Genomic DNA, 57671 nt, shown 5'->3' with positions numbered 1-57671 from the left:
CGGGCGCTGCCGGCGCAGGCGTTCCAGGCCAAGTTCACGCACAACTGGACCCCGGCGCTCACCACGGTGTTCTCGAGCGAGATCTACGACGGGTTCCTGTACAACTTCGAGGACAACGAGTTCATCGCTCTCGACGGCCGTGGCTTCCGCAACTGGGTGGCCATCAGCAGCCGGCTGAACAGCGCGCTCTCGTGGCGCCTGAAGTACACGGTGGACTACCAGGACCCGGTGACGTGGATGGAGATCCGGTCATTCCCGGACACCCCCAGCGGCACCCCCGGCCCGGTGGACGTCCGCAAGATCCAGAACTCGTTCCGCTTCCAGCTGGACTGGTCGTACTGAGGATATGATGACGATGCGTGCGAACGCGGAGGAACTCGCGATGAAGCGACGTGCTCGAGTTCCTGTACTCCACCACCAACGTGGAGTTCAAGGTGCGGCCGCGCCTCGTGGGCGGCCTGGGCGGCGCCACCACGGCGATCTACGACGGCTCGTTCTCGCTCACCAGCAACCCGGCCATGCTCGGCTGGGCCGAGGGCAGCGCCGTGGAGGCCACCATGCGCGTGGCCCGCTACGACGAGACCCGATTCGTGCCGCTGTTCGACTCCTTCGACCAGTACCTGAAGGAGACCGCGGTGGCCGAGAACCCCTCCACCTACACCGGCCTCAACGGCGGCGTGGTGTGGAAGCCCGCGAAGAGCAGCCCGCTCACCCTGGCGGGCGGCTTCTTCGAGCGCTACAACTTCCAGTACAACTTCGTGGACGAGCGGCGCAACGGCACCGGCACCGACCGGGAACGCCGGGACAAGCTGATGGGCACCCAGTACATCACGTCCAACCGCGCCCTCTACTCGGCCTCGGGCGGCGCGGCGTACCGGTTCGAGCGCTTCTCCGCCGGTGCCACGGTGCACTATTACTTCGGCAACCTGAGCCTGGAGAACCGCGTGGTGCCGGGCCCGGTGGCCCGCGCGGGCGGGTTGGACGGCCCCACGGTCAAGTCCTTCAGCCGCGACGTGAGCGGCGTGGGCGCCACCCTGGGCTTCGCGGCGGAAGTGGACCCGCGGGTGACTCTGGCAGCCTCCTACGAGTTCCCGGTGAAGCTGGGAACCGACTGGCGGACCGAGATCGCCGACTCCGCCACGCACGTCAACACCAGCGCCGTGGGACACGCCGACACGCGCTACCCCGGCCGCTGGGCCCTGGGCCTGGCCTACCGGCCGCGCAACACGCTGCGCACCGTGTTCAGCGTGGACGCCGTGCGCACGCTGTGGAAGGACGTCTCGACCGGCGACTCCGTGCGCGCGGCCAGCCCCGCGCTCGCCACGGTGCTGCCGCTGGCCGCCCTGCGCGACACCTGGGAGATCCGCTTCGGGCTGGAGCACACCTTCTACAACAACCTGCCCACGCGGTTCGGGCTGTTCTACCGCCAGGCCTACGCGGCCGACGAGGTGGACGTGGCCGGCATCTCCGCGGGCACGGGCTACAAGTTCGACAAGTTCGACGTCGGCATCGGCGCGGAGGTGTCCAAGCGCAACTCGCGCCAGGCCGCCATCACGCCGCGCGGATCCGGGGACTCCAAGACCGACCGGGTGCAGGACAGCATGCTGCGCGGGGTGATCGATGTCCGCTACCACTTCTAGGGGCGCGTTCGGAGGCACCATGCGAACGTCCTTCCTGCTGCTGGCGCTGGCCGCGGCCGCGGTCTTCACCGCGCCCGCGGGGGCCGGGAAGGCGGCCCAGCTGCCGCCCGGGCAGGTGCAGATTGACATCCTGTACACCAGCGACCTGCATGGCCACATTGACACGCAGGCCGCCACGTTCATGAACCCGCAGTTCCCGCCGTCGCTGGGCGGGGGCGCGTCCGCCGCCACCTACATCGAGAAGGTGCGCGCGGAGGCGAAGGCCGCCGGCCGGGGGTTCCTGCTGCTCGACTCGGGGGACATGTTCCAGGGCACCCCGGTCGGGATGCACACCCAGGGAAAGGCCATCGTCGAGTGGATGAACAAGATGGGCTACTCGGCGGCCACCATCGGCAACCACGACTTCGACATCGGCTGGGACAAGGCCAAGGAGATGGTGGACCTGGCCACGTTCCCGGTGCTGTGCGCGAACCTGTTCGACACCGCCACCAACAAGCGCGTGGACTGGGTGAAGGACCGGGTGATGCTGGACGTGGCCGGCCTGAAGGTGGCCATCATCGGCATGATCACGGAGGCCACGGCGAGGATCTCGTTCTCGAAGAACGTGCAGGGCCTGACGTTCCTGCCGGTGGGCGAGATGCTGCCTGCGATGGTGAAGGCGGCGCGCGACGACGGCGCGCAGATCGTGCTGCTCCCGGTGCACGCGGGCCTGCCGTACAAGGCCTCGCTGGCCACCTACTATCGCGAGATGGTCGCGGCCGAGCAGCGGGGCGAGAGGCCGAAGACCCTCGAGGCGATGGAGATCGCCCGCTACGTTCCGGGCATCGACATCGTGTTCGCGGGCCATTCGCACCAGGGCTATGACGTGCCGTGGGAGGACCCCATCAACCACACGCTGGTGGTGGAGCCCTACGCCAACGGCTCGAGCCTGGGCCACATCACCGTCACCCACGACAAGGACGCGGGCACCATCGTGGGCTACGACACGCACCACGACCGCGGCGCGCTGGTCACCCTCTACGAGGACGAGTTCTGGCCCGACCAGGGCGTGGCCGAGGGCATCAACCTCCAGGTGGCGGAGGCCGAGCAGGGCCTGGACGAGATCCTGGGCGAGACGCGCGTGAACCTGGAGCGCGGCTCCGCCGAGAAGGGCCTCATGGGAGCGCTGGTCACCGACGCCATCCGCGAGCAGGCGGGCACGGACGTGGCGATCCAGAACACCGGCGGCGTGCGGGCGGACATAGCACCGGGGCGCATCACCAAGCGCGAGTGCCTCTCGGTGCTGCCCTTCGACAACGCGGTGGTCTCGGTCAGCATGAAGGGCGAGGTGCTGCGGCGGCTCTTCGAGCAGAAGGTCAGCCGGTGGGCACTGGGGCTGTTCATCTCGGGCGCCACCGCGAAGTACGACCCGACCCGACCTGCGGGACAGCGGATCGTCTCGATCGAGGTCGGGGGCGCGCCGCTGGACACAGCGAAGACCTACACCGTGGCCATGACCAACTTCCTGGCCGAGGGCAACAGCGGCCTGACCGTGATGCGCGAGGTGCCGGAGGACTCCGTGTACCAGACGCGCTACTCGGACCGCGAGTCGCTGGAGAACTACTTCCGCCGCCACTCCCCCGTGGCCCGCAGGAGCGAGTCGCGCTGGGTGAAGGTGGATGAGCCGCTGACGCCGTCGCCGTAGGCGGGGCAGCCGCAAGCTGGCGGCCAGGGCGGGAAAACCAGGACGCGTAACTACAGGCGCGGGACAGATGCCAGGCGCCGCGTGCGGCAGACAGCGACACGAAATGCGAGGGCCGGTCCGGAATCCCCGGGCCGGCCCGTCGCATTCATGTGGGGCAGGCATTCATGCCTGCCGGCCCCAGGCGCAGCTCAGGCATGAAAGCCCGGACTGCGGCGCGCCTACCGGAACACCGGCACCGCCACCATCACCGGCCGGTGGTCGGACAGGTCGTCCTGGTAGGTGGGCAGGTAATCGCCCGGCCGCAGCGTCACCACGCGGGCGCGCGCGAACACGGGGCAGGCGGCGCGGTTGATCATCCAGTGGTCAATCAGCCGCGCGGAGGCCGGGTGCGAGTAGAGGTCGGACCTGCCGGTGATGCCCATGGTGAGGAACTTGTAGTCCGTCGAATCGGACAGCAGGCTGGTGAACGAGTTGCGGTCCGGCGCGTCGGTGAGCACGCCGTTCCAGTCGCCCGCCACCAGGTAGGGCACGCCGGGCCGGGCCGTCTGCTGCAGGTCGAGGTACTGGCGGATCTTGAAGTTGGCATCCCGGCGGCGAGCCAGATCATCGGCGGTGCTGCCGGCCTTCAGGTGCAGCACGATCAGGCGGAAGGAATAGGTGCGGTTGTTGGCCGTCGCGGCGATGTCCAGCTCGAGGGGCGGCCTTGGAAACGCGCTGAAGTCCCCGGTGAAGATGGGCGTGACGGAGCGGACCGTGATCACCGAGGTCCGGTAGATCACCCCGGTCTTCTGGTAGTTGCCCGGGCTGTACTGGTCCGGGGAAACCAGCCCCGCGTAGCCCGGCAGCCGGGCCAGGACCGAGTCGAAGCTGGACACGCTGGCGATCTCCTCCACCGCCCAGAGGTCCAGGCTGGCGGCCGAGATGATGCGCGCCGCCATCTGGATGCCCACGCTCGCGGGGTGGCTGGAGGGGAAGTTCAGCATGTTCCAGGTGGCCAGGTCGAGCGTGGTGTCGGTGCCGACCGCGGCCAGCTCGCCCGGAAACCCCGTGCCCACCGCGGTGCGCCCGCAGCAGGGCGTCGCGGAATCGGAGGGATCGCAGGTGGCTGGCGGGGGCTGGGTGTTGGGGTCCAGGCGGGCGCAGCCGGCCAGCCACAGCAGCGGGCAGATCGTCGCGGCCGCCGCGAGCCGCCGGAGGGCGGCGACGGACAGGCACGGGATGCGTGACACGAAACGGGGCGCGAATCGCGAAGTCGGACGCAAGGATTCCTCGGGCCCGTGGGGTCGGCGGGCGGGCGTGAGCATGGACGGGAACAGGGACCAGCGTGCGGGCCTGCGGACGGCCGCTCCGGGGGTCGCGGCCTCCCGGTGGGACTGCCAGAATACCACAATCGCGGCCCGGAGCGTGTGCTAGGCTACGATGTCCGAAAGGAGTCTCTGCGAGGGATGGACCTGTTCGCGCCCGTCGTCCGACATGTGGTGGCCCCGCTGCAGGCGTTTCGCGAGGGCCGCCCGGTGTACCGCATCCTGCGCGAGCTGGAGCGCACCCAGTACCTCCCTCCCGCCGAGATCCGCGCCCGCCAGGAGGAGAAGCTCCACGCCCTGATCGCGTGGGCCGGCGAGCGCTGCCCCTTCCACGCCGGGCGCTTCCGGGCCGCCGGACTGGACCCCGCCAGCTTCAGCATGGACGACTTCCGCCGCCTTCCGCCGCTTACCAAGGCCGACGTGCGCGCCCACGGGGCCGACCTGCTGGCACGCGGCTTCCCCGAAGCGAAGCGCCTCGCCAGCAAGACCGGCGGCTCCACCAGCGTGCCGCTGCAGTTCTTCGTGGACTTCGACAGCAACGTGCGCAAGACCGCGCTGGCGCTGCGCAACAACTCCTGGGCCGGCTGGAACGTGGGCGACAAGGTGGCGATGGTGTGGGGCGCCCACGACCTGAACGCCAGTCTCAAGATCCGGCTGCGCAACCTGCTGCTGGACCGGGCCATCGCGCTGGACACGCTGCGCCTCGACGCGGCCATGATGCACGACTTCGCGCGCCGCATGCGCTCCCACCGGCCGACGGTGGTGTTCGGGCATTCTCACTCCATGTACATCCTGGCTTCCTTCATGCGCCGGCACGGTTACGGCGCGCCCACGGTGAGGACCGTGATCAGCACCTCCACGGTGCTGGCCGACATCGAGCGCGCCACGCTGGAGGACGTATTCCAGTGCAAGGTATTTGACCGCTACGGGTGCGAGGAAGTGAGCCTCATAGCCAGCGAGTGCGACGCGCACTCGGGCATGCACCTGAACTCCGACCACCTGCTGGTGGAGTTCCTGGTGGAGGGCCGGCCCGCCGCGCCCGGGGAATGCGGCGAGATCCACCTCACCGACCTCACCAACGTGGCCATGCCCTTCATCCGCTACCGCGTGGAGGACGCCGGCACCCCCACCGACCGCGCCTGCCCCTGCGGGCGCGGCCTGCCGCTCATGGAGAAGGTGCAGGGCCGCGTCGCGGACTTCATCGTCACACCGGAGGGACGGGTGATCTTCGGCGTGTCCATCCTGGACAACTTCACCGCGAAGTTCCTGGGGCTGGAGCGGGTGCAGATCGTGCAGGAGCGGATGGACCACCTGCTCTTCCGCGTGGTGAAGGGCGCGGACTTCACGGACGAGGTGCTGGCGGCGTTCCGCGCGCGGATCCCGGAGTTCTTCGGGCCCACCATGAAGTACGACTTCGAGTTCGTGGACCAGATACCGCGCGAGGCCAGCGGCAAGTACCGCTTCACCATCTCGAAGGTCGCCAACCCGTTCCAGGAAGCGGCCGACAGGAGCCCCAACCCGTGAGCCTGGGCACCCGCTTCTCCGGGGAGTTCTACCTGGCGCGATCGCCGGAAGGCGCGCGCCCGCCCGCCCCGGGCGAGGTGGTGGCGCCGGCCACCGAGGCCGACGTGCCGGACCTGCTGCGCGTGGCGGAGGCGGTCCACGGCCCCGGCGGGCGCACCGCGGCGCTGTTCACCGACCGGCTCCGCCGCGGGCTGAGGCCCTACATCCTGCGCCACGACCACACGGCGGCGGCGTTCCTGTGGGTGGGCCTGCAGCGCTATTCCATCTATCCGCTGCGCCTCTCGCTGCTGCTCGCCGGAGGCGCGGGCTATGTGTTCGACGAGGCCACCTCCCCCGACTTCCGGCGCCAGGGCATGCTGGGCAAGCTCTTCGCGGCGGCCTGGGAGCGGGAGGGGCTGCGCGTGGCGGTGGCGTGTATCGCCACGTCCAACGCGGCGTCGCTGGCTGCGAACCGGCGGATCGGGTTCGCGCCGGAGTGCAGCGTGGTGATGTCGCGGTTGCTGGCGCTGCGAACGCACACGGTGCGGCCCGCGGAAGGTGGCCCGGCGCTTCGCTTCCGATCGTTCGCGCGCCCGGGGAGCAATCCCGTGGCGCTCAGCTGCCGGCTGGACGAGCACGGACTGGGGGACTTCCGGATGTCGCACCAGGACACCGGCCCGGGCGGCGGGGACGCGGACCTCGATTCCGCCTGAACACCGGGCTGCAGGCGAACCACCGTTCAATCTCGACGGATCTCATTCCATCCAGGGAGCGACGCATGAACTACCGGAGGCTGGGCAATTCGGGGCTGCAGGTGAGCGAACTTTCGCTTGGCGCGTGGATCACCTACGGCGGGGCAGTGGGCGCCGACGTGGCCCTGGAGTGCATGAAGGCCGCCTACGAGGCGGGCGTCAACTTCTTCGACAACGCCGAGGTGTACGCGCGGGGCAACGCCGAGATGGTGACCGGGCAGATCCTGCGCAAGCTCGCTTGGCCCCGCGCCAGCTACGTGGTCTCCACCAAGTTCTACTGGGGCCTCACCGACGGGCCGAACCAGAAGAACACCCTGTGCCGCAAGTACCTCATGGCCGCCATGGACGGCTCGCTCACCCGGCTGCAGCTGGACTACGTGGACCTCGCATTCTGTCACCGCCCCGACCCCGGGACCCCGGTGGAGGAGACGGTGTGGGCCATGCACGACATGGTGCAGCGCGGCAAGGCGCTGTACTGGGGTGTGTCCGAGTGGGACGCCGCGGGCATCCGGCAGGCCTACGAGATCGCCGAGCGGCACCACCTGCGCAAGCCAGTCACCGAGCAGCCGCAGTACAACCTGTTCCACCGCGAGCGCGTGGAGCAGGAATACGAACCCCTGTGCCGGGATTTCGGCATGGGGCTCACGGTGTGGAGCCCGCTGGCCTCGGGGCTGCTGAGCGGCAAGTACAACGAGGGCGTGCCCGCCGGCTCGCGCCTGGCCACCCCCACGCTCGGCTGGCTCAAGGAAGACGTGCTGCGCGCCGAGCGCATCCAGAAGGTGCGGCAACTGGCCTTCGTCGCCAACCGCCTGGGCTGCACCATGGCCCAGCTGGCGCTGGCGTGGTGCCTCAAGAACCCGCGCGTGAGCAGCGTGATCACCGGCGCGACCCGCGTGGAGCAGGTGCGCGAGAATCTCGGGGCGCTGGAGGTGGTGCCGAAGATGACCGACGACGTGATGCGCCAGATTGATGCTGTAATGGAGGGTGGCGCCTGAGCCCTGAACGCGTGGCCCGGGTTGCGGGGGGCGGCTAGACCGGGTCCTCGTGATGGTGCTTGATGACCCGCGCCTGCGCCACGAAGATGGCTTCCTCGGCCACGTTGGTGGCCAGGTCCGCGATCCGCTCGAGATTGCGGGCCACCAGCAGCAGCTGCACGCACATCGGCACGCTGGCCGGCTCCGAGATCATGCGCTCCTGGAGAATCCGCAGCGTCTCGTCCTCGAGGGCGTCGGCCTCGTCGTCGTCCGCGCACACGCTGCGGGCCGAGCTGCTGTCGCGGGCGGTGAAGGCGTCCAGCGCGCGCTGCAGCATACCCGTGGCGGCGCCGGCCAGGCGGTCCAGCTCCGGCGGCATCGAGACGGTGTTGGGCAGCCGGGTGAGCTCGGTGACGGTGCGCCCCACGTTGATGGCGTGGTCCCCCACCCGCTCCAGGTCGGTGGCCACGTGCAGCGCCGCGGTCACCAGGCGCAGGTCGGTGGCGATGGGCTGGCGCAGCGCCAGCAGCGTGAGACAGCGTTCCTCGATGGCCAGCTCCAGCCGGTCCACCTCCAGGTCGTCGGCGCGCAGCTCCGAGGCCAGCAGCGCGTTGCGCGTGCGCAACGCCGCCATGGCCTTGCGCACCATCTCCTCGGCGCGCCCGCCCATCTGCGCCAGCAGGGCCGAGAGATCCGCCAGCTCCTGATCCAAGTGACGTTCCATATCCTTCTAAGATAGCACGGCCACGCCGCTCGATTCTCCACCAACCCATCACTTTCCGCGCGTGTCCGCGGAGTTTACAGCCCGTTTACAGCCGCGCGCGCCGCGGGCCGCGGACTCCAACGCGTCCGAAACTCCCGGGGAGTAGTTCACACGGTCTTTACACGCCTGAAACCCTCCCAGTCCGCCCCGGCTGAGATCATGGCATCCCAAGGGAACAGAGAAGCGTGTCGCATCACGCGCCGGGACGCGGCGGGCCGGAGAGCCCGGCGGACCCGGCTATCCGGACTCTTCACGGAGGTGACCTTGCTGCACCGCATCACGGCCCCGGTGGCGCTGATGATCCTGCTGGCCGCAGGCAGCGCCCGGGCCCAGGACGCGCCCCCTGCCCCGCCCGACTCCGCTGCCTCGACCCTGGAGAGCATCGAGGACCTGCGCCAGGAGCTGAACGCCGCACTGGCCGACCTCAGCGCCCGGCTGAACGAGGTGCGCAACCGGCAGTCGCAGGCATCCGTGGACGGCGTGCTGTTCCTGCGCTGGAGCGACGACCTGAAGAAGACGCCCGGGTTCAACGAGTTCGGCGTGGACCGCGCCTACCTGAACGTGCGCGGCAGCCTGAACCGCAGGGGCGTGTACCGGCTCACGCTGGACGCGGAGCGCACCACCGGCGAGCGCCTGTTCGACTACGTGAAGTACGCCTACGACGGCGTGGTGTTCAGCCCCAGCGCAACCGTGCTCCTCGGCATGCAGCAGACCCCGCTGGTGGACTTCGAGGAAGGCATCTGGAAGTACCGATTCGTCCAGAAGGTCCTCTCGGACAACGAAGGCAAGCTGACCAGCTCGGACCTGGGACTGGGAGCCGAGGGCATCCTCAACCGCAAGCTCGCCTACAAGGTGCTGGTCTCCAACGGGGAAGGTTACAAGAAGGCGGAGGCGGACCGGGCCAAGGACCTTGCGGGCCGGCTCACGTACACGGTCCTGCCGGGCCTGCGACTGTCGGCCTTCGCGAACTACGGGCTCATTGACACGAGCAAGGCCCGCGCCGCCAGCCTGGTGCGCCACCGCTACGCGGCGTTGCTGAGCTACGAACAGCCCCGCTACACCGTGCTGGCGCAGGCCCTGGGCGCGGAGGACCAGTCCAGGTCCGATGCGCAGCGGGTGCAGTCCGGCGGCGTGAGCCTCGGCGGATCCTGGGAGGCGGTGAGCGACTGGCGCCTGTTCGGACGCTTCGACATGTACGACCCGGACCGACTCAAGCCCGACAACGCGCACTTTCGCGGCCTGCTCGGCGTGAGCTACGCGTGGGGCAGCAATATGGTCGTGGCGCTCTCGAACCAGTGGACCACCTACGGCGCCCTGGCCACCGACAAACCCACGCGACCCGACGGGAAGACCTACAACCCGAACCAGGTCGCGCTCCAGGTCCAGGTCACCTACTGAGCCGGAATCGAAAGGAGAAACACCTCCCATGCTGAAGATCCTGAGCCGCTCGCGTCCCCTCGCCGCCCTCCTGGCCGCGGGCCAGCTGCTCGCCTGCGCCTCGCAGGTGCCTGCGGCCGGCCTCACGGGCGCGGGGGCCACGTTCCCCTACCCGCTCTACTCCAAGTGGTTCGACGAGTACGCGAAGCTGAACAAGGGCGTGAACATCAACTACGCTTCCATCGGCAGCGGCGGCGGCATCCGCCAGATCACCGAGGGCACCGTGGACTTCGGCGCCTCCGACGCGTTCATGACCGAGGAGCAGATGGCCAGGGCCCCGGGCATCCTGCATATCCCCACGGTGCTCGGCGCGGTGGTGGTGATCTACAACGTGCCCGGCGTGCCCACCGGACTCAAGCTGGACGGCGAGACCATCGCCGGCATCTTTCTGGGCCAGATCACGAGCTGGGACGACCCCAGGATCAAGGCCGCCAACCCCGGAGTCGCGCTCCCGGATCTGGCCATCACCGTGGTGCACCGCAGCGACGGCTCGGGCACCACCAACATCTTCACCGACTACCTGAGCCGCGTGAGCACCGCGTGGGCCAAGTCGGTGGGCAAGAACACCGCCGTGAACTGGCCCGCGGGGCTGGGCGCGAAAGGCAACGAGGGCGTGGCCGGCCAGGTGCTCACGCTCAAGGGCTCCATCGGCTACACCGAGCTGGCCTACGCCGTGACCAACAAGATGGCGTTCGCCAGCGTGAAGAACCGCGCCGGCGAGTACGTGGCGCCCGGCGTGGGCGCCACCACCACCGCGGCGGCAGCCGCGGCGGTGAGAATGCCCTCGGACCTGCGCGTGAGCATCGTGAACCCGTCGGGCAAGGGCGCCTACCCGATCTGCGGATTCACCTACCTGCTGGTGTTCAAGGACCAGAAGAACCGCGGCAAGGGAGAGACGCTGGCGAAGTTCCTGTGGTGGGCCATCCACGACGGGCAGAAGTTCGCCGCGCCGCTGCTGTACGCGCCGCTGCCGCCGGCGGTGGTGGCGCTGAACGAGGCCAAGGTGCGCTCGCTGGCCTCCGGGGGGAGCCCGCTGCTGAAGTGAGCACGACCGTGATCCAGGAACCCGCGCGGCTCACGGACCCCGCGCCCGAGTCGGCCCCGCCCACGAGTGTTCCGGCGTGGACGCGGCCCAGGCGCCGGGTCGGCGATGCCGTCTTCAAGGGCCTCGTCGGCGGCTTCGCCCTGGCCGTCGTGGTCCTGGGCCTGGCCATGGCCTGGGAGCTGCTCCAGGCCTCCATGCCCTCGATCCGCGCCTTCGGCTGGAAGTTCCTGTGGACCAGCACCTGGGACCCGGTCCAGGAGGTGTACGGGGCGCTGCCGTTCATCTACGGCACGCTGGTGTCCTCGCTGCTGGCGCTGCTGATCGCGGTGCCTCTGGCGCTGGGAATCGCGAGCTTCCTCTCGGAGCTGGCCGGCGGCACGCTGAGCCGCATCCTGGGCTTCCTGGTGGAGCTGCTGGCGGCGGTGCCCAGCGTGATCTACGGGCTGTGGGGCATCTTCGTGCTGGCCCCGCTGCTGCGCGAGGGGCCGCAGGCGTGGCTGGCGCAGCACCTGGGCTTCCTGCCGTTCTTCAAGGGCCCGCACTACGGCGTGGGGATGATGGCCGCGGGGCTGATCCTGGCGATCATGATCCTGCCCACCATCTCGGCGATCTGCCTCGAGGTGTTCCGCGCCGTGCCGCGTGCGCAGCGCGAGGCCGCGCTGGCGCTGGGTGCCACGCGCTGGGAGACCACGCGCATGGCGGTGTTCTCCTACGCGCGCTCCGGCATCCTGGGTGCGGTGATCCTCGGCCTGGGCCGCGCCCTGGGCGAGACCATGGCGGTCACCATGCTGATCGGCAATCGTCCGGAGGTGAGCGCGTCGCTGTTCGCGCCCGGATACACCATGGCCAGCGTGCTGGCCAACGAGTTCGCCGAGGCCTCCGGGGACCTGTACATCTCGGCGCTGATCGAGGTCGGCCTGGTGCTCTTCGGGCTGACCATCCTGCTCAACATCGTGGCCCGCTGGCTGGTGTGGCGGACGGTGGGCCGCTTCGGGGGGACTCCGGCGGCATGAGCGTGACCCCAACCCCGCTGCCGTCCGCGCGACGCGCGGGAGCTCCGCACGGCCCCGGCTCCTCGCGCCGCCCCCAAGCGTCGGGTGGCCCCATGGGCGCGCGGGAGCCCGCGGCCCGCTCCGACGCACGCCACCTGCGCCGCCGCGCGCTCAACGTGGTGATGACCGCGGTGTCCTTCCTGTGCGTGCTGCTGGCGCTGATCCCGCTGGTCAGCGTGTTCGCGTACATCCTCGGCCAGGGCGCGCAGGCCATCAACCTGGACTTCTTCCTGCACCTGCCCAAGCCCGTCGGCGAGGCCGGCGGAGGCATGGCCAACGCCATCGTGGGCACGCTGGAACTGGTGGCCCTCGCCTGCCTGGTGGGCCTGCCCTTCGGCATCCTGGGAGGCATCTTTCTGGCCGAGTACGCCGACTCGCCGCTGGCGCGCACGGTGCGCTTTACCGCCGACGTGCTGAGTGGCGTCCCCTCCATCGTGGTCGGGGTGTTCGTGTTTGCAATGGTGGTCCGGCCCATGAAGTCCTTCTCCGCGATCGCGGGCGGGGTGGCGCTGGCAATACTGATGATCCCCACGGTGATGCGCACCACCGAGGAGCTGATGCGGCTGGTGCCGGGTTCGTTGCGCGAGGCCGCCCTGGCCCTCGGCGTCCCGAAATGGCGCACAATTCTCCTCGTGGTGCTGCAGAACGCGCGCGGCGGGATCGTGATGGGCATCATGCTGGCCATCGCGCGCATCGCCGGCGAGACCGCTCCGCTGCTGTTCACTGCGCTGGGCAACCGGTTCTGGTCGGTCACTCTCCACGAGCCCATCGCCTCGCTGCCGGTGCAGATCTTCACCTACGCCATCTCCCCCTACGAGGACTGGCACCGCCAGGCCTGGGCGGGCGCGCTGGTGCTGGTGTTCATGGTGCTGGTGCTCAACGTGATCGCCCGCACCGCCATCCGTGCCCGCGCGGGGAGCGCGCGATGATCCCGCGGCCGGCAGGCGCCAGTGGTCCGCCCGGCGGGGGCGCCCCGCAGGGCGCGCCCGCCCCGGAGGGCGCGACGGCGCCGGAGCGCGGCGGGCACATCGAGGTGCACAGCCTGAGCGCCTGGTTCGGGGCCCAGCAGGCGCTGCACGACGTCACGCTGGACTTCGCGGCGCGCAGGGTGACCGCCATCATCGGTCCCTCGGGCTGCGGCAAGTCCACGCTGATCCGCACCCTGAACCGGCTCCACGAAGTGGTGCCCGGCGCACGGCACACCGGCCGCGTGCTGCTGGACGGCGAGGACATCTACGCCCCCGGCGCCGACCCGGTGCGCGTGCGGCGCGAGGTGGGCATGGTGTTCCAGCGGCCCAATCCCTTCCCCAACATGTCCGTCCGGGACAACGTGCTGGCCGGCTTCAAGCTCAACTCCCAGCGCCTGGCGCAGGCCGACGAGGTGGTGGAGCGCACGCTGCGCGCCGCGGCGCTGTGGGACGAACTCAAAGATGAGCTGGCCAAGCCCGGCGCCAGCCTCTCCGGCGGGCAGCAGCAGCGGCTGTGCATCGCGCGCGCCCTGGCGGTGGAGCCTCGGGTGCTGCTCATGGACGAGCCCTGCTCGGCGCTGGACCCGGTGTCCACGGCCAAGATCGAGGAACTGATCTTCGAGCTGAAAGCCAACTTCGCGATCGTGATCGTCACCCACAACATGCAGCAGGCAGCGCGCGTGAGCGACTCCACCGCGTTCCTGATGCAGGGCCGGCTGATGGAGTTTGGGCCCACCCGCAAGATCTTCACCTCGCCGGAGAACAAGCTCACCGAAGACTATGTGTCGGGGAGATTCGGGTAGGCGGTTCCCTCGGAAGCCTCAATGCATTGCACTGCAATAAGTTACATGAATGTGGGGAAATAATCACATAGCTGCATGGCATCCGCGCGCTGCGCCATGGTATACTTCCGTATCTCGTTCGATGAAGTTCCCCCTGCGAAGACGGGAACAGCGTCTCGTCCCGGGCGCGCCGCCCCCAACCGGAAGCGTTCCGCCCATGACCCCCGACCATGCCCCTCACATGGAGGACTTCCAAGTGAAACGTCTCCTTCTCGTCCCCATCCTCGCCCTGGGCTTCGCCCTGGCGCTCCCGCCGGCGGCGCATGCCGCGTTCACCGGCACGCTCTACGGCACCTACTTCAGCGGCCACACCGTCGCGCGCGTCAGCGTGACCGGCGGGCTGGTGAGCGGATCTCCGGTCACCATCACCGCTCTCGACGGCTCCGACGGCATCACGTGCACGCCCGGCAAGACCGAGCTGATCGTGGGCGGCCAACTCTCGAACAACATCTACAAAGTGGATCCCGCCACCGGCACCTTTACGCAGCTGAACAACAACATCCCCGACCTGCTGCCGGGCGCGTTCCACGTGGTGTTCAACCCCGCGGGCACGCAGGTGTGGACCGGCGGGTTCTACAACGCCAACGTGGGCTGGGTGGACTACGCCACCGGCGCCACGCACCAGGCCGCGGTCACCGGGACCGACAACGGGGTCATCACTGGCGTGGTGTTCGCGCCCAACGGCGACCTGTACGTGAGCGACGCCGACGAGCACGGCGGCGGCAGCATCTACCTGCTCAACACCACCACGTTCGCCACCACCAAGGTGTTCACCTCGGCCAAGACCTCGCACGGTCTGGTCTACGACGCCTACACCGGCCACTTCCTGGTCATGGGTGCACTTCTTGGTAGGCTAAACTTTCGGGTGTATTGCCTGCTGGGGGACGGCGAGTCCCAGGAGGGACAGGTGTGGGAGGCCGCTTTGGCGGCCGGGAACTACCGTTGCCCCAACCTGATCGCCTTGCTGGACTACAACCAGTCCCAGAACGAAGGCCCGCTGGTCTACCTCGACCTCACCGCGGCCACGCCGGCCCCGGTGATCAGCGGCGACCTCGGCTTCGGCCTGGACGACGTCACCGGCTGCATCAGCGCCCCGCCCCCGCCGCCCGAGGACTGCAGCAACAAGGCCCTCTCATGGGGCTTCTGGAAGCAGCAGTGCAGCACCAGCGGCGGCAGCTACCGCACGTCGGGCTCCGGTGGCGGTGGCTACGGTGGCGGCAGCTATGGCGGCGGCGGCCACGGTGGCAAGGGCGGCGACGACGGCGAGGACCGCGACCACCATGGCGGCGGCAACGTGAAGGTGAGCCCGGAAGAGATGGCCAAGCTGCTCGCCTGCGTGACCGCCAGCAGCCAGGTGTTCGGCCCGAGCGGCTGCTTCACCGCGAGCTGCGCGCTGCTCAACACCAAGACCACCAACATGCAGATCAAGGCCGCCCAGCAGTACCTGGCGATGCTGCTCAACAAGTGCTCCGGGCGGGTGTGCGACGACCTGGTGGTCACCTGCGGCGGGCGCTGCGGCATGGGCGGCACGCAGGTGACGGTCGGTGACGTCATTGCGCGCATCGAGTCCAGGCTCTGCCTGCGCGGGCTGAGCCAGTCCGAATACGCGGAGCTGAACGGCCTCGCCGAGTGCGTCAACACCTCGGCGGAGTCCGGCGGATCCTCTTCGTCCTCGGACATGGTGGAGTCGATCGTGTCGGTGCCGAACTTCCGCGTGGCGCTGGCCAGCGGCAACCCGGTGCGCCTGAGCGGCGGCAACAGCGTGATCTTCCGCGTGAACATGCCCTCGCTGGGCGTGGTGAGCCTCAGCATCTACGACGCCGCCGGGCGCCTGGTGGCCCAGCCGCTGCGCGACCGCGCGGTGGGCGGCGAGACCACCGTGTCCTGGGACGGCCGCACCCTGATGGGCGCGCGCGGCCAGGCCGGCGCGTACTTCTACCGGGCGCGTGCGGGCAGCCAGACGGTCACTGGGAAGTTCGTGGTGATCGAGTAGGCTGGGGCAGACAGTCGCCTGAAATGCTCGGGGGCGGGCCTCTCCTCACGGAGACGCCCGCCCCTCCAGCTTCCGGCGGATGGACGGTGTCGCTTCCTCAGTCACCCGCCGGTGGATACACCCTTCGAACCCGGGGCGACCACAGGTTCAGCGCAAACCCGGTGACCATCCCCGCCTCGATGCCGCCCACGATGTAGTAGGCCTGCCGGTCCTCCAGATGGATCGGGTGCCCCTCGACCACGATGCTCCTTGATGATCCCGTCCAGAGCATGTGCCCGACAATCGCGCCGACGACTCCTAGTCCCAGCGCGAGCGGAATCCGCGCCGGGCGGCTCGTCTCGAGCGTCTGCACGTCGGTCCACGGCACGGTCATCGGAAGGCGGAGCGCATCCGTGGGCACGGGGTCTTCGAGGGATTCGAAGGTGATGCCCTCGGGCGTTGCCCGCGGAGCCTTGACGTAGATGCGGAGGGAAGACGTCTCCAGACGGCCGTGGGCCGCGTTCTCGAGGCCGGCCGCGACCGTGGCAATCGTGGTGGAATCCACGGGGCCCGGGCGCTCCATGGGAGGAACCGATGCGGGCCAGATTGGGCAGAGGATGGGAAGGAGTGCGGCAACGAGACAGGAGGCGGCCGTCATACGAGTCTCCGTTCGGGTCTGGAATGCCTCGGCGGTGCGGAGTCTATCGGTACAACTTCCGGAGCCGGCTCCAGGTGGCGGGCTTCACCGGGGTAATCAGCTCCTGGTGCCAGTAGAGCATATCGTGCACATAGTCGAAGGCTGCATAGTCCTTGACGACCGCCCCATCCACGAGGAGGAGGGTCTCACCCTTCTCACCGCTGCCGCACGGCAGCCTGTACTCCGGGTGAATCACCACTGGCTCGGGGTTGCTGTCGTCGCCCACCAGGTGGCCGGAGCTTCCGCTCAGGTCCAGCGTGAATCCCAGCACGGCGTACTCCACGGATGGGTCCCGCGTCACTCCCGCAGATCCGACCGCGGACAGCCAGATCACACCCCTGCCATGGGGGGTGACGCACGCGTTTGATCCGGTAGTCCAACAGCAGTAGGAACTGCCGTCCTGGTAGATCGCAAGACTCGGCACCGCAGGCAGGGCCTTGAATACATCCGGCCAGAGGCTCGCGAAAGGCCCATTGAACCCACCCAGTTGCAATGTGTAGTTCGCCTCGGCCGGGCCGCCGGGCCGCACCTGCCACGCCTGTGGAGGGGTGGTGATCGCCAGGAACCAGTCACTGGATGGGGGAGAACCGTAGCTGTACCAACTGGCCTTGCCGAACGCGAGCTGGACGTCCGCGCCGCGGAAGTTGTGAATGCCCCTGACGGTGACCAGCGCCTTCACCGAGGCGGCGGTGGAGTAGGGACTCGTTGCAGCGGTGGTGTTGTCGACCAGCCAGTAAATCCGGGCCGAAGCGCCGGCGTTCTGGCCGGCGTGGAGCGGGGAGGCAGCCACGAAGAAAACCAGGACCAGGAGTTCGAAACGCGAAAGCCAAAGCTTCATGCGATGGCCTGCGCTTCGTGGCAGGAATTCCGATCCTCTCATACGATCCCTTCACACCTTCGATTCGCGGCGGTGCGAAACCTATCGGTACAGATTCCGCAGCCGGCTCCACGTGGCGGGCTTCACCGGAGTGATGAGTTCCGAGTGCCAGTAGAGATGATCGTATCCGTTCTCAAACGAGTTGAAATCCTTGACGGTAGCCCCGTCCACGGTGACCATGACGCTACCCTTCTCACCAGTGCCGCAAGGCAGCCGGTAGTTCGGCTGAATCACCACGGGCTCGGGGCTGTCGGAGTCGCCCGCCAGGTGGCCGGCGTTGCCGCTCAGGTCCAGCGTGAAACCGAACACGGCATATTCCACGGCTGGATCGCGCGCCATTCCCGCACTACCGGCAGAGGATAGCCAGATGACTCCCCTGCCATTGGGGGTCAGGCATGCCGTGATCCCGGAGGTCAGGCAGCAGTACGGTGTTCCATCCTGCGAACTCGCAACATTCGGCACCGCCGGCGCCACCTTGAAGACGTCCGGCCAGATGCCAGCGGACCCTCCGTTGAACCCTCCACGGTAGGCCGCGTAGTTCGCCTCCGCGGGACCGCCCAACTGCCCCTGCCAGGCCGGCGGAGGGGTGGTGAGCGCCAGGAACCGGTCATGGTCCCCGGGGACGTAGACGTACCAGTTCGCCTTGCCGAACACGAGCTGGACGTCCGCCCCCCGAAAGTTGTGGACGCCCTTGACGGTGACCAGGGCCTTCACCAAAGCGGCGTTGGAAAAACGGCTCGCCGAAGCGGTGGTGTTGCTGGTGAGCCAGTAGATCCGGGCCAGGGCGCCAGCATTCTGCCCGGCGTGGAGCGGGGAAGCGATCAGGAGGATGGCCAGCGGCAGGAGCACGAAACGCGGTAACCAAGGCTTCACGGGCGGCCCCCCTTTCCGGTCAAGGCATCCGACCCTGTTGCCCATTATGAATCTAGGCTTGAAGTATCAACTCGTCAAGGCGGCTGCCACCGGAATCTCCACCCGGAACACACTCCCCCGCCCCAGTTCACTCTCCACCCGCACGCTCCCGCCATGCAGCTCCGCCACGTGCCGCACGATGGAGAGCCCCAGGCCCGTGCCGCCCAGCTCCCGAGAGCGCCCCTGGTCCACCCGGTAGAATCGCTCAAAGATGCGCGAGAGGTGCTCGGCGGGGATGCCGGGGCCGGTGTCGCGGATCTCGCAGAAGGCCACGCCGGCCTCCCGGCCCACGCGCACGCTCACCGAGCCCTGCTGGGTGTATTTCACGGCATTGTCCACCAGGTTGGCGATGGCCCGCTCGAGCATGTCGACGTCTCCCGAGACCGCAACCGGGCCGCCGGGGTCGTGCCACTCCAGGGCGAGGCTGCGTGAGGCGGCCGCGTCGCGGAAGGACTGGACGACGCCGCGGGCCAGTTCGGCGAGATCCACCGACTCCTCCCCCGCGCGCACGCCGGGCTGCTCCAGCCGCGCCAGCTCCAGCAGGTCCTCCACGATGCGCTGCAGCCGCTCGGAGTGGCGCTCGATCTTCTCCACGAACGCACGCCGGTGCGCCTCGTCCTCCAGGCCGCCGTCCAGCAGCGTCTCAGCGGAGCCGCGGATCAGGGTGAGCGGGGTCTTCAGCTCGTGCGACACGTTGGCCACGAACTCCTGGCGCACCCGCTCCAGCAGCTTCACCCGCGAGAGATCGTGCATCACCAGCAGCTGGGCGCCGGTCCCGGCACCGCCCAGGTTCACTACGGCGGCCTCGACGGTGCGCTGCACGGGGCTGAAGAAGGTGATCTCCTCGGTCAGGGCGTCGGCGTGGCCGCGGGCGCGCTCCAGCAGGCCCGCCAGGACCGGCTGGCGCACTTCCTCCAGGAAGCGGCTGCCGGGCGCGGGCGGCTGGGCCAGCCCCAGGATGGCGGCAAAGCCGCGATTGGCGTGCACCACGCGGCCGTCGGCGCCCACCAGCACCACCCCGTCCACCATGTGCGCCAGGATGCGCTCGCGCTGGTCGCGGCCCTCGGCCAGCTCGCGCAGGCGTTCCTCCAGGCGCGCGGCCATCTGGTTCAAGGAACGGCCCAGGCGGCCCACCTCGTCGTCGGGCTGCTCCGGGGCGCGCGCGTCCAGCTCGCCCTGGCCCATGCGGCGCGCGGCGTCCAGGGCGCGGCGCAGGCGGCCGCCCAGCACGCGCGCGGAGAGCAGCGCCAGCGCGGCGGCTGTGAGGAAGGCCACGACCAGCGAGAACAGCAGCAGGCGCTGTTGCTCGCGCTCCTCGTTGGCCAGGCGCGCCTGGGGAACGGCCATGCGCAGGACCGGCTTGGTGGCGCGCTCGGAAGGCAGCGGGACGGCGCCGTACCACAGGTCGAGTCCCAGCGTGTGCGAGTGGCGGCGGGCCCAGCCCTGGCCGTAGGCGCGGGCCTGGGTAACCTCGGGGCGGTCGTTGTGGTTCTCGACGAGGGTGAGGCTGTCGAGGGAAACGTCGCTGTCGCCGAGCAGGCGGCCGTCGGAGTCAACGAGGGTGATGCGGGCGCCGGCGGCGGCGCCCATGCGGTTGCACCAGGCGTCCAGTTCGCGGGAGTCGTGGCGTTGGAGGGCCGAAGTGGGAAGTGCAGCGGCGGCGAGAGAGAGTTCGCGAAAGGCCCAGGCCCGCTCGCGCGCCTCGAACAGCCGGGTCTCGAAGCGGTGCGCCTGCCAGCCCAGCACGGCAAGTCCGGCCGCCAGGACCAGCAGGAACCCGCCGAACAGTCGCTGCGCGAAGGAACCGCGCAATCAGGCCTCCGAGTGGCGGGGGGTCAGTCCCCCGTGGACTGTTGGAAGCGGTAGCCGGAGCCGATCACGGTCTGAATCAGGTCACTGCCCTTGCCCAGCTTGGCGCGCAGCCGACGCACGTGCACGTCCACGGTGCGCGTCTCGCCCAGGTAGTCGTAGCCCCACACCTTGTCCAGCAGTTCCTCGCGCTTGCACAGCCGGCCAGCGTTGCGCGCCAGGTAGTAGAGCAGGCCGAACTCGCGGCGAGTGAGCTCCAGGGCCTTGCCGCGGTAGGAGACCTCGTGGCGCACCGGGTCCACGCGAAGACCCGCGGACTCGATGGGCTCGTCCTCGCCGGTGGCGCGGCGGCGGCGCAGCAGCGCGCCCACGCGGGCCGCCAGCTCACGCGGGCCGAAGGGCTTGGTGAGGTAGTCGTCGGCGCCGTATTCGAAGCCCAGGAGCTTGTCCATCTCGGAGCTGCGCGCGGTGAGGAGCAACACCGGCAGATCGGCGGTGGCCGGCTCCTCGCGCAACGAGCGCAGCACGGTGAGCCCGTCCATGACCGGCATCAGGAGGTCCAGCACCACCGCGTCCGGCGGCGAGGCCAGCGCCCGCTTGAGCGCCTCCGCGCCGTCGCGGCAGGTGATCACGCGGTAGCCGGCCTTTTCCAGGTTGTACTGGACCAGTTCCCGGATGTCCTGCTCGTCGTCCACGACGAGAATGGTGGGATTCATCGCGCGCGTGTCTCCTCCGCCCCGGCCGAGATTAGGCGCACCGGGTTTGGAACACAATGCCCGGCCAATTCGGGCATTCCTCGCATGGTCTGCAGGTGGCACAAGGATAACGGTTTTCCGGGCCGGGGAGATGTAAAGGGGCTGTTAATTCAGGTGCCGGATTTCACGGGTACGGAACGGGCGCGCCACGCTGCCGAGCGGCCCGCCGGCTACGATGGAGTCGAAGAAAGGGGTCGTGAACGTCGCCGGAAGCCTCGGGGGGAGCAATGGACGCAACGGAAGCGACGCTGACGCTGGAGATGGAAGAAGACCACGAGTGTTACGTGGGCAGCCTGGACCTGGAGGGATTCCTGGCCAGCCTGCCCGAGATTCTCCGCACCTGCCTGGAGCATCGCCGTGGGGCAACGCCGGAGGCCGAAACCAGCCTGGATCCTGCCTGGGGATTCGAGGGCCCCGGTCCGCTGTCCACCGCGCCTGCGACTGGGGGGTGCGAAGTCTGAGGGGATCAGCGCGCGGCCACCTCGCGCGCGATTCCGTAGAGGAGCCGCAGGCCCGGCTCGATGCTCTTCAGGGGCAGCCGCTCGTCGTTGCCGTGCATGCGCCCGGCGTCGGCGGCTTCCAGGGGGAACGGGTCAATGCCGTAGGCCTGCATGCCGGCGGCGCGGAGCGTTCCGGAATCGGTGGCGCCGCTGGACATGATCGGCACCACCGGGGCGCCCGGGAAGAGCCTGGCCGCGATTCTGCGCGCGGCTTCGACCACCGGCCCCGCGAAGTCCGAATGGGGCGGCTCGGGGCGGTTGTAGGGCTTGAAGGTGACTTTCACGCCCGGCTCTCCGGCACGGCGTTCCAGCTCGGCTCGGACAACTTCGGGGTCCGTGCCGGGAAGGAGCCGGGCGTTCACCGTGGCCTCGGCGCTTCCCGGGATCACGTTGGAGCGGGAGCCCGCCTTGAGGATCGTGGGCACCACGGTGGAGCGCAGGACCGTCTCCATGCCGGGTAGCTTCTCCACCACCTTCGCCGCCTCCTCCAGCCTCGTCGAATCCTCCAACTGCTCCATAACCGCGCGCACCGCGGGGGTCTGGATCTCGGCCACGCCGCGGAAGAACTCGCGCGTGGTGGGCGTGAGGCGGGCCGGCAGGGGTGCGGCGATCTTCGGCAGCGCGCGGGCCAGGGCCACGATGGCGTTGTCCGGGGGCGGCATGGAGGAGTGCCCGGCGGTGCCGGTGGCAGTCACGGTGTAGTTCACGAAGCGCTTCTGGGAGGTCTGAAGCCCCAGATAGCGCACCCGGCCCTGCTCCAGCTCGGTGGCCCCGCCCTCGTTGATGGCGTACTCGGCGGCGATGTCGGCGGCGTGGTGCTCCTGCATCCAGTCCACGCCCACGGTGCTGCCGGACTCCTCGTCGGCCTCGGCGAGGAAGATCACGTCGCGGTCCAGGGGCACCTTCGCGCGGTGCAGCCACACCAGCGTGAGCGCGCAGCCGGCGGCCATGCCCTTGTCGTCGATGACCCCGCGGCCGTAGAGGGCGCCGTCGCGCTCGGCCATCTGGAATGGGTCGGACGCCCACTTGTCCTTCTCCACCCCTACCACGTCGAGGTGCGCGAGGAAGAGCAGGGGGCGCTTTTTGCCCGAGCCCTTGAGGCGGGCCACCAGGTTGCCGCGGCCGGGGGCGGACTCGTAGACGGTGCAGGGGATGCCTTCCTGGTCGAAGAGCAACTTGAGACGGCGGGCGGCCGCGAGTTCGTTGCCGGGGGGGTTGGTGGTGTCGAGGGCCACTAGATCGGCCAGGAGGGACTTAAATTCGGAGACTGCGGCGGGCCAGGGGGGCTCGGGGGCGGCGGCCTGGGCGGCAGTGCAGAGCGGGAGCAACCAGATGAGCGCGAGGATCGCGACGGGGATTGCTCTCTGGCCCAATGCGGCGCGGATCATGGTGCGTCTCTCCAATGGCCGGCTGATGAGGGGTTGTGACTGCACGGAGGCAGAAGATAGCAGGTCAGGCGGGCTTCTTGGCTGGAATCCCGAGGCGCTTCATGAGGGCAAGCAGCGTGGTGCGCTTGAGGCCCACGATGGCGGAGGCAGCGGTCTTGTTCCAGTTGGTGCGCGTCAGGGCGCGCATCACCTTCTCGCGCTCCAGGTCCTGCGCCTCCTGGAATGACAGCACGGGGTTGTCGGTGCTCTCGTCAAGGTGTTCGCTGCGCAGCACTTCACCGACGTCCAGCCCGAACACAGCCCGCTCCATGGCCCTGCGCAGCTGCCGCACGTTGCCGGGCCACTCGCGGGCGCGCAGCGATTCCCAGAAACGGTCGTCCACCGTGACCGAGCGGCCCATCTGGTGCTCCAACTCCACTAGGAAATGGCGGGCGATGTGCTCGATCTCCTCGCGACGCTCCCGAAGCGGAAGCACCTTGAGCACCACGCCCTCGAGCCGGTAGTACAGGTCCCCGCGGAACCACCCCTCGAGGACTCCCAATCTCAGGTCACGGTGCGTGGCTGCCACCAGGCGGAACTTGACCTTGCGCGTGAGGGTGTCCCCCACCCGGCACACTTCCCCGCACTCCAGCGCGCGAAGCAGGCGTGTTTGCGCTCCTGGCGGAAGCTCGCCGACTTCATCGAGGAAGAGCGTGCCATTGTGGGCGCGCTCGAAGACGCCGGGCCGGTCTACGACCGCTCCTGTGTATGCGCCGCGCACGACACCGAATAGCTCGGCCTCGACGAGCTCCCGCGGCATTGCGCCACAGTTCACAGCCACCCAGGCACCGTTGTTGCCCCGCAACTCGTGGACTGCCCGGGCGAAGAGCTCCTTGCCCGTGCCCGTCTCGCCGAGGATCAGCACCGGCATGTAGGTGTCCTTGTAGCGCTCCAGCAGGTCCAGGTGGCGGGAGGTGCTGACGTGCGCCACCACCATGCCATAGCGGAACCGCGGCTTCGAGGAGGATTCGTCCTCGGCGTGGCGCTCCCATTCCAGCTTGCGTGTGACGCGGTCGAAACAGCCCTTGGCGCCAGCGGCGCTGTAGAAGTTGCGCGCCTCGTAGAGCACCTCCCGACGCTGTGCCGGTTCGTCCCATGCCGCCAGCACGAACGCCCAGGACTCCAGGAGACGACCCCGCTGGACCATCTCGTCCATGGCCCAGATCTTCTCGCGGGCAACACGGTAGGCTTGTTGAATCTCCTCGCGCTTGCCGCGGCCTGCCGCCACCAGCATGCGGATGCGGGACATGACAGCGGCCTCGTATGGCTCCGGAATCGCCGATGCGACTTCCTCGCCATGGTCCAGCGCTTGCTCTGCCTCGTCGTAGCGGCTGAGCATGGCCAAGGCTTCGGCGCGGCGACGTTCCGCCTCCACCACCACGTCGCCCCGGGGAGCGATCCGCATCCCAATCTCAAGGGCCTTGTTGTACTGCTGAAGAGCCTGCCGGGTCTTGCCCTGCTCGAAGAGGAGGTCGCCGAGGTATTCGTGGGCGATGGCTTCGGTGCGGGCAAAGCCCCGTGACTCGCATACCGACAGACACTGGTCAAGAGTCTTCTTCGCAAGTCGATGCTGCCCGCTGAGGATATAGCAGTTACCAAGCGCAATGCGCGCACTGTTCGCTTGAGAACTGCCGAACTTCTCGAACAACGCGGCGGATGCTCGCAGTGATTCGATGGCTTGGGCAATACTCCCAGACTTGCACGCCAGTATTCCTTGGGTAAGTCGGGCAGACGCGGCTAACGTCTCATGTCCTTCTGAATCGGCTGTGCGAATCGCCCGATCTAGGAAGAACTTGGCCGCACCCCATGCCATCAGATTCTTGAGACATATCGCCTCATTGGCTTCGGCGGACGCTTCTCCATGCGGGTTTCCGTCTAGCCGAGCGAACACAGCAGCGCTTTGATACCATTTCTGAGCGAGCCCGCTGTCACCAGAGCGAAGAATCACAGTAGCGAGAACGCTCGCCGCCCTGGACATTTGCGCAAAGCTCGCGTGGGCCGCGGCTCGATGGAAGACCGCTTCCCCGAAGCGCGTGGCGGAATCGTAATGTGAGGCCCGAAAATGAAGCCAGACGATGAATATGTCTCTTTCGAACCACGTGTGGGGACATGCTTCGTCGTCCACCTCAGGCACCGAGGCTATGAGTCCCTCCGCATGGACGCTCCCGATGTCCCAACTCTGGGCGTCCAGGATGCGGATGCGGATGAGCGCACTGGGGACACATCCCCTCTTCTCGTACTCTTCCTCGAGCACTGTGGCGAGCCGCTTCGCCTCCAAACGCATTTGAGCCCGAATCAGATCGCGAATCAACTGGCTTGCCTCAGCAAGATCGACTTCAGCGCAAGAACTTGCGCTGAGCAGCTTCAGCCACTCTTGGGCGCGCCTCTGAAGTACGAGAGTTGGGAGTGGCATGATGTTATCGTCCCAATAACTCCATAGTGAGCAAGTACAACTGGATGCCAGTGTGCCAGCCGAGCATCCGATGAGAACGATGTTGCAGAGCGGCCCTCCTGGCGCCTGCGGAGCCACTCACACCGGTGTTCCCTATCACCCGACTTGAATCTGCCGGTAGGCAACCCCCGATCATAGGCCCACCAGTGGGCTCATCCGGGTCGCCCGCCACCGGCCCGTCCCCCGGCATATGAATCCGCCCAGGCCCGGTGGAGGGCGTGGGCGCCGGCAAATACTGCTGTGCAATTACTGCAGTGGGGGGGCTTGCCAGCAGCGCCAGCCCCAACACGAGCGCGCACGCGCGAAGCCGAGGGAAGCCCGGCCACAGAGTCCGCCTGGAGTGGCCCCCCGTCTGAGGAGTTCGGGAGCCTCGGACCAGCTGGTATTCGAGCCCCCCAGATCCCCGCTCACCCACCCCCAAACGCAAAACAGCGCCCCCCAGCCACCCAAGAGGCAGCCGGAACGCGCCGTCACGTCGCCTGGAAGAGGGGGTCATCGGCGCCTCCTTGAGAGCCGAACTCAGGCCAACGAACTGCAAACTTGCCCACGATATTATGAGACCGTCCCCGCATTGTCAATAAACGGCCTGCCGGAGCCGGCCAGCCACCGCTGGCCGCTTGATTCCAACACTCCCTCCGGCACCTGCTGTATCATCTTTCCACAGCCCCGGGGAGCCTCCGCCGAACCTCTCGGCCGGCAGACCTCCCCCTCCCGCTCGAGGAGCCAATGATCGGGCGCACGATTGGCCGTTATCGCATCCTCGAAAAGCTGGGTCAGGGCGGCATGGGCACGGTCTGGAAGGCCGAGGACCCGGTGCTGGCCCGTCTGGTCGCCCTGAAGTTCCTGCCCCCGGAGCTGGCCGGCTCCCCCGAGGCCCGCCAGCGCTTCCTGCGCGAGGCCCAGGTGGCCTCCGCCCTGGAGCACCCCGGCATCGCCGCGGTGTTCGACGCCGGCGAGCACGAGGGCCTCTTCTACATCGCCCTCGCCTGCATCGAGGGCGAGACCGTGAGCGCGCTCGCCGCGCGCCACCCCATCCCTCCCATCGAAGCCATCCGCATCGCCGTGGCCGCCGCCGAGGCGCTGGCCCATGCCCACGGGCGCGGCGTGATCCACCGCGACGTCACCGGGCGCAACATCATGGTGGCCCGCGACGGGCGAGTGGTGGTGCTGGACTTCGGCCTGGCGCTGCCCTCCGAGGCCACCCGCCTCACCAGCTCGCACACGCTCATGGGCACGGTGGCCTACATGGCGCCCGAGGTGGCACAGGGCGGCGCGGCGGACGCGCGCAGCGACCTCTACGGCCTGGGCGTGGTGCTCTACGAAGCGCTCACCGGCACGTTGCCCTTCACCGGCGAGCGCGCCGAGGCGGTGCTCTACTCCGCGGTGCACGAGCCGCCGGTTCCGCCCGGAAAGCGCGCCTCCGGCATTCCCGCCGCGCTCGATGCACTGGTGCTGCGCCTGCTGGCGAAGAACCCGGAGCACCGCCCGGGCAGCGCGGCAGAGCTGGCGCGCGAGCTGCGCGCCGTTCCCGTGCCCGCCACGGGGGAAGTGCCCACCGCCGCCATGCCCGCGCCGGGTGCGCCCGCGAAGCCCTCCCGCAAGAGGGCCGCCGCGCGCGGCGCCGCCCGCAAGACCGAGCCCAAGTCCACGCCCCGCTGCCTCGCCGTGCTCCCCTTCCGGGACCTCGGCGGCACGCAGGAGCCCGACGCCGCCTCGCGCGCCTTCGCGCAGGGCGTGGCCGAGACCGTGGGGGCCCGTCTCTCGCGCCTGCGCGGCCTGCAGGTGATCCCGCCCTCGGGCGCCGGCGTGACGCCCTCCCCCGACCTGGACCTGCGCCGGGTGGCCCGCGAGCTGGGTGCGGCGATGGTGCTCTCGGGCTCGGTGCGCCGCGCGGGGGCGCAGGTGCGCGTCACCTACAACCTTGTGGACGCAGCCCTCGGCCTGCAGATGGCCGCCGACACCGTGGACGGCGCCGCCACGGACCTCTTTGGCCTCGAGGACCGGCTGGCGGAAAGCGTGCTCAAGTCGCTGCGCATCGAAGTGGGCTCGGACGCCCTGCACCAGACGGCCACCGCCGCCTCGGGCCTGTGGCGCACCGAGGCCCGCGAGCGCTATCTGCAGGCACTGGGGTATCTCCAAAGGCCCGAGCACGAGGCCTCGGTGGACGGCGCCATCGCACTCCTCGAGAACCTGCTCGAGGCCGGCGAAGGCGACGGCGAGGTGAACGCCGCGCTGGGCCGCGCCTGCCTGCACAAGTACGAGATCACGCGTTCCCCCGTATGGGCCCGGCGCGCCACGCAGGCGTGCGGCCGGGCGCTGGAGAGCCACGCTTCCGCCCCGGAGGTGCTGGTGACCCGGGGCAATTTGAACCGCGTGACCGGTCGGATGACCCAGGCGGTGCGCGACTTCCGCCGCGCGCTGAAGGCCGACCCGGAAAACGTAGATGCCCTGCTGGGTCTCGCCCGCACCTACGCCGACACCGGCGGCTACGACCTGGCGGAGGCGGCGTGCCGGCGCGCCCTGGCGCTGCGCCCCACCTTCTGGCAGGCGCACAACGTGCTGGGCCTCTCCCGCCTGCTGCGCGGCGCCTACGAGCAGGCCGCGGAGGCGTGGCAGCGGGTGATCGAGCTGGTGCCCGACAACACCCGCGGCCACACCAACCTGGGCGCCGCCTACTTCCACATGGGCGAGTACGAGAAGGCCATCGCGTGCTTCCGCCGCTCCCTGGAGATCCACCCGGACGCGCCCGCCTACAGCAGCCTGGGCACGGTGCTCTTCTACATGGGCCGGTTCGCGGAGGCGGTGGAGATGTTCGAGCGCGGGGTGGCCCTGGGCCCCGAGGAGCCCATGACCTGGGGCAACCTCGCCGACGCCTGCCGCTGGACCACCGGCCAGCAGGAGCGCGCGGCGGCGGCCTACGAGCGGGCCATTGATCTCACGCGGGGCGTGCTGCGCGTGAACCCGCGCAGCGTGGCGGACCTGGGCCCGCTCGCCGAATGGCTGGCCAAGCGGGGCCGCCTCGAGGAGGCCGACCAGGCGCTCTCGCGCGCGCGCAAGCTGGACCCCGACAACCTTGACCTGATGGCCCGCTCGGTGCGCGTGCATCACCTGGCCGGCCGTCGGCAGGCGGCGCTGGAAGCCCTGGCGGAAGCACTTCGCCGCGGCTACCGCGCGGCCGAGTTCGAGCACGACCCGGAGCTGGCCACGCTGCGCCGCGAGCCGGCCTACCAGGAAGCGATACGGCGTTTGCAGGAACCGGCGAAGTAGCCGCGCAGTGGCCGCGCCGCAGTTGCGCGGTGGCTTCTCGCGGTAGCTTCTCAAATCGCCCCCAACCAGGAGGTCGCAGTGAAGAAGCCCGAACGCAGAATCAAGCCGGTCCGCATCAAGGTGCGGCGCGCCCGCCGGGGCGGCCGCGTGAAGGCCGTCACGGACCAGAAGCGCGTCGAAATCTGCTACGGCAAGCGCCAGGAACTGCTGTGGGAGGCCACGGACGGTGACCTGGTGATTCACTTCTCTCGAAAGGACTCGCCGTGGCACGCGGGCCGTTACATCTTCCACGTCGAGCAGGGCGACAGCGTAGGCTCCGGCGTGCCACTGAAGGCCGCCGCGCGGAAGGAGCCCTACGTGTACCAGATGTGGCTCATCGAACCGGTGACGGGCGCGCTACTGCCCGTGGACCCGAGCGTGATCATCAAGGGCTGAGACGGCGGCGCGCCCCGCGGGAAGCTGAGCGGGCCGCATCACGACGGAGACACGGGAGGGCGGCGCGAGCCGCCCTCTTTCAGTTGCTGGCATCAATACTACTTCGGTATACCTCAGCGTGATTTCACAAGGTTTCTCTTGGAGTCCAACTTCCGCTCGGTCTAATCTCCTCGCCAGCAGTGGACGCTTCCCCCACCACCCGGACCGATGGGAGACGACCATGGTTGAACTTCGTCACCCGCCCTCGACCTATGACATCCTGCAACTCCACGGTGTTGATCGCAGAAGCTTCCTCAAGTTCTGCACCCTCACGGCCGCGATGCTCGGGCTCGAATCCACGATGGTCCCGCGCGTCGTCGAGGCACTGGAGAACAAGCCGCGCATCCCGGTGCTGTGGCTCCACGGACTGGAGTGCACCTGCTGCAGCGAGTCGTTCATCCGCTCGTCGCACCCGATCGCACAGGACGTGGTGCTCAACATGGTCTCGCTCGACTATGACGACACGCTGCAGGCCGCGGCGGGTTTCCAGGTCGAGGAGATCCGCAAGCGCATCATGCAGGAGTACGCCGGCAAGTACATCCTGGCGGTGGAAGGCAACGCCCCCACCAAGGACGGCGGCGTGTACTGCACCGTGGGCGGCCAGACCTTCCAGAGCATCCTGGAAGAGACCGCCAGGGACGCCTACGCCGTGGTGGCGTGGGGCTCGTGCGCCTCGAACGGCTGCGTGCAGGCGGCGCACCCGAACCCCACCGGCGCCAAACCCATCCACGAGCTGATCAGCGGCAAGCCCATCATCCGCGTGCCGGGCTGCCCGCCGATCGCGGAAGTCATGACCGGGGTGCTCACCTACGTGCTCACCTTCGGCCGCCTGCCGGACCTCGACCGCCAGGGGCGGCCGAAGATGTTCTATGGCACCCGCCTCCACGACAAGTGCTACCGGCGCTCCTTCTTCGACGCGGGCCAGTTCGTGGAAACCTGGGACGACGACGCGGCCAAGAAGGGCTGGTGCCTCTACAAGATGGGCTGCCGCGGGCCGACAACCTACAACTCGTGCTCCACGTTCAAGTGGAACAACGGGGTGTCGTGGCCGGTGGGTTCGGGCCACGGGTGCATCGGTTGCTCGGAGAACGATTTCTGGGACAACGGCCCGTTCTACAAGCGCGTGACCGGCATCCCGGTCCCGGGCATCGAGGCCACCCCGGAGACGGTGGGCAAGATCCTCGCCACGGCGGCGGGCGTCGGCGTGGCCGCGCACCTCGCATCGTTTGCGACCAAGAGGGGCCTGGAGAAGTCGAAGGGGGGCGCGGCCGCAAGCACGCCCGACTCCGGCGGCTCCGGGACCAAGGAGTAGGGGGCGGCCATGGCGCAGACCATCGTTGTTGATCCGATCACGCGCATCGAGGGCCACCTCCGCGTCGAAGCGATGCTGGACGGGAACAACCGCATCGAGGAGGCGATGTCCTGCGGCACCATGTGGCGCGGGATCGAGCTGATCCTCGAGGGCCGCGACCCGCGCGACGCCTGGGCGTTCTGCGAGCGCATCTGCGGCGTGTGCACCACGGTGCACGCGCTGGCCTCGGTGCGCTCGGTGGAGGACGCGCTGGGCATCAAGGTCCCGCAGACGGCCGAGATCATCCGCAACATCATGTTCCTCACGCAGTACGTGCAGGACCACGTGATCCACTTCTACCACCTGCACGCGCTGGACTGGGTGGACATCGTCTCCGCGCTCAAGGCGGACCCGGCGAAGACCGCCGAGCTGGCGCAGGCGGTGTCGCCCTCCTGGCCCAACGCCACGCCCGGCTACTACCGCGACGTCGCGGGAACACTGAAGAAGTTCGTGGAGTCCGGGCAGCTGGGGCTGTTCCAGAACGCGTACTGGGGCCACCCGGCGTACAAGCTGCCGCCCGAGGCCAACCTCATGGCGGTCGCACACTACCTGGAAGCGCTCAAGTGGCAGAAGGAAATCATCAAGATCCACACCATCTTCGGCGGCAAGAACCCCCACCCCAACTACCTGGTGGGCGGCATGGCGTGCGCGATTGATCTACAAAGCGACAACGCCATCAACATCGAGCGCCTGAACATGGTGAAGGGGCTGATTCAGGAGGCCGTGCGCGTGGTGGAGGGCATGTACCTGCCCGACCTGCTCGCGGTGGCCTCGTTCTACCCCGAGTGGACCACCTACGGCGGCGGCCTCGGCAACTACATGGTCTACGGGGACGTGCCGCAGAACGGCATCAAGGACCCGTCCAAGTTCCGCATGCCGCGTGGCGTGATCCTGAACAAGAACCTCAACGAGGTGCTGCCGGTGGATCCCACGGCACCCGACGAGGTGCTGGAAGAGATCGCGCACTCCTGGTACAAGTACCCCGCCGGCAAGGCCGCGTTGCATCCGTACGAGGGCCACACCGAGGCCCACTACACCGGCCCCAAGCCGCCCTACCAGAACCTGGACGGCAACGCCGGCTATTCGTGGCTCAAAGCGCCCCGCTGGAAGGGCCACGCCATGGAAGTCGGGCCGCTGGCGCGGATGCTGGTGGGGTTCGCCAGCGGACGCGAGGACTACAAGGCGGTGGTCACCGAGGCGCTGGCCGCGCTGAAGGTGCCCGCCACCGCGCTGTTCTCCACGCTGGGCCGCACCGCCGCACGGGGCCTGGAGACGCGCCTGGCGGTGCGCTGGCTGGTGGAGGAGTACGACCACCTGGTGGAGCACCTGAAGGCCGGCAACACGTCCACCGCGGACACCTCGAAGTGGGAGCCGGACACCTGGCCGAAGGAGTGCAAGGGGTTCGGGTTCACCGAGGCGCCGCGCGGGGCGCTGGGCCACTGGGTGCGGATCAAGGACCAGAAGATCGAGTCCTACCAGATCGTGGTGCCGTCCACCTGGAACGCCTCCCCCAAGGACGCCAAGGGCCAGCGCGGCGCGTACGAGGCCGCGCTGGTGGGCACGCCGATGGCGAACCCGAAACAGCCGGTGGAGATCTTGAGGACCATCCACTCGTTCGACCCGTGCCTGGCGTGCGCATCCCACGTTCTCGGCCCCGACGGCAACGTCCTGGCCGAGATCGTGGTGCGCTAGGAGGCGGCCATGAGCACCATCGGCCGCATCCACGCCGGGGACGTGGCGGCCAACCCCTCGCAGTACTTCCGCCGGAGGTACGTGTGGGAGTGGCCGATCCGGATCTTCCACTGGGTGAACGCGCTCAGCATCGCGGTGTTGTTCTCGACGGGGCTCTACATCGCCAGCCCCTTCCTGGCGCCCGCGGGCGAGGCGTGGCAGCACTTCGTGATGGGCACCGTGCGGAAGGTGCACTTTCTGTTCGCCTTCATCTTCGCGGTGAACTTCCTGTGGCGGATCGTGTGGTTCTGGATGGGGAACAACTACGCCCGGTCGGGCTTCCCGTTCGTGTGGAGCCGCCGCTGGTGGAACGACCTGTTCCGCCAGGTGCGCGACTACCTGCGGCTGGAGCGCGGCCACGTGCACATCGGGCACAACGCGCTGGGTGGCGTGGTCTACACCGTGTTCGTGATCCTGTGCGGCTGGGTGCAGATCTTCCTGGGGTTTGCGCTCTTCTCCGAGCACAACCCCGAGGGGTTCTACGGCAGGCTGTTCGGCTGGGTCATCCCCATGCTGGGCGGCTCGTTCCAGGTGCACATGTGGCATCACCTGACGGCGTGGATGTTCCTGTTCTTCACCATCATCCACATCTACATCGTGTTCTACGACGGACTGCAGTTCAAGAACGGGCTGGTGACGAGCATCGTGTCCGGCGAGAAGTTCTACCGCGAGGGAGACATTGACCACGAGCGCTGGCTCAGCTAGGGAGCGGCACGTGCCGCCCCTGCTGGTCCTGGGGCTCGGAAACCCGCTGCTGAGCGACGACGGCGTTGGACTGCGCCTGCTGGAGAGGCACGCAGGGCCTGGCCCTCCTCGGCAGAATCGAGGGGCGCCGGGCCCTGCTCATTCTGGACGCCGTGGCCGCCGGCGGCGCGCCCGGCGACGTGCACGTGCTGAACGGCGTGGAGGCGGTGCGCATGGCCGCCCGAACCGCCCCCACCGCGCACGAGGGCGGCGCGGGCCAGCTGCTGGCCTACGCCGAGCTCCTGGGAGACCTCCCGGGGCGCGTGACCGTGGTGGGCGTGGAGCCGGAGAACATTCACACCGGCCTCGGACTTTCGGCTACCGTGGAGGCGGCGCTGCCCGAGGCACTGGAGCGCGCCCGCGAAGCCCTGGAGGCCCTCGCCGCAAGCTAGGAGACCAATCTGCACGAACTGGGCGTCGCCACCGAGATCCACCGCGCCTGCCGCCGGACCATGGAATCGCACGGGCCGGGGCGCATCGAGGAGGTGCGCGTAGCGGTGGGCGAGCTGTCGGCCGTGGAGCCGGAACTGCTACAATTCGCGTGGCAGGCGGTCACCGCCGGCACGCCGGACGAGGGCTCGAGGCTCGAGGTCGAGTGGCGCCCCGCGCGGCAAACCTGCCTCAAGTGCGGCGAAGTGGCCGAGCGCGGCGCGGGCTCGTGGCTGCGCCTGTGTCCCCGCTGCGAGAGCCCGCTGCGCGTGGAAGGCGGCGACGAACTGGACATTCTCCATCTGAGCTTCACTCCCGACGACGTGCAGGAGCCGGCCCCGTGACCAGTCCCGTGCAACAGGTGAACGTGCAGCAGCGCGTCCTGGCCGCCAACGACGAGGCCGCGGCGGAGCTGCGACGCGGCTTCCGCGCCGACCGCATGCTGGTGGTGAACCTGATCTCCTCGCCCGGATCCGGTAAGACTTCGCTGCTCGAGGCCACCGTGCGCGCGCTCACCGGGCGCGTGCGCATGGCGGCGCTGGACGGCGACATCGCCACCGAGCGCGACGCCGACCGGCTGCGAGCCGCGGGCATCCCCGCGCACCAGATCCTCACCGGCGGCGCCTGCCACCTGGACGCGCGCCAGGTGCGCACCGCGCTGGAACAGGCGGGCATGGGCAAGCCGGACATCCTGTTCATCGAGAATGTGGGCAACCTGATCTGCCCCACTTCCTACGACCTGGGCGAGGACTTCAAGGTGGCGGTGCTCTCGGTCACCGAGGGCGAGGACAAGCCGTTCAAGTACCCGGCCATCTTCTCGCGCTCGGAAGTGACCGTGATCACCAAGTCCGACCTGCTGCCGCACGTGCCGTTCAAGCTGGACGAGGCGCGCGCGCAGGTGGCCGCGCTGAACCCGACCGGCAGGCTGTTCGTGACCTCGGCGACCTCCGGCGAAGGCATCCGGGAGTGGTGTGACCTGTTGATGGAGCGGCTGGAGGGCAAGCGCAGGGCATGACCATGGACCATATCTCCCTGGACCTGATGCTGGCGGCGTGCGGCATCGCCATCACGCACACCGTGCTGGGCCCCGACCACTATTTGCCGTTCATCATGCTGGCGCGCGCGCGCCGCTGGAGCCGGGCGCGCACGGTGCTGATCACCATCCTGTGCGGCATCGGCCACGTGGGCTCCTCCATCGTGCTGGGCCTGGTCGGCGTGCTCGCCGGCGCCACTCTGGGATGGGTGCAGAAACTGGAGGGCGCCCGCGGCGACTGGGCCGCGTGGGCGCTGGTGTGGTTCGGGCTGGCGTACATGCTGTGGGGCCTGCGGACCGCGTTCCGCGCGCGCCGGGGGATCGACCCGCACGCGCACGGCGCGGACGTGCACATGCACCACGGCGGGCATCATCATCACCACCACGAGATTCCCGTGGAGCCGGGAAAGAGTTCCACGTTCTGGGCGCTGTTCGTGGTGTTCGTGCTGGGTCCGTGCGAGCCGCTGATCCCACTGTTCGTGCTGCCCGCCAGCCGCGGTCGCTGGGAGCTGGCCGGGACCACGGGCCTGGTCTTCGGGCTCATCACGGTGGTGGCCATGGTGGGGCTGGTGCTCGCGGGACAGGCGGGCATGGAGCGGCTGCGGCTGGGACGGATGGAGCGGTGGGCGCATGCGATGGCCGGCGGGGTGGTGGCGATGTCGGGGCTGGCTGTGATCTACCTGGGGTTGTAGGCGTACGGCGAATGAGAGCGCATCCATTCCGGGAGGCTCGCGTCATGAGGTCCGCACTGGTGAGAAGCACCCATTGGATGAGTCTGCGTCGCGTGGTATTCGGCGCAACGATTTCCGTCACCCTGTGTGCGCAGTTCTGCTCTTGTGGGATTACGGATAGAAGGAACTGTACGCCCGACGAGAAGCAGGAAATTGCAGTCAAGAGCTACACGGAATACACGCAGGAGTATGGAATAGATGCGTCTCGTTTTGTCGGCCCAACCGTCGGCGACACTAGCGGGAGGCTGACTTATACTTGGAGGTCCGCAACCAGGACAGCTGATAGCATTGCCATTTTCGTTCGATTCGCGGCAGTGACTGACTGTAGGGGCGAGCTAGCTGGCCGGGGTGCGGGCGATTCGTGGCGTGCATTCCTGGAGGAGTGCTCGGAGGCCAGGCGGAACTCTGGGGGCGGGAATTGAGCCACATATCGGATGGAAGGAACCAGGCCGAAGTGACTGGGACGACTATGCGTCCACATCCGAACCTGCGCCTGGCGCTCGCCTCCATGATTGTCTGCACGTCCCTCTGGCTGGCGCCGGCGTTCCCCCGAGCCGCCGAGAGCGGCCCGGCGCCGATCACGCCGGCGGGCCACGGCACCCGGGTCCTCTACCTCATTCGCCATGGCATCTACGATGAAACGGACCCGCGCAGCGAGCGCATCGGAAAGGCGCTCACCCCGCTGGGGCGCGAACAGGCCCGGATTGTTGGCCTCCGCCTCGCGGGACTGCCCTCGGGCGTGAGCCACGTGCACGCCAGCACCCTCACGCGGGCGCGGGAGACCGCGGAGATCGTGGTCCAGGCGCTCCCCGGCCGCGGTGTGGAGCCGGACTCCGACCTGTGCGAGTGCACCCCGGCCACACCCCGGCAGGACGTGATGCGAGACCTCGCCCCCGGCGAGGCGGACTCCTGTCGCTCCCAGCTCGAGCGCGTGGTGGTCCGCTACTTCCGCCCCACGTCGGGCCCGGACAGCTCCGAAGCGCTGGTGTGTCACGGAAACGTGATCCGCTACCTGGTGTGCCGCGCGCTGGGCGCGGATCCCATTCGGTGGCTGTCCATGATGATCGGGCACTGCAGCGTCACCACGATCCACGTGCGTCCCGACGGCACCTGCCGGCTGGCGGGCTTCAGCGACGTGGGGCATCTGCCGGTGGAGATGCAGACCTACGCGGGGGCTCGGATGGCGCCAGTGGATTCTCTGAAGCGGAAGTAGTTGGCAGTCGAACGGCAGACGACAGATCCACGGCCACAACGACAAACGCGGCAGCATTTCCCCGAAGTCGCGGCAGCATCTCCCCGGGGACGCGGCAAGTACGCGCCTAGCAAATCCTCGGCAACTGCTCCCCGCTCATCATGTCCACCACGCGAAGCCCGCCCACGCGGCTGCGCAGCAGCAACTGCCCCGGGTGTTCCTCCGTGACCACGCCCACGATGGCCGCCTCGCGCCCCAGCGGGTGCGCACGCATCGCGGCCAGCGCCTCCTCCGCGGCCTCCGGGGCCACGATGGCGATACACTTGCCCTCGTTGGCCACGTAGAGCGGGTCCAGGCCCAGGATCTCGCAGGCGCCGCGCACCTGCTCGTGCACCGGGATGGCGGTCTCCTGAAGGCAGATCCCGGCGCCGCACGCCGCGGCAATCTCGTTGAGCGCGCTGGCCACGCCGCCGCGCGTGGGATCGCGCAGGACGCGCACGGCACCGGGTCCCGCCGCCGCGAGCACGTCCGCCACCAGCCCGTGCAGCGCCGCCGAATCGCTCTCGATGGTGGTCCCGAACTCCAGCCCCTCGCGCACGCTCATGATGGCGATGCCGTGCATGGCGATCGCCCCGCTCAGCAGCACCACGTCACCGGGTCGGGCGTTGCGGGGCGACACCGCCACCCCCGGCGCCACCAGCCCCAGCCCGGTGGTGTTGATGAAGATCTTGTCGCCCTTGCCGCGGTCCACCACCTTGGTGTCGCCGGTCACCACCCGCACGCCGGCCTGCTCCGCGGCGGCCTGCAGCGAGCGCGTGATGCGCCACAGCCCGTCCATGGGCAGGCCCTCCTCCAGCACGAAGGCCGCGGTGAGCGCCAGCGGCTGGGCCCCGCACATGGCGAGGTCATTCACGGTGCCGTGCACGGAGAGCGAGCCGATGTCGCCGCCGGGGAAGAACAGCGGGCTGACCACGAACGTATCGGTGGAGATCGCGAGGCGCGCGCCGCCCACGTCCAGCACCGCGCCGTCGTGCAGCTGCTCCAGCGCGGGATTGCGGAAGGCCTCGAGGAACATCTTCTCGATGAGCATCTGCGTGAGGCGGCCACCGCCGCCGTGGCCCATCAGGATGTGCGGATATTCCTGGATGGGAATGGGGCAGCTGGGCCCTTCGAGGACGACAGTCTTGCCGCTCATCGAACGCGGCCACGAGGATTCATCGCGCCCCCCGACTTCGTCGCACTCTTCAGCTTCATCGCGCCCATCAGCTTCATCGCACGGCGCGCATCCTAGCGCACCCTCGCGTAGTGGTAGTACGCCGCGCACGCTCCCTCGGAGGAGACCATGGGCGCACCCAGCGGGTGCTCCGGCGTGCAACGGCCGCCAAACGCGGTGCACTCGTGGGGCTTCTTCAGCCCTTGCAGGATCTGGCCCGCGATGCATTCGGCGGGCTCGGTGGCGGTGATGCCGTCCACGTCGAAGCGCTTGCCGGCGTCGAAGCGGGCGTACTTCGGGCGCAGCGCGTAGCCACTTTGCGGGATCACGCCGATCCCGCGCCACGGGCGGTCGCAGGGCTCGAACACCTCGCGAAGGAGCCGCTGGGCGGGCACGTTCCCTTCGCGCGACACCACGCGGGCGTACTGGTTCTCCACCCCGTGGCGGCCCTCCTCCAGCGCCTGCAACAGCATGTGCGCGCCCTGCATCAGGTCCACCGGCTCGAATCCGGTCACCACCACCGGCACGCGGTACTTCTCGGCGATGGGCAGGTACTCGTGATAGCCCATCACCGCGCACACGTGGCCCGCGGCCAGGAAGCCCTGCACGCGGTTGTGCGGCGAGCCCAATACGGCCTCCATGGCGGGCGGCACCAGCACGTGCGAGCACAGGATGGAGAAGTTCTCGAGGCCCTCCTTCTCCGCCTGCCACACGGCCATGGCGTTGGCGGGTGCCGTGGTCTCGAAGCCGACCGCGAAGAACACCACCGGGCGGTCCGGGTTGGCGCGCGCCAGCTTCAGCGCGTCCAGCGGCGAATACAGCATGCGCACGTCGGCGCCCTGGGCCTTCACACTGAGGAGATCGGTGCTGCTGCCAGGCACGCGCAGCATGTCGCCGAAGGAGGTGAAGATCACCTCGGAGCGGCGGGCGATGGCGATGGCGCGATCAATGAGTTCCAGCGGCGTGACGCACACCGGGCAGCCCGGGCCGTGCACGAGGGTGACCTGCTCGGGGAAGAGCCGGTCGAGGCCGTACTTGATGAGGGTGTGGGTCTGCCCGCCGCAGATCTCCATGAGCGTCCACGGACGGGTCACCACGCCGCCGATAGCCTGCGCCAGGGCCTGCACGTCGGCCTCGTTGCGGAACTCATCCACGAATCGCATGCGGGCTCCGGGGTGGGTCAGGAGGCGGCGGGGCCGGGCTTGCCGGGCGGATCCGGCTGCGGACGGGCAGGCCGTTGCGCGCCCGGCTGCGGTGAAGCGGGCCGTTGCGCATCCGGCTGCGGCACGTCCAGCTCCGCCAGCTCGCCCATGCGCTTCAGCAGCTCGAAGGTCTCCGCGGCCTCCTCCTCGCTGATGCGGCTGATGGCGAAGCCCACGTGCACCACCACGAACTCGCCGGGCTGCACTTCCGGAACGTAGGCAAGGCAGACTTCCTTGGTGACGCCGCCGAAGCTCACCGTGCCCATGGTCATCCCCAGGGCGTTCTCCTGGATATCCATCACCTTGCCGGGGACACCGAGGCACATGGGGTGGACTCCTGGGGCGGGCGTTTGTGCCTGCCAAATGAGTGATCGTACGCGCAGGGCAGGCATTCATGCCTGCCGAGACAATTCAGTCAGAATCTGGCGAGCACGAATGCCTGCCCTACATCTGTGCCGCCGCGACCATCACCTGGCCCAAGCTGATGCCGCCGTCGTTGGGCGGGACTTGCGCGTGGAGCAGGACGGCGCGGCCGTCCTCCTCAAGTGCCCGGCTCATGCGATCCGTGAGCAGGCGATTCTGGAAACAGCCGCCGGTAAGCGCCACTCGGGGCTCGTCCACCGCGCGGGCCACTTCCACAGCGGCGGCCACCAGGGCGTTCATGAATCGCGCGGCGATGGTGCCCGCGGCGCGGCCACGGCAGAGGTCTTCGAGAATCTCCTCCAGCATCGGGCCCCAGTCGAGAGTGAGGCGGGCTGCGTGCGGGCCGCGAGAGGCCTCGCCAGCCACCCCGCGGACCCCGGACGGCGCCGCCGCACCGCACCCGAGAGTATACCGGCCCATCTCCGCCGGGTCTGCGGCAAACTCGAGCGCCATGGCGGCCTGGCCCTCGAAGCTCACCGTGAGGTGCAGACCGGCCAGGGCCGCCACGGCGTCGAACAGGCGCCCCGCGCTGGTGGTCACCGGGGCGTTGAGGCCGCGCGAGAGCATGGTGGCCAGGACCCGGCGCTCGGCTGCCGGGACGGCCCGGACCACCGCGAGGTCTTCGCGCTCCAGCGCGGCGACGCCAAAGTGCTCCCAGAGCAACGCCAGCGCGGTCCTGCGGGGCTCGCGCACCGCCGCCTCTCCTCCGGGCAGCCGGAAGGGCCGGAGGGCCGCCACGCGCTCGTATCCGGAGGCGTCGCCCACCAGGAACTCCCCGCCCCAGACGGTGCCGTCGGTGCCGTAGCCGGTGCCGTCCCAGGTGACCCCCAGGGCGCGGCCTGAGACGCCGTTCTCGGCCAGGCAGGACGCCAGGTGGGCGTGGTGGTGTTGGACCGCGACCAAGCGCGCCGCACCGCCGCCGGCCGGTGCAGGCGCCGCGGGCGAGCCTTCTGCGGCCGATCCAACCACCTCGTGACCTCCATCCTGGCTCATCCACGCCTTCGCCCAGCGCGTGGATACGAAATCCGGGTGCAGGTCGTGCGCGAGGGCCAGCGGGCGCGCGCCGTAGAGCGACAAGAAGTCCGCGATGACCCGCTCGAACGCCTCGCGCGCCTGCGGCGTTTCCAGGTCCCCGATGTGCTGGCTCACGAACACCTGCCGCCCCACGCTCAGCGCCACGGTGTTCTTCTGGTGCGCGCCCACCGCGAGGATGGGCGGCAGCTCGCGCGCCACACTGACCGGAAGCGGCGCGTACCCGCGAGCGCGGCGCACCAGGCGCACGCCGCCGCGCACCGACCACGCCACGCTGTCGTCCACGTGGCGGCGGATGGGCCGGTCATGCACCAGGAACAGGTCGGCGATGCCAGCGAGGCGAACCAACGCCTCGCGCTCGTCGGTGCACAGAGGCTCCTCGGAGAGGTTGCCGCTGGTGGCCACCACCGGGAAGTTGCAGGCGCGGAGCAACAGGTGCTGAAGGGGCGTGGACGGGAGCATGACGCCGAGGCAGGGGTTGCCGGGAGCCACGTTGGGGGCAATCGTGGAGATGGAGGCGGTGGCGCCCGCATCCGAGGCCACGCGCGCACCTTCGGCTCCGCCCGCACCCACATCCCCCACCTTGCGAGGCAGAAGCAGGATCGGCGCCTCCGGCGACTCCAGATGCGCCACGGCCACCTCGTCCACGTCGCAGAACTCCCGCGCCTGCTCCACGTCGCGCGCCATCAGCGCCAGCGGCTTCTCCCAGCGGTGCTTGCGCTCGCGCAGGCGAGCCACCGCGGGCTCCGATCGCGCGTCGCACGCGAGATGGAAGCCACCGAGGCCCTTCACCGCGACGATGCGCCCTTCGGCGAGCGCGCGCGCCGCTTCGGGGATGGCCTCGCGGGTGCCGGCCAGTTCGCTGCCATCCGCGGCCCACAGCGCCGCGCGCGGCCCACACTCCGGGCACGCGTTGGGCTGCGCGTGGAAGCGCCGGTCGCGCGGGTCTTCGTACTCTGCGCGGCAGGCGGGGCACATTGGGAAGCCGCTCATGGTGGTGTTTGGGCGGTCGTAGGGCAGCCCGCGCAGGATGGTGAAGCGGGGCCCGCAATTGGTGCAATTCGTGAACGGATGGCCGTGGCGGCGATCCGAGGGGTCGAACACTTCGCGCCGGCAGTCGGGGCAGGTGGCGATGTCCGGAAGGACCAGGGCGCTCTTCGAGCCCCCGCCGTCGCTGTGGCGGATCTCGAAACCGGCGAGTCCGGCGGGCTCCAGCCATGCGGCTTCGACGGATTTCAGGACAGCGCGCGGCGGGGGCGCGGTCTCGACGCGCTCGCGGAAGCGCTCCAACGCCGGGCGCGGGCCTTCCACTTCCAGGAACACGCCGCGCGCGTCGTTCAGCACCCAGCCGGTAAGGTGGAACTCCTCGGCGAGGCGGTAGACGAAGGGGCGGAAACCCACGCCTTGGACGGCGCCGCGGATTTCGAGGCGGAGGCGGGAGACCACATCCTCAGTCATGCCCCGAGTTTCGCCTCTTGGCGCTTGCGGCACAAGCGCGGGGCACGGCTGGTCAGCCCCCCCCGCCAATGCTAGTTTTGCTCGCATGAAGTCCTTCCACTCGGGCCATCCCGCCGGCGACCGCCCCGCCGAAGGCGTCATCCAGTTCGAGGCCGTCCACCGCCCGGCCGAGCTACCAGAGCACACCTACGGCCCCACGGTGCGCGAGTTGGCGGCCTGGCGCGAGGTCATGAACCGCCTGGGCCTGCTGGGCCAGCACCCGGAGCGCTACGAGGGCTACGGCTACGGCAACGTGAGCGCCCGCCTGGGCCCGTTCGGCAACATGACCCAGGGCCTGCGCCGCTTCCTCATCACCGGCACCCAGACCGGTGGGCTGCGCATGGTGGGCCTGGAGAACTTCTGCGTGGTGGAGCGCTACGACCTGGGCGCCAACCGCGTGCACAGTTTCGGCCCGGCGCAGCCCTCTTCGGAGTCTCTCACGCACGGCGCGCTTTACGACGCCGCCCCGGACGCCCGCGTGGTGCTGCACGGCCACTCCCCCGAGATCTGGCGCCACGCGCGGGAACTCCACCTGCCGATCACGCGCGCCGACGTCGCAAACGGCACGCCGGAGATGGCACGCGAAGTGACCAAGCTGGTGCGCGAATCGGCCGCCTCCGAAATGCGCATCCTGGTCATGGGCGGCCACGAGGACGGCGTGCTGACGTTCGGCCGTACGGCGGCGGAAGCCGGTGAGGCCCTGGTGCGGAACCTGGCGCGGGCTTGCACGCTGCTATCGTAGAAGGAGCACGCGGGCATGCCCGCGTGCCGGAAGAGACCCGGTGCGCGGCGAAAGGAGGTCCCCCATGGAACCCCAGCAGATGATGATCCGCTGCCCCAAGACCGGCAAGCCGTTCGAAACCGGTCTCGTGATGGACCTGGCGAGCTACCTGACCTCGCACATGGAGAACAACACCTCGATGTGCCCGCACTGCGGAGAGTCCCACGCGTGGAGCAAGGACAATATCTTCTTCGAGGACATGTCGCCGAATTGAATTGTAGGTCAGGCGCATTTGCCCGACCTACCTGGCTCGGAGTGTTGTAGGTCAGGCAAGTCGCCTGGCCTGCCCCCGGAGGACCCCGTGAAAGTCAACGGCCGCGACATGCGCGCCACATGGTGGATCGAGGACGGCGTGGCCTACATTGACCAGCGCCGGCTCCCGCATGCGCTGGAGATCGGCGTGGCCGCGTCCGTGGAGGAGGTGGCGCGCGCCATCGAGGACATGGCGGTGCGCGGCGCGCCGGCCATCGGGGTGTTCGCGGGCTACGGGCTGGCGTTGGCGGCGAAGCTCGGCGACGACCTGGGCGCCGCCTACGAGCGCCTGGCGCGCACGCGGCCCACGGCCATCAACCTGTGGAAGGGGCTGGACACGGTGCGGGGCGCCTGCGCCGCGGCTTCGAAGACCCTGCGTGCCCGCGCCACGCTGGCCACCGCGCGCGCCTTCGACGACGCCGAAGTGGCCGCCGGGGAGGCCATCGGCACGCACGGGCTGGCGCTGTTCCGGCAGGGCACGCGCGTGCTCACGCACTGCAACGCGGGCTGGCTGGCGGTGCAGGATTGGGGCACCGCCCTTGCCCCCGTCTACAGGGCCCACCGCGCGGGCATGGAGCCGTTCGTGTACGTGGATGAGACGCGCCCGCGGCTGCAGGGCGCCCGGCTGACCACCTGGGAGCTGGCCCAGGAGGGCGTGCGCCACGCGCTGATCGCCGACAACGCCGCCGCCCACCTGATGCAGCGCGGCATGGTAGACCTGGTGATCACCGGCTCTGACCGCGTGGCCGCCAACGGCGACGCCGCGAACAAGATCGGCACCTTCGGCAAGGCCTGTGCGGCGAGGCAGGCGGGCGTGCCCTTCTACGTCGCCGCCCCGATCAGCACGTTTGACCCGGGCACGGCCAGCGGCGCGGACATCCCCATCGAGGAGCGCTCGGATGACGAAGTGCTGTTCGTGGAGGGCGTGGACGAGTCTGGCACCGCGCGCCGGGTGCGCGTCGCGCCCGAGGGCACCGCGGTCTTCAACCCGGGCTTCGACGTCACCCCGCACGAGCTGATCAGCGGGATCATCACCGAAGTGGGCATCGTGCGCGCGACGGCCGAGGGCGTGGCGGAGGCGCTGAACCGCGCCAAGGCATAGGGCAAACGCCCCGGCCGCCTCCCCCCCCGCCTTGCGGCCACAGGCCCTGCTGTCAGGCGCGCCCACACGGCGCCCACACGGCTCCCCCCCACGGCTCCCATCGCGCCCACTTCGTGCTATCCTCACCCCCGGCAACCAATTCCGCGACTTCAGCTCAGGGCGATTCGCCCGGAGGAATCATGTCCGAAAGAGTGCTGCTCGGCGACGAGGGCCTCGCTCTCGGGTCCGTCCACGCCGGCCTCTCCGCCGCCTACGCCTATCCCGGCACGCCCTCCACCGAGATCCTCGAGTTCCTGCTCGAATACCAGGAAGAGCACGGGCGCCCGCACGCGGCGTGGTGCATCAACGAGAAGACCGCCTACGCGCAGGCCCTGGGCGCCTGTTTCGTGGGCCGCCGCGCGCTGGTGAGCATGAAGCACGTGGGGCTCAACGTGGCCGCCGACCCGTTCATGAACTCCGCGCTGGTGGCCACGCACGGCGGCCTGGTGGTGGCGGTGGCCGACGATCCGGGCATGCACAGCTCGCAGAACGAGCAGGACAGCCGCTTCTACGCCGATTTCGCGCGCGTGATGTGCCTCGAGCCCGGCTCGCAGCAGGAGTGCTACGACATGACCCGCGAGGCGTTCGACCTCTCCGAGAAGTTCGGCGTGCCGGTGATGCTGCGCATCACCACCCGCCTGGCGCACAGCCGCACGGTGGTGAAGCTGCGCGCGCCGCGCGCCGAGAACGAGGTCCGCAAGGCCCCGCAGCGGGCCTCGTGGATCCTGCTGCCCGGCAACGCCCGGCGCGCGTGGCGAAGCCTCCTGGAGCGCCAGCGCGAGATGGTGGCGTGGAGCGAGGCCGCGGAGTGGAACACGCTCGCGCTGGCTCCCGACAACCACGAGCTGGGTGTGATCACCGCGGGCATCGCCCGCAACTACTACCAGGAAAACCTGCCGGAGCTCGCGCATGCGCCCTCCCACCTGCACATCGGCGCCTATCCCTTGCCGGTGGAGAAGATCCGCCAACTCGCCGCGCACGTGAAAAGATTGCTGGTACTGGAGGACGGCTATCCGTTCATCGAGCGGCAGCTGGCGGGGCTGCTGCCGCAGCCGGTGGAAGTGACCGGCAAGCTCACCGGTGCCCTGCCCCCGGACGGCGAGCTGAACCCCGACCTGGTGCGCGCCGCGTTGGGGCTACCGACGCGCGCCGGCGTGAAGCTGGAGGGCATCACCCTGCCCAACCGGCCGCCGCAGCTGTGCCAGGGCTGCCCGCACGGGCACGCCTACAAGGCGCTGAAGAAGGCGCTGGAGCCTTACGACACCAACATGGTCACTTCCGACATCGGCTGCTACACGCTGGGCGCGCTGCCGCCGTATTCGGCCATCGAGTCGTGCGTGTGCATGGGCGCCTCGGTGGGCATGGCCAAGGGCGCGGCGGAGGCGGGCTTCTTCCCGGTCACCGCGGTGATCGGCGACAGCACTTTCCTGCACTCGGGCGTGGCGCCGCTCATGGACGCGGTGTCGGCCAACACCAACATGACGCTGCTGATCCTGGACAACCAGGCCATCGCCATGACCGGCGGCCAGCCGCCGCGCATGCCCTCCTCGCGGCTGCACGACGTGGTGCTGGGCATCGGCGTGGATCCGAAGCACTGTCACGTGGTGGAGGCGATGCCGCGCCAGGTGGACGCCATCGCGGAACTGATCGGCAGCGAGATCCGCCACGAGGGGTTGTCGGTGATCATCGCGGTGCGCGAGTGCCTGGAAACCGCGCGGCGCAAGCGGCGCGAAGCCGTGGTGACGGCGTGAGGGGGACGAAGCCATGAAGTACGACATCATTCTGTGCGGCGTGGGCGGCCAGGGAGTGCTGAGCGTGGCCGCGCTGATCGGGCGGGCCGCCGCGGCCGAGGGGCTGCAGGTGAAGCAGTCGGAGGTGCACGGGATGTCGCAGCGCGGGGGCGCCGTGATGGCGCACCTGCGCTTCGCGGACCACCCCGTGGCCAGCGACCTGATCCCGCAGGCCGGGGCCGACCTGATCCTCTCGATGGAGCCGATGGAGAGCCTGCGCTACGTGGGCTATCTCGCAGCGGAGGCGGCGCTGGTCACGGCCACCGAGCCGTTCAAGAACATCCCCGACTACCCGGAGCTGGACACCGTCCTGGCGGCCATCCGGCGCCTCCCCCACTCACTGCTGGTGGACGCGGCGAAGCTCGCCGACGAGGCCGGCAACCCGGTGGCGGTGAACACCGTCATGGTGGGCGCCGCCTCGCGGCTGCTGCCGTTCCGCGCGGACACGCTGGAGAAGGTGGTGCGTGAGATGTTCTCGGCCAAGGGCGTAAAGGTCGTGGAGATGAACCTGAAGGCGCTGGAGCTGGGACGGCGGGCCTATGCCGCCAGCTCCCACACCTGCACCGCGTAGTGGTCGCGGCAGGCGTCGCAAAGGTCCGGCGCCGTGGCCGGCGGGACGACGTCCACCCACGCCGGCACCCAGTCCCAACGATCGTTCACACACAGATTGCGGAAGCGGCGGCAGTGCGCGCACTGGTGCAGCACGCCGCCGTCGTCCTCGTAGGGCTCGGGACGGGCGGGCATGGGCTCGCGGGCCTCGGGCACGTGCGGGGACTCCACGGTGAGCGTGTTCACCACCAGGAAGCCGGGCCCGCGCCGCAGCGGGTGCACCGTCATGTGGAAGCGCCGGTAGAGCTGGCGGCTGCAGGCTTCGTAGTCGTGCTGCTGGGGCTGCCCATCTTCGAGGCAGCGGTCGTAGAGCCCGCGGTAGAAGGGCTGCAGGATCGGCGGCGTCGCTTCCATGAGTTCCGCGCCCAGACCCCAGCACTCGGCGATCCCTGGCTGGCCGAAGTTCTGCGCGGCGAAGCGGGCCCATGCCGGGTTGACGTACGCGAGGGTGAGATCGGGCCACAGCCCGTAGACGGAGCCGGGGTGCCGCTCCAGGTGGGCCAGCTTGAAGGGCGCCAGCAGGGGCTCGAATTCCGGGTGCAGTCTCCCGTACATCGTCCACGCTCCGGGGCAGGGCTTGGGAACGGGCCGCACGGGGAGCAATCCCACCAGCGGCCGGGGGATGTGATCCGGGGTTGAGGGGATTATCGGCGCGCGGGTGGGGGGAGTTTAGGCGGCGCGGATGCGGGCATTTCGGGAGCGCGAGAGCGGAGGTTCACGCCGCGTCGGGGCGGGAGTTCAGGGCCGCGGGACGGCCACCGCGGCGAAGAAGGCCTTGAGCTTCGCGGGGTCCAGCCTCCCGGCGGCGCGCACGCCGCTGCACACGTCCAGCGCAAAGGGCCGCACTTCCCGAACGGCCGCTGCGGCGTTCTCCGGGCGGAGCCCGCCGGCCAGGAACACCGGCACGGTCAGCGCCACGCGGATCCGCGCCGAGAGCGCCCAGTCGTGCGTGCGCCCGGTGCCCCCCAGTTCCTTGACCGCCAGCGCGGGGTTGCCAGAATCCAGCAGCACCGCGTCCACCTCCTCCGCCGCTTCCCGCGCCTCCCGGATCGACTCCGGCCCGGTCACGTGCACCACCTGCACCAGTCGCACGCCGGGCAGCGCCGCGCGCAGACGCCGGTGCGCGCCGGGCGCCAGCCGGTCCACGAGTTGAATCGCAGTGGTGCCACAGCGCCCGTGCTGGGCGGCGATCTCCACAGGATCGGTCTTCGAGGTAAGCAGAAAGGTGGCCACCGGCGGCGGCACGGCGGTGGCAATCTCGCGGATGAGCTCCTCCGCGATCACGCCGGGCCCGCTGGGCATGGCCGACACGAGCCCCAGCGCGTCCGCTCCGGCGCGCACGGCCATCCAGGCCTCGTCCACGTCCTGGATGCAGCAGATCTTGACCCGGGTCCGGGCGGGGGCGTCCACGACGCTAGCGCACCGCCTGGGAGCCGCGCTGGACCCACTTCTTCCCCAGCAGCAGGCCCACCGGCGAGATCAGCGCCACGCAGCCGTAGATGAACCACATGGTGCCGGAGTCCTGCGGGCCGTTCCGGGGCAGGAAGCGCTCGATCATCAGCCCCGAGTACAGCCCGGTGGTGGCCTTGGCCAGGAACCACGGGATGCCCGCCAGGCCCATGTACGCGCCCACCTTGCCCGCGGGCGCCAGGTTGGCCACGTACTCGAGGAAGCGGCTGGCCCACATGGCCTCGCCGAACGAGAACAGCACCACGTAGGTGATCAGCGTGCCCAGGTGCGGGCCGGGCACCAGGATGAACGTGGTGACCGCCGAGACCGCGGTGCCCAGGATCATCATGGTGATGATGTTCACCCGCCTCGTGAGCGCCGCCAGCAGCGGCACGAAGATCACGATCACGAACGGGTTCAGCCCCTGGAACCACTCGTAGCGCGCGCCCACCGCCTTGGGGAAGCAGCGCATGACGTAGTCGGGCAGCGTGAGCCACTGGTGCGCGAACAGCGTGCGCACCGGGAGCAGCACGAAGATGAAGAACTGGAAGCGCGAATCCATGAACGGCAGCTCCTTGATCTTCGCCCCCAACGTGCGGCGGTCATGCTCGGGCTTCACCACATAGGCCACCACCCGATCGCGGTCCTCCACCTTCTTCGTGAACAGCAGCACGTTGGCCACCAGCATCAGAACGGTGAAGCCGATCATCCACCAGAACACCGAGGAGATGCCGCCGTGCGCGCGAATGAACGGCGAGACCATGGCCTCCGCCCAGATGCCCAGGTTCATGATGGCGTACAGCAGGCTGTAGCCGATGGTGGCGGTGCGCGGGTCGGTGAACTCCTTCACGCCGGCGTAGAGCGCCGGCTGGATCACGCCCTCGGCCACGCCCATGACGATCAGCCCGGCCCACAGCGTGACCGCCGCCACCCCGCCCATGCCCGGGCTCAGGGTCAGGAGAATCCGGCCCAGCAGCACCCCGGCCAGCGACAGCGTGAGCGCGTGGCGCACCCCCAGCCGGTCGGAGACGAACCCGCCGCCGAACATGCACAGCGTCACCAGCCCGGTGAAGGACGACACCGCGATGCCGGTCATGTGATCGGAGAAACCCACGGAGCCGCTGATGAACAGTGTCAGCAGGTTGAGCACGCCGAAGTAGGCGATGCCGTCGCCGAAGTTCACCAGGTTGACCAGCCAGAAGGCGCGCGAGGCGGAGAACAGCACCTTCACGCTCTCTCCCAGGGTCAGGGAGCCGTGGCCGTCGGCCGCGGCCTTGGGCGCCTCGGGCGCGCCGGGATGTTCCGCTTCGGTGTCGCTGTGGGCCATGGGTCTCCCTTTCAAGGCAACAGGTTCAGCTCCAGCCAGGAATCCAGCACCCGGGGCTCCGCGGGGTACAGCGCCTCCACCGGCAGCACCGCGGACGTGCCATTGCGGTAGCGGCAGCGCAGCTCCTGCCGCACCAGCAGCGCCCGGAGCCAGGTGAGCTGCGGGTTGGCGGGGTCGCGCACCAGCGAGTAGGCGAAGATCGTCGGGGACGTCACACCCACCGGGCGCGCCACCCCGAGAATGCGCGCGCTGTCCGGGGCGAACGTCACAGCCGGCGGGCGGCCGGTGAGGAAGCGGCCCGCCAGCGCGGACGGCGAGCGCTCGGACGCGACCCACGCGCCGGCGGCGCCGGTGCGCAGAGGGATCTCCAGCACCACCGCGGTCTGCTCCGTGTCCGATCCCGGGATCCGCGAGCGATCCACACGCACGCGCACCAGCAGCCGCGTCGAATCCGCGGTCACCTCCAGCGGAGCGCCGGGCAGCGGCACGGCGGCACCCAGGAGCGACCCCGGCATGGCGCGGCCCGCGCGCATCCGGATGGCGGCGGTGTCCGCCAGGACCGCGCGCCACGCGGGCGGCAGCGTGGAAAGCCCCACCTCCCCGGTGCGTGGCCCACCCGGCCCGGACCGCGGCGTCAGCGCCTCCCCCGGCGCGGGCAGCGCCGGCCCGGGAGGCTGCACCGTGAGCCCCGCGTTGCCCAGCGACAGCCCGCAGGCCAGCGCGAACATGCGGGACTGCTCCAGCGCGTTCACGGGGACCTGGTCCGAAGGAAAGGTGCCCGGACGCCCGGGGCCCAGTTCGAGCCTGTGGTCCATCACCGTGGCCAGCGCCACGCGGGCCTTGCGCGGGAACTCGGGACGCAGCTCGCGGCCCGCCTGGCGCAACCGCCAGGTCCAGATCGGCGCGCCGGCGCGGGTGTCGTCCCCGCCTTCCCCCCATTCGCCGCGGAGCACCGGAAGGCCCGCACCGTACTTCTCCTCGACGTGCCGGAAGTACTGGCCGGGCGAGGCCAGCGTGAGCCGTGGACGCAGGCCGGCCCCGTTCCACGCGCGCACCAGGTCCAACGCGGTCAATGCCCCGCTCACGTCCGCGTTTTCCCCCAACAGCTGCAGCAGGTCGGCGTCCAGGCCGGGAGCGGCGGTGCGCTGGCGGCGGCGCAGCGCGGCGTCCAGGAGGGCCAGGTCGGTCCGCAGGCGCGGGAATCTCCGGCGATCAGAGAAACGCGAGGAATCCAGCTTCGCGGGCCGCGGGCCCAGGCCCAGGTGTCCGTCGGGATCAACGTATACGAGCACCCGCGCGCCCGCCGCGGACTCCCACCAGAAGGGGCGGCGCACCAGCCCGGGCGGCAGCGGCGGCGGGGACGCCATGTGCGCCCCGACCAGCAGGTACTTGATCCCTTGCGCCGCCAGCGCGTCCACCAGGGCCTCGGGGCAGCCGGACGCGTCGTTGAGCAGCGCCACCGGCGGGCGGTGGCCCAGGGTGGTGACGAAATCCTCGAGGTGGAAGAACTGGAGATTCAGCCGCTCCTGGAACACGGACGCGTGCGGCGCCACCCAGGCCGCCCCGATGGCCAGCTGCCCGTTGCCCAGCAGCCGCCGCGCCTCCTCGAGCGCGCCCTCGTCGCCCCGGTGCCGGTCCAGCCACGCGCCGAAGGACCACGCGGCGTCCTCCGTCCAGCGGAAGTGCGGATCGGCCTGCGCGGCCGCCAGGACCGCGTCCAGGGTCTGGATTCGCCGTTCGAGGACCTTGGAAGGCGTGTCGGTGAAGCCCACGTCCTGGTGGCTTCCAGGGATGAGAAAGACCGTCTCCGGGCTCGCAGGAGCGGTGCCGGGCCGGGCGGATTTCGCCGCGCCCGCGCCGCGGGCGGCGTCCGGGAAGCACGCGGACGCCAGCAGCAGGGGGATGGCGGCAAGCGGGAACAGGAAGGCGCGGCGCATGGTTCGGGGAGTCTTCCACGAATGCCGGCCGGCAGGCAAGGGGCTCGGCCGCCCGGTGTCCGGGGGCCGCTGCCGCCACACCCACCGCCACCCCCGTTGCGCGCGCACGCCTTCGGCCCTAGCATCCCCGTGGGAGGAATCCGCCATGACCGACGACCGTTCCCCTGACTCGAAATCCCTCGACCGCCGCGAGTTCCTGCGCCTCGGCGCCACCGCAGGTGTCGGCTTTCTGGCCGGCGGGCTGAGCGCCACCGCGGCCACCGGGGCCTCCAGGACCGATGCCGCCGCGGACGCCGCCCGGACCGCGGGCCCGCTACCGGTCAATCCCCGCACCCACGACGCCATGCCCACGCGCAACCTCGGCCGCACCGGATATCGCGTGGGAGTGTTCAGCCTCGGCGGCCAGGCGGCGGTGGAGCAGGCGGACAACGAGGCGGCCGCGGTGGCCATCCTGGAAAAGGCCCTCGACCTGGGCGTGAACTACATCGACACCGCCGCGGCATACGGCGGCAGCGAGCGCTGGAGCCAGCGCTACGTGGGCCAGGTGATGAAGCGCCGGCGCGGCGAGGCCTTCCTGGCCTCCAAGACGCACGACCGCACCCGCGACGGCTCCCTGAAGCTGCTCGAGGAGTCGCTGCGCCTGCTGCAGACCGACCACCTGGACCTGTGGCAGTTGCACAACCTGACGCGGATGGAGCAGGTGGAGCAGATCTTCGGCAAGGGCGGAGCCATCGAGGCGCTGCAGGAGGCGCGCGAGCAGAAGATGGTGCGTTTCCTGGGCGTGACCGGCCACGCCGACCCGGACGTGCTGATCGAGATGATCCGCCGTTTCGACTTCGACACCGTGCTCATGGCGCTCAACGCCGCGGACCCGCACCACCTGAGCTTCGAGGCGAAGCTGCTGCCGCTGGCGGTGGAGAAGCAGATGGGGATCATCGGCATGAAGATCCCTGCGCGGGGCCGCCTGCTGGCCTCGTGGAACCCGCCGCCGCTGGACCAGCAGCGCGAGGCGGAGAAGCCGGCGAAGCCCGGGGCGCTGCACATGCGCGAGGCGCTCTACTACACCCTGTCGCACCCCGTGAGCACCGTGATCGTGGGCTGCGACTCCCCGGAGCAGGTGGAGGAGAACGTGAAGCTGGCGCGGGAATTCAACCCGTACAGCGAGGATCAGCTGGGGGCGCTGGTGGCGCGCACCGAGCCGATCGCGAAGCAGGCGCTGTTCTTCCGCCGCTGGGTGTGAGCGGCGGGACTACTTCGGCAGCTTTCCCAATAGCCGCCAGAGGCCGCGGTGGAACCTGTGCAACCCCGCGGTAGGCTCGGCAAACATGAGGATGCACTCGCCGTGCACCACCGCGATCCCCTGCTGTTCGCAGAATCGCAGCGCGGCCGGGGTGTCCGAGCCCTGCTGGATCCACACCCGCCGGATGCCCGCCGCGGCCGCGTCGCGCACCGCCTGCTCGGTCTTCGCCGCCGGCAGCACGATCAACGCGCCGCCCACCGGCTCGGCCAGCTCCGCCAGGGAGTGGCGGCAGGGCACGCCGTCAATCGCGTCCGCACCGGGGTGCACCGGCAGCACGCGGTAGCCCTTCGCGGTGAGTTCCTTCATCACGAGGTTGCCGAAGCCCCGGCCGCTCCGCGACGCCCCCAGCAGGGCCAGCGTGCCTTGGGCCATGAAACCCTTCACCGACTCCTTGCGGGTCATGATCGGTTCTCCTCCACTCGCCCGGGCGCCGCGACGGCCGCGCGCCACGGGAAACAGTGTGGCGGTCCGAACCGGGGCGCGCAAGAAGCCATCCAATCCAGGGCACGGCCGCGGTGCGGCGGTGCCCGCAGGCCCCCTGCGGAACCGGGATTCCCGCCGACGGCCCGTTCCGGCCGCCGGCTCGCCACCACCGATCCTCCCCGAATCATGGAGCTGACTCGATGACCCAGATTTCCGCCTACGCGGCCGCATCCGCGGGCGCGCCGCTGGCGCCATTCCACGTCGAGCGTCGCGAACCCGGCCCGCAGGACGTGGAGATCGACATCCTGTATTGCGGTATCTGCCACTCCGACATTCACCAGGTGCGCGACGAGTGGACCGGCGCGCTCTTTCCCATGGTGCCCGGCCACGAGATCATCGGCCGCGTCCGCAGGGTCGGGAAGGACGTGCGCAAGATCGCCGTGGGCGACATGGCCGGCGTGGGATGCATGGTGGACTCGTGCCGCGAGTGCGATCCCTGCCGCCACGACACAGAACAGTTCTGCCAGAAGGGCGCCGCGTTCACCTACAACGGCACCGAGATGGACCGGCGCACCCCCACCTACGGCGGCTACTCGACCCGCGTGGTAGTCACGGAGCGCTTCGTGCTGAAGATCCCCGCGGGCCTCGATCCGGCGGCCACAGCACCCCTGCTATGTGCGGGCATCACCACCTATTCCCCGCTGCGGCAATGGAACTGCAAGAAGGGCGACCATGTGGGCGTGATCGGTCTTGGGGGCCTCGGGCACATGGCGGTGAAGCTGGCCAGCTCGATGGGCGCGGAAGTCACCGTGCTGAGCAGCTCGCGAGCCAAGGAGGCCGATGCCCGCCGGCTGGGGGCCCGCGCCTTCGCCTCCACGGCGGAGGAGGAGACGTTCAAGCGCCTGGCAGGCGGCTTCGACCTGCTGGTGTACACCATATCGGCGCCGCATGACTACAACCGCTGCCTGGGGTTGCTGCGCCCCCTTGGGGCGATGGTGGTCCTGGGCGTGCCACCCGAGCCGACACCGGTGCACGCGTTCTCGCTCATCGGCGGGAACAAGCGGCTGGCGGGCTCCTTGATCGGGGGCATCGCCGAGACCCAGGAGATGCTCGACTACTGCGGCCAGCACGGCATCGTGTCGGACATCGAGATCATCCCGATCCAGCGGGTCAACGATGCGTACGAGCGCGTCCTCCGCGGCGACGTGCGGTACCGATTCGTGATCGACATCGCGAGCCTGGGGCAGGCGTAGAGCGGCCACAACCCAGCACGAAGCCCCGGCCGATCGCTCGGCCGGGGCTTCGAGTTTCAGGACTTCAGGAGACTGCGACTACTGGCCGAGCTTGCGCCCTGCCGCGGTCGCGGTCGCACCGACCAGGCCCAGGCCCATGAGGATCCAGGCGGACGGCTCCGGAACCGCGGGCGCGGGGGTCTTGGTGGTGCCGATGGTCACCACGGCGCCGGTCGGCGGGCTCCCGATCTCGAACGGGTTCATGCCCGCGCCCCACGTCGAGAAGCCGGCGTGGAAGGACTGGCCCCAGTTGGAGAGCGTGGCCAGCGTGAGGCCGCTGTACAGGCCGCTCGCGTTGCCGTCCACGGTGATGGCGTCGATGGTCTCGCTGGTCAGCCCGCCGTAGGCAGTGATGCCCCAGGCGGACGGCAGGTAGCCGAACGGGCTGGCATCGTAGACCGGGAACGCCAGGATACCGCAGTTGACGTCCGAGCCCGCGAAGAGGACCGCCCGGTCAAAGAACGACTTGGCAGCCGCAACGCCCGCAACCGAGTGATAGTCGGCATCGTGACCGGGGAAGATCATGTTGCCCGTGATGCCGGCCGCGAGGACCCCGCTGTTCAGACCGGACATGTCAAACCCGCCGGCCGACCAGCCGACGACCAGCGCCTTGTGGGAGGCCAGGTCACCGGCAGTGACCGGGTTGGAAGCGTCACGGACGTCGAAGCTGAACCCGCTGGCGGTCATTGCGGCCTGGATCACGTCCTGGCTGCCGCCGGAATCGTACACGAGGTAAGGGGCAGCCGACGCAAGGCCGGCCCAGGCGATCAACGCCATACCGACAATCAGGAGTTTCTTCATATGGGTGTGTCCTTTCGGCGAGGGAGCGCTGGGCCCGCGGAGAGCGGGCCCAAGCAGGCTGCGGGACAGCGGACGGCCGCGCCGAACCCGTGGATTTCAAGACAGTACCGCAACCTCGAACCCGAGACAAGATAATTGAGCACGCGGCAGAGTTGATACTGGGGCGTCATGCGCGCATGGATGCAGCGGCGCGGCGCGGGATGGGTCGGAGAATCCGGTGGCCGAGTCCGCGTCCGGCCGGGAGGCCCCCAACCGTCGCTCCCGCCCCGGATCCCCCCAACAGAAAGCCCCGGCCGACGAATCGGCCGGGGCCCTGTATTTCGGATCTTCGAGAGGTTACTGCCCGATCTTCCTGCCCGCGACGACCGCGCCGGCCAGCCCCAGGCCCATGAGCATCCAGGCCGACGGCTCGGGAACCGGAGGCGCAGGAGTCTTGGTGGTGCCGATGGTCACGACGGTCCGCTCCGGCGGGCTGCCGATCTCGAACGGGTTCATGCCCGGTCCCCACTGCGTGAAGCCGGCGTGGAACGACTGTCCCCAGTTGGAGAGCGTGGCCAGCGTGAGGCCGCTGTACAGCCCGCTGGCGTCGCCTTCGGCGGTGATCGCGTCAATGGTCTCACTCGTGAGGCCGCCGAACGAGCTGATGCCCCAGGACGCCGGCATGTAGCCAAACGGGCTGGAGCTGTAAACCGGGAAGGCCAGGATGCCGCAGTTGACGTCTGAGCCCGCGAAGATGACCGCGCGAGTCATGAACGACTGCGCAGCGGCAACGCCAGCGACCGTGTGATAGTCGGCGTCGTGACCGGTGAAGACCATGTTGCCGGTGATGCCGGATTCGAGCACCGAACTGTTGAGCCCGGACATGTCGAAGCCGCTGGCGGACCAGCCGACCACCAGGGCCCTGTGGCTGGCCAGGTCGCCGGCGGTGACCGGGTTGGAGGCGTCGCGGACATCGAAGCTGAAGCCGCAGGCCGTCATGGCGGCCTGGATCACGTCCTGGCTGCCACCGGAATCGTAGACCAGGTAGGGGCTGGCTCCGACGGTGCCCACGCTCACAAGCAGGAGCACCGCGGCCAGCAGGAGCTTGCCCTTCATAATGAGTCTCCTCTCGATAAGGGATACACGGGCACGCCGGAAGCGGGTCCCTCCGCGGGACTGCGGAGGAGCCGACGGTCTCGCGGTTCCCAGCGAACCCTGTGACGATATCACGGTCTCATAAGCGAGTCAATCCAGGCCCAGACCCGGGCATCAGCCATCGCGGTCCGCTCACGCAAACCGTTGCCACGAAAGACTATGGGCTGGACGTGGCGACCGTGCGCCGACGCTTCCGGCGCGGAATGCGCTTCACGCGAAGCCGAATACGAGCGGGAACGCGGCCACCACGAAGACCGCCCAGAAGGAGTAGACGGGGAGATACGACGTCTGCCACCGCTCGAGGGCGCTGAATGGCGCCCGACCCCGCAGGAAGCGGGCGTAGAGCCACGCCGACCAGCCGAGATTGACGAGCAGGACCAGATTCTCGCCCAGCGCCGCGGTGCGATTCGGCGTGAAGCCGAAGTCCGAGATCCGGGCCGCGATGGCCGCCAGGGCGACCACGTCCACCACGAGCGCGCTCACGACGAGGGTCAGATGGAGGAGATCGAAGGGGCCGGGTGGCGCGAGCGGATCCCGCGCGGAAACGGAGTACAGCAGGAGCCCGAGCACGACAGCGAGCAGCAGATCGAAGCCGATCAGGACCTCCCGCCGGAGGTCAATTCCGCGGCTCGTCCAGATCATCGTCGCCAGGAACACCACCAGGACCACGGTGAAGAGCGGTGCGAAGATCCGTGTGAGCACGGGGGCCATGTTCTCGATCACGCCCTGCTTCATTTCGACGAGCCAGGATGCGATGAGTACCGCACCCATCGCGCCGCAGGGCATCAGCCACTGCACGATGAACCCCTCCGCCCGGAGGCCGATGGCCTTGAACATCTCCGCCGTGAACATCGCCAGGACTCCGCCGCCCAGCGCGATCAGGACGTAGTAGATGAACAACTCGCCCGAGAATCGAATGAAGTTCATGCGCTCATCCGAGTCCCGCCAGCGGAAGCCGGCATAGGCCAGGCCCACCACCAGCCACAGGGCGATGGGCAGGTGGATCACCGCCAGGCGGAACGTGTCGCCCCGGGGCCCAAACGGATAGAGGTTCACCAACAGGGCGGTCGCGGCGAAAGGAATGAGCAGCCGCACCAGGCCCGCGGCGCCCAGGTCCCGCTTCCAGGCCAGGTAGGCGGTCAGGATCGGGAGAACGAAGAAGCCCACGTTGCGTGCATAGAAATTCTGTTTGTCTGCCGCGAAGTGGATGCCGAAGAGCTCCGGGAGCTTGATGGCAATGGCGGCCGCCACCGCGAGAGCCAGGACCACGATCGGTTCGGCCCGCAGCGGCTTCCCGCCGGAGCCGTCCGCGCCGAGCACGAGCTGCCGCCACATCCGTTCGGAGTGCTCCCGGGCGAATTCACGGGACAGGGCGTTCAGGCTGCCGATCCGCTTCACCGCGACCAGGAAGGCCTCGTCGGCATCCAGGCCGGCGCCGGTGAGCGCCTCGATCTGATCCCGCAGATGTCCCTCGAGCTCCTCGACATCGGGGCCCGCGATGGCCTTGCCGCGGGCGACGAATGTCCGCCACTCCGCGATCTGGCGTTCGAGCACTTCAGCGTCCACGCTCATTCGATCAGAGTCCTTCAGGGCAAGGGGTCGGGAGCCGTCCGCACGGCCAGGAGGGACCAGACGTTTCGCAACGCGGCGTCCACGGCTTCCCACTGCCGTCGCTCCGCGGCGAGCTGTTCCCTTCCCTGCGGCGTGATCCGGTAGTACTTGCGCTGCCGCCCGATCTCCGACTTCTGCCA

51 protein-coding genes and 1 pseudogene (2 of these 52 cut by a window edge) are annotated in these 57671 nt (G+C 69.4%); 30 read left to right on the top strand and 22 right to left on the bottom strand.

What is annotated here, in order from left to right:
- The 3 genes in view from HZB25_12735 to HZB25_12725 are tightly spaced (at most 50 nt apart) and all read left to right on the top strand, a layout consistent with a single transcriptional unit that may run on beyond the window.
- Positions 1–342 carry the final stretch of a helix-hairpin-helix domain-containing protein gene (locus HZB25_12735; protein MBI5838096.1) on the top strand. It extends 2325 nt beyond the left edge of the window, so 342 of the gene's 2667 nt are visible here — the last part of the coding sequence; the start codon falls outside the window, past its left edge; its stop codon occupies positions 340–342.
- A 50-nt stretch (positions 343–392) separates the two neighbouring features.
- Complete coding sequence (locus HZB25_12730; GenBank protein MBI5838095.1) at positions 393–1640, top strand: hypothetical protein; 1248 nt, start codon at positions 393–395, stop codon at positions 1638–1640.
- Positions 1641–1659: 19 nt separating this feature from the next.
- On the top strand, positions 1660–3324 hold the full coding sequence (locus HZB25_12725; protein ID MBI5838094.1) for a bifunctional metallophosphatase/5'-nucleotidase: 1665 nt from the start codon (positions 1660–1662) through the stop codon (positions 3322–3324).
- 218 nt (positions 3325–3542) lie between these two features.
- On the opposite strand, the gene HZB25_12720 is transcribed toward HZB25_12725, so the two are convergent.
- Positions 3543–4586 (bottom strand): endonuclease/exonuclease/phosphatase family protein, encoded by a 1044-nt coding sequence (locus HZB25_12720; protein ID MBI5838093.1) that lies wholly within the window; start codon positions 4584–4586, stop codon positions 3543–3545.
- A 183-nt stretch (positions 4587–4769) separates the two neighbouring features.
- Here HZB25_12720 and HZB25_12715 point away from each other — a divergent pair, with 183 nt between their 5' ends.
- The 3 genes from HZB25_12715 to HZB25_12705 all read left to right on the top strand — a co-directional run bounded on the left by HZB25_12715 (position 4770) and on the right by HZB25_12705 (position 7878).
- Entirely contained in the window at positions 4770–6152 is a 1383-nt protein-coding gene (locus tag HZB25_12715; protein ID MBI5838092.1) for a phenylacetate--CoA ligase family protein, read from the top strand.
- Positions 6149–6844, top strand: coding sequence for a GNAT family N-acetyltransferase (locus HZB25_12710; GenBank protein MBI5838091.1), 696 nt, complete (start codon positions 6149–6151; stop codon positions 6842–6844). The genes HZB25_12715 and HZB25_12710 overlap by 4 nt, the downstream gene beginning before the upstream one ends.
- A gap of 65 nt (positions 6845–6909) precedes the next feature.
- Positions 6910–7878 carry an aldo/keto reductase gene (locus HZB25_12705; protein MBI5838090.1) on the top strand — a complete coding sequence of 323 codons (969 nt, stop codon included), beginning with the start codon at positions 6910–6912 and terminating at the stop codon, positions 7876–7878.
- A 34-nt stretch (positions 7879–7912) separates the two neighbouring features.
- Here HZB25_12705 and phoU read toward each other — a convergent pair whose 3' ends face one another.
- Complete coding sequence (phoU, locus tag HZB25_12700; GenBank protein MBI5838089.1) at positions 7913–8569, bottom strand: phosphate signaling complex protein PhoU; 657 nt, start codon at positions 8567–8569, stop codon at positions 7913–7915.
- Positions 8570–8884: 315 nt separating this feature from the next.
- Here phoU and HZB25_12695 point away from each other — a divergent pair, with 315 nt between their 5' ends.
- From HZB25_12695 to HZB25_12670, 6 genes are all read left to right on the top strand, one after another.
- Complete coding sequence (locus HZB25_12695) at positions 8885–10018, top strand: hypothetical protein (GenBank protein ID MBI5838088.1); 1134 nt, start codon at positions 8885–8887, stop codon at positions 10016–10018.
- 28 nt (positions 10019–10046) lie between these two features.
- A complete protein-coding gene (gene pstS, locus HZB25_12690; protein ID MBI5838087.1) occupies positions 10047–11102 on the top strand; it encodes a phosphate ABC transporter substrate-binding protein PstS in 1056 nt (351 codons plus the stop codon).
- An 11-nt stretch (positions 11103–11113) separates the two neighbouring features.
- Positions 11114–12115, top strand: coding sequence for a phosphate ABC transporter permease subunit PstC (gene pstC, locus HZB25_12685; protein ID MBI5838086.1), 1002 nt, complete (start codon positions 11114–11116; stop codon positions 12113–12115).
- A 92-nt stretch (positions 12116–12207) separates the two neighbouring features.
- Positions 12208–13083: a phosphate ABC transporter permease PstA gene (pstA, locus tag HZB25_12680; protein ID MBI5838085.1), complete on the top strand. Its 876-nt coding sequence runs from the start codon at positions 12208–12210 to the stop codon at positions 13081–13083.
- The gene (gene pstB, locus HZB25_12675; GenBank protein ID MBI5838084.1) at positions 13080–13925 is read left to right on the top strand and encodes a phosphate ABC transporter ATP-binding protein; all 846 of its coding nucleotides are present in this window, start codon (positions 13080–13082) and stop codon (positions 13923–13925) included. The genes pstA and pstB overlap by 4 nt, the downstream gene beginning before the upstream one ends.
- A gap of 235 nt (positions 13926–14160) precedes the next feature.
- Positions 14161–15957, top strand: a complete 1797-nt coding sequence (locus tag HZB25_12670; GenBank protein MBI5838083.1) for a T9SS type A sorting domain-containing protein — start codon at positions 14161–14163, stop codon at positions 15955–15957.
- A 97-nt stretch (positions 15958–16054) separates the two neighbouring features.
- Here the strand turns inward: HZB25_12670 and HZB25_12665 are convergent, their stop codons facing one another.
- The 5 genes from HZB25_12665 to HZB25_12645 form a co-directional block, all read right to left on the bottom strand.
- Positions 16055–16501 (bottom strand): hypothetical protein, encoded by a 447-nt coding sequence (locus tag HZB25_12665; protein ID MBI5838082.1) that lies wholly within the window; start codon positions 16499–16501, stop codon positions 16055–16057.
- A 136-nt stretch (positions 16502–16637) separates the two neighbouring features.
- Positions 16638–17471, bottom strand: a complete 834-nt coding sequence (locus HZB25_12660; protein ID MBI5838081.1) for a hypothetical protein — start codon at positions 17469–17471, stop codon at positions 16638–16640.
- Positions 17472–17552: 81 nt separating this feature from the next.
- Complete coding sequence (locus HZB25_12655; protein ID MBI5838080.1) at positions 17553–18359, bottom strand: hypothetical protein; 807 nt, start codon at positions 18357–18359, stop codon at positions 17553–17555.
- A gap of 90 nt (positions 18360–18449) precedes the next feature.
- Positions 18450–20234 carry a HAMP domain-containing protein gene (locus HZB25_12650; protein ID MBI5838079.1) on the bottom strand — a complete coding sequence of 595 codons (1785 nt, stop codon included), beginning with the start codon at positions 20232–20234 and terminating at the stop codon, positions 18450–18452.
- A gap of 23 nt (positions 20235–20257) precedes the next feature.
- The gene (locus HZB25_12645; protein MBI5838078.1) at positions 20258–20947 is read right to left on the bottom strand and encodes a response regulator transcription factor; all 690 of its coding nucleotides are present in this window, start codon (positions 20945–20947) and stop codon (positions 20258–20260) included.
- A 266-nt stretch (positions 20948–21213) separates the two neighbouring features.
- Between HZB25_12645 and HZB25_12640 the strand changes: the two genes are divergently transcribed.
- Positions 21214–21447 (top strand): hypothetical protein, encoded by a 234-nt coding sequence (locus tag HZB25_12640; protein MBI5838077.1) that lies wholly within the window; start codon positions 21214–21216, stop codon positions 21445–21447.
- A 5-nt stretch (positions 21448–21452) separates the two neighbouring features.
- Here HZB25_12640 and HZB25_12635 read toward each other — a convergent pair whose 3' ends face one another.
- Complete coding sequence (locus tag HZB25_12635) at positions 21453–22874, bottom strand: M20/M25/M40 family metallo-hydrolase (GenBank protein MBI5838076.1); 1422 nt, start codon at positions 22872–22874, stop codon at positions 21453–21455.
- Positions 22875–22938: 64 nt separating this feature from the next.
- Positions 22939–24561: a sigma 54-interacting transcriptional regulator gene (locus HZB25_12630; GenBank protein ID MBI5838075.1), complete on the bottom strand. Its 1623-nt coding sequence runs from the start codon at positions 24559–24561 to the stop codon at positions 22939–22941.
- 1530 nt (positions 24562–26091) lie between these two features.
- On the opposite strand from HZB25_12630, the gene HZB25_12625 reads away from it, so the two are divergent.
- The 10 genes from HZB25_12625 to HZB25_12580 all read left to right on the top strand — a co-directional run bounded on the left by HZB25_12625 (position 26092) and on the right by HZB25_12580 (position 36338).
- Positions 26092–28632 carry a tetratricopeptide repeat protein gene (locus tag HZB25_12625; protein ID MBI5838074.1) on the top strand — a complete coding sequence of 847 codons (2541 nt, stop codon included), beginning with the start codon at positions 26092–26094 and terminating at the stop codon, positions 28630–28632.
- A 78-nt stretch (positions 28633–28710) separates the two neighbouring features.
- A complete protein-coding gene (locus HZB25_12620; protein MBI5838073.1) occupies positions 28711–29067 on the top strand; it encodes a hypothetical protein in 357 nt (118 codons plus the stop codon).
- A gap of 220 nt (positions 29068–29287) precedes the next feature.
- Entirely contained in the window at positions 29288–30418 is a 1131-nt protein-coding gene (locus tag HZB25_12615) for a hydrogenase small subunit (protein ID MBI5838072.1), read from the top strand.
- A 9-nt stretch (positions 30419–30427) separates the two neighbouring features.
- Complete coding sequence (locus HZB25_12610) at positions 30428–32149, top strand: nickel-dependent hydrogenase large subunit (protein MBI5838071.1); 1722 nt, start codon at positions 30428–30430, stop codon at positions 32147–32149.
- A gap of 9 nt (positions 32150–32158) precedes the next feature.
- Positions 32159–32893, top strand: a complete 735-nt coding sequence (cybH, locus tag HZB25_12605) for a Ni/Fe-hydrogenase, b-type cytochrome subunit (GenBank protein ID MBI5838070.1) — start codon at positions 32159–32161, stop codon at positions 32891–32893.
- 65 nt (positions 32894–32958) lie between these two features.
- Positions 32959–33324: a hydrogenase maturation protease gene (locus tag HZB25_12600; GenBank protein ID MBI5838069.1), complete on the top strand. Its 366-nt coding sequence runs from the start codon at positions 32959–32961 to the stop codon at positions 33322–33324.
- Positions 33325–33333: 9 nt separating this feature from the next.
- On the top strand, positions 33334–33705 hold the full coding sequence (locus tag HZB25_12595) for a hydrogenase maturation nickel metallochaperone HypA (GenBank protein MBI5838068.1): 372 nt from the start codon (positions 33334–33336) through the stop codon (positions 33703–33705).
- Between the two features lie 17 nt (positions 33706–33722).
- Positions 33723–34376 carry a hydrogenase nickel incorporation protein HypB gene (gene hypB, locus HZB25_12590; protein ID MBI5838067.1) on the top strand — a complete coding sequence of 218 codons (654 nt, stop codon included), beginning with the start codon at positions 33723–33725 and terminating at the stop codon, positions 34374–34376.
- A gap of 11 nt (positions 34377–34387) precedes the next feature.
- On the top strand, positions 34388–35086 hold the full coding sequence (locus HZB25_12585) for a sulfite exporter TauE/SafE family protein (GenBank protein ID MBI5838066.1): 699 nt from the start codon (positions 34388–34390) through the stop codon (positions 35084–35086).
- 508 nt (positions 35087–35594) lie between these two features.
- A complete protein-coding gene (locus HZB25_12580) occupies positions 35595–36338 on the top strand; it encodes a histidine phosphatase family protein (protein ID MBI5838065.1) in 744 nt (247 codons plus the stop codon).
- 106 nt (positions 36339–36444) lie between these two features.
- Here HZB25_12580 and hypE read toward each other — a convergent pair whose 3' ends face one another.
- From hypE to HZB25_12560, 4 genes are all read right to left on the bottom strand, one after another.
- On the bottom strand, positions 36445–37512 hold the full coding sequence (gene hypE / locus HZB25_12575; protein ID MBI5838064.1) for a hydrogenase expression/formation protein HypE: 1068 nt from the start codon (positions 37510–37512) through the stop codon (positions 36445–36447).
- A 92-nt stretch (positions 37513–37604) separates the two neighbouring features.
- Complete coding sequence (hypD, locus tag HZB25_12570) at positions 37605–38693, bottom strand: hydrogenase formation protein HypD (GenBank protein ID MBI5838063.1); 1089 nt, start codon at positions 38691–38693, stop codon at positions 37605–37607.
- Between the two features lie 17 nt (positions 38694–38710).
- The gene (gene hypC, locus HZB25_12565) at positions 38711–39058 is read right to left on the bottom strand and encodes a HypC/HybG/HupF family hydrogenase formation chaperone (GenBank protein MBI5838062.1); all 348 of its coding nucleotides are present in this window, start codon (positions 39056–39058) and stop codon (positions 38711–38713) included.
- Positions 39059–39176: 118 nt separating this feature from the next.
- On the bottom strand, positions 39177–41645 hold the full coding sequence (locus HZB25_12560; protein ID MBI5838061.1) for a carbamoyltransferase HypF: 2469 nt from the start codon (positions 41643–41645) through the stop codon (positions 39177–39179).
- 85 nt (positions 41646–41730) lie between these two features.
- On the opposite strand from HZB25_12560, the gene HZB25_12555 reads away from it, so the two are divergent.
- The 5 genes from HZB25_12555 (at position 41731) to HZB25_12535 (ending at position 46219) form a co-directional block, all read left to right on the top strand.
- The gene (locus tag HZB25_12555) at positions 41731–42426 is read left to right on the top strand and encodes a class II aldolase/adducin family protein (protein ID MBI5838060.1); all 696 of its coding nucleotides are present in this window, start codon (positions 41731–41733) and stop codon (positions 42424–42426) included.
- Positions 42427–42490: 64 nt separating this feature from the next.
- On the top strand, positions 42491–42679 hold the full coding sequence (locus tag HZB25_12550; GenBank protein MBI5838059.1) for a hypothetical protein: 189 nt from the start codon (positions 42491–42493) through the stop codon (positions 42677–42679).
- 108 nt (positions 42680–42787) lie between these two features.
- Positions 42788–43819, top strand: coding sequence for an S-methyl-5-thioribose-1-phosphate isomerase (gene mtnA / locus HZB25_12545; GenBank protein MBI5838058.1), 1032 nt, complete (start codon positions 42788–42790; stop codon positions 43817–43819).
- A gap of 179 nt (positions 43820–43998) precedes the next feature.
- Positions 43999–45609, top strand: coding sequence for an indolepyruvate ferredoxin oxidoreductase (locus HZB25_12540; GenBank protein ID MBI5838057.1), 1611 nt, complete (start codon positions 43999–44001; stop codon positions 45607–45609).
- A gap of 13 nt (positions 45610–45622) precedes the next feature.
- Positions 45623–46219 (top strand): indolepyruvate oxidoreductase subunit beta, encoded by a 597-nt coding sequence (locus HZB25_12535; protein MBI5838056.1) that lies wholly within the window; start codon positions 45623–45625, stop codon positions 46217–46219.
- On the opposite strand, the gene HZB25_12530 is transcribed toward HZB25_12535, so the two are convergent.
- The 4 genes from HZB25_12530 to HZB25_12515 form a co-directional block, all read right to left on the bottom strand.
- Positions 46186–46812, bottom strand: a complete 627-nt coding sequence (locus HZB25_12530; GenBank protein ID MBI5838055.1) for a hypothetical protein — start codon at positions 46810–46812, stop codon at positions 46186–46188. The genes HZB25_12535 and HZB25_12530 overlap by 34 nt on opposite strands.
- Positions 46813–46995: 183 nt before the next feature.
- Entirely contained in the window at positions 46996–47667 is a 672-nt protein-coding gene (locus HZB25_12525) for a phosphoribosylanthranilate isomerase (protein MBI5838054.1), read from the bottom strand.
- Between the two features lie 4 nt (positions 47668–47671).
- The gene (locus HZB25_12520; GenBank protein MBI5838053.1) at positions 47672–49033 is read right to left on the bottom strand and encodes an MFS transporter; all 1362 of its coding nucleotides are present in this window, start codon (positions 49031–49033) and stop codon (positions 47672–47674) included.
- Positions 49034–49044: 11 nt separating this feature from the next.
- On the bottom strand, positions 49045–50970 hold the full coding sequence (locus HZB25_12515) for a hypothetical protein (protein MBI5838052.1): 1926 nt from the start codon (positions 50968–50970) through the stop codon (positions 49045–49047).
- Between the two features lie 343 nt (positions 50971–51313).
- Between HZB25_12515 and HZB25_12510 the strand changes: the two genes are divergently transcribed.
- Positions 51314–52210, top strand: a complete 897-nt coding sequence (locus HZB25_12510) for an aldo/keto reductase (protein MBI5838051.1) — start codon at positions 51314–51316, stop codon at positions 52208–52210.
- Between the two features lie 9 nt (positions 52211–52219).
- Here the strand turns inward: HZB25_12510 and HZB25_12505 are convergent, their stop codons facing one another.
- Positions 52220–52672: a CoA-binding protein gene (locus HZB25_12505; GenBank protein MBI5838050.1), complete on the bottom strand. Its 453-nt coding sequence runs from the start codon at positions 52670–52672 to the stop codon at positions 52220–52222.
- 221 nt (positions 52673–52893) lie between these two features.
- Here HZB25_12505 and HZB25_12500 point away from each other — a divergent pair, with 221 nt between their 5' ends.
- Positions 52894–53946 (top strand): NAD(P)-dependent alcohol dehydrogenase, encoded by a 1053-nt coding sequence (locus HZB25_12500; GenBank protein ID MBI5838049.1) that lies wholly within the window; start codon positions 52894–52896, stop codon positions 53944–53946.
- Between the two features lie 78 nt (positions 53947–54024).
- Here HZB25_12500 and HZB25_12495 read toward each other — a convergent pair whose 3' ends face one another.
- The 4 genes and pseudogenes from HZB25_12495 to HZB25_12480 all read right to left on the bottom strand — a co-directional run.
- A complete protein-coding gene (locus HZB25_12495; GenBank protein MBI5838048.1) occupies positions 54025–54786 on the bottom strand; it encodes a PEP-CTERM sorting domain-containing protein in 762 nt (253 codons plus the stop codon).
- A gap of 336 nt (positions 54787–55122) precedes the next feature.
- The gene (locus tag HZB25_12490) at positions 55123–55881 is read right to left on the bottom strand and encodes a PEP-CTERM sorting domain-containing protein (protein MBI5838047.1); all 759 of its coding nucleotides are present in this window, start codon (positions 55879–55881) and stop codon (positions 55123–55125) included.
- Between the two features lie 249 nt (positions 55882–56130).
- A complete protein-coding gene (locus tag HZB25_12485; protein ID MBI5838046.1) occupies positions 56131–57492 on the bottom strand; it encodes a hypothetical protein in 1362 nt (453 codons plus the stop codon).
- Between the two features lie 14 nt (positions 57493–57506).
- A pseudogene (locus HZB25_12480) lies at positions 57507–57671 on the bottom strand (helix-turn-helix transcriptional regulator); it runs 226 nt beyond the window's last position.

The sequence above is a fragment of the Candidatus Eisenbacteria bacterium genome, from assembly GCA_016235265.1.
In the GTDB taxonomy this organism is placed as follows: Bacteria; Eisenbacteria; RBG-16-71-46; order RBG-16-71-46; family JACRLI01; genus JACRLI01.
This window is presented reverse-complemented; position numbering and strand designations above follow the sequence as displayed.

Coding starts and splice junctions, on each gene's coding strand:
- HZB25_12725 (MBI5838094.1), top strand. CDS start 1,660: ATGCGAACGTCCTTCCTGCTGCTGGCGCTGGCCGCGGCCGCGGTCTTC.
- HZB25_12715 (MBI5838092.1), top strand. CDS start 4,770: ATGGACCTGTTCGCGCCCGTCGTCCGACATGTGGTGGCCCCGCTGCAG.
- HZB25_12705 (MBI5838090.1), top strand. CDS start 6,910: ATGAACTACCGGAGGCTGGGCAATTCGGGGCTGCAGGTGAGCGAACTT.
- pstS (MBI5838087.1), top strand. CDS start 10,047: ATGCTGAAGATCCTGAGCCGCTCGCGTCCCCTCGCCGCCCTCCTGGCC.
- pstA (MBI5838085.1), top strand. CDS start 12,208: ATGGGCGCGCGGGAGCCCGCGGCCCGCTCCGACGCACGCCACCTGCGC.
- pstB (MBI5838084.1), top strand. CDS start 13,080: ATGATCCCGCGGCCGGCAGGCGCCAGTGGTCCGCCCGGCGGGGGCGCC.
- HZB25_12660 (MBI5838081.1), bottom strand. CDS start 17,471: ATGAAGCTTTGGCTTTCGCGTTTCGAACTCCTGGTCCTGGTTTTCTTC.
- HZB25_12645 (MBI5838078.1), bottom strand. CDS start 20,947: ATGAATCCCACCATTCTCGTCGTGGACGACGAGCAGGACATCCGGGAA.
- HZB25_12640 (MBI5838077.1), top strand. CDS start 21,214: ATGGACGCAACGGAAGCGACGCTGACGCTGGAGATGGAAGAAGACCAC.
- HZB25_12635 (MBI5838076.1), bottom strand. CDS start 22,874: ATGATCCGCGCCGCATTGGGCCAGAGAGCAATCCCCGTCGCGATCCTC.
- HZB25_12625 (MBI5838074.1), top strand. CDS start 26,092: ATGATCGGGCGCACGATTGGCCGTTATCGCATCCTCGAAAAGCTGGGT.
- HZB25_12615 (MBI5838072.1), top strand. CDS start 29,288: ATGGTTGAACTTCGTCACCCGCCCTCGACCTATGACATCCTGCAACTC.
- HZB25_12610 (MBI5838071.1), top strand. CDS start 30,428: ATGGCGCAGACCATCGTTGTTGATCCGATCACGCGCATCGAGGGCCAC.
- cybH (MBI5838070.1), top strand. CDS start 32,159: ATGAGCACCATCGGCCGCATCCACGCCGGGGACGTGGCGGCCAACCCC.
- HZB25_12580 (MBI5838065.1), top strand. CDS start 35,595: ATGCGTCCACATCCGAACCTGCGCCTGGCGCTCGCCTCCATGATTGTC.
- hypE (MBI5838064.1), bottom strand. CDS start 37,512: ATGAGCGGCAAGACTGTCGTCCTCGAAGGGCCCAGCTGCCCCATTCCC.
- hypD (MBI5838063.1), bottom strand. CDS start 38,693: ATGCGATTCGTGGATGAGTTCCGCAACGAGGCCGACGTGCAGGCCCTG.
- hypC (MBI5838062.1), bottom strand. CDS start 39,058: ATGTGCCTCGGTGTCCCCGGCAAGGTGATGGATATCCAGGAGAACGCC.
- HZB25_12560 (MBI5838061.1), bottom strand. CDS start 41,645: ATGACTGAGGATGTGGTCTCCCGCCTCCGCCTCGAAATCCGCGGCGCC.
- HZB25_12555 (MBI5838060.1), top strand. CDS start 41,731: ATGAAGTCCTTCCACTCGGGCCATCCCGCCGGCGACCGCCCCGCCGAA.
- HZB25_12550 (MBI5838059.1), top strand. CDS start 42,491: ATGGAACCCCAGCAGATGATGATCCGCTGCCCCAAGACCGGCAAGCCG.
- mtnA (MBI5838058.1), top strand. CDS start 42,788: ATGCGCGCCACATGGTGGATCGAGGACGGCGTGGCCTACATTGACCAG.
- HZB25_12540 (MBI5838057.1), top strand. CDS start 43,999: ATGTCCGAAAGAGTGCTGCTCGGCGACGAGGGCCTCGCTCTCGGGTCC.
- HZB25_12535 (MBI5838056.1), top strand. CDS start 45,623: ATGAAGTACGACATCATTCTGTGCGGCGTGGGCGGCCAGGGAGTGCTG.
- HZB25_12530 (MBI5838055.1), bottom strand. CDS start 46,812: ATGTACGGGAGACTGCACCCGGAATTCGAGCCCCTGCTGGCGCCCTTC.
- HZB25_12520 (MBI5838053.1), bottom strand. CDS start 49,033: ATGGCCCACAGCGACACCGAAGCGGAACATCCCGGCGCGCCCGAGGCG.
- HZB25_12515 (MBI5838052.1), bottom strand. CDS start 50,970: ATGCGCCGCGCCTTCCTGTTCCCGCTTGCCGCCATCCCCCTGCTGCTG.
- HZB25_12510 (MBI5838051.1), top strand. CDS start 51,314: ATGCCCACGCGCAACCTCGGCCGCACCGGATATCGCGTGGGAGTGTTC.
- HZB25_12505 (MBI5838050.1), bottom strand. CDS start 52,672: ATGACCCGCAAGGAGTCGGTGAAGGGTTTCATGGCCCAAGGCACGCTG.
- HZB25_12500 (MBI5838049.1), top strand. CDS start 52,894: ATGACCCAGATTTCCGCCTACGCGGCCGCATCCGCGGGCGCGCCGCTG.
- HZB25_12495 (MBI5838048.1), bottom strand. CDS start 54,786: ATGAAGAAACTCCTGATTGTCGGTATGGCGTTGATCGCCTGGGCCGGC.
- HZB25_12490 (MBI5838047.1), bottom strand. CDS start 55,881: ATGAAGGGCAAGCTCCTGCTGGCCGCGGTGCTCCTGCTTGTGAGCGTG.
- HZB25_12485 (MBI5838046.1), bottom strand. CDS start 57,492: ATGAGCGTGGACGCTGAAGTGCTCGAACGCCAGATCGCGGAGTGGCGG.